41 protein-coding genes, 1 tRNA gene and 1 pseudogene are annotated in these 45,696 nt (G+C 73.5%); 18 read left to right on the forward strand and 25 right to left on the reverse strand.

Annotation, left to right across the window (positions count from 1 at the left end; genetic code table 11):
- Nucleotides 1-61: 61 nt before the first annotated feature.
- The 6 genes from ABGB16_RS23400 to ABGB16_RS23425 all read right to left on the reverse strand — a co-directional run bounded on the left by ABGB16_RS23400 (nt 62) and on the right by ABGB16_RS23425 (nt 6,730).
- Nucleotides 62-835, reverse strand: a complete 774-nt coding sequence (locus ABGB16_RS23400) for a 4-oxalocrotonate decarboxylase (RefSeq protein ID WP_347670240.1) — start codon at nt 833-835, stop codon at nt 62-64.
- A 70-nt stretch (nt 836-905) separates the two neighbouring features.
- Nucleotides 906-1,697 (reverse strand): fumarylacetoacetate hydrolase family protein, encoded by a 792-nt coding sequence (locus ABGB16_RS23405; RefSeq protein ID WP_347670241.1) that lies wholly within the window; start codon nt 1,695-1,697, stop codon nt 906-908.
- Nucleotides 1,694-3,175, reverse strand: a complete 1,482-nt coding sequence (locus tag ABGB16_RS23410; RefSeq protein ID WP_347670275.1) for a 2-hydroxymuconic semialdehyde dehydrogenase — start codon at nt 3,173-3,175, stop codon at nt 1,694-1,696. The genes ABGB16_RS23405 and ABGB16_RS23410 overlap by 4 nt, the downstream gene beginning before the upstream one ends.
- Before the next feature lie 23 nt (nt 3,176-3,198).
- Entirely contained in the window at nt 3,199-4,536 is a 1,338-nt protein-coding gene (locus ABGB16_RS23415; protein WP_347670242.1) for an NAD(P)/FAD-dependent oxidoreductase, read from the reverse strand.
- Nucleotides 4,533-5,810, reverse strand: coding sequence for a kynureninase (gene kynU / locus ABGB16_RS23420; RefSeq protein WP_347670243.1), 1,278 nt, complete (start codon nt 5,808-5,810; stop codon nt 4,533-4,535). The genes ABGB16_RS23415 and kynU overlap by 4 nt, the downstream gene beginning before the upstream one ends.
- A 14-nt stretch (nt 5,811-5,824) precedes the next feature.
- Nucleotides 5,825-6,730, reverse strand: coding sequence for a tryptophan 2,3-dioxygenase family protein (locus tag ABGB16_RS23425; protein WP_347670244.1), 906 nt, complete (start codon nt 6,728-6,730; stop codon nt 5,825-5,827).
- A gap of 146 nt (nt 6,731-6,876) precedes the next feature.
- Here ABGB16_RS23425 and ABGB16_RS23430 point away from each other — a divergent pair, with 146 nt between their 5' ends.
- The 3 genes from ABGB16_RS23430 (at nt 6,877) to ABGB16_RS23440 (ending at nt 9,014) form a co-directional block, all read left to right on the forward strand.
- Entirely contained in the window at nt 6,877-7,329 is a 453-nt protein-coding gene (locus ABGB16_RS23430; protein ID WP_347670245.1) for an Lrp/AsnC family transcriptional regulator, read from the forward strand.
- 133 nt (nt 7,330-7,462) lie between these two features.
- Complete coding sequence (locus ABGB16_RS23435) at nt 7,463-7,984, forward strand: hypothetical protein (protein ID WP_347670246.1); 522 nt, start codon at nt 7,463-7,465, stop codon at nt 7,982-7,984.
- 259 nt (nt 7,985-8,243) lie between these two features.
- Nucleotides 8,244-9,014 (forward strand): class F sortase, encoded by a 771-nt coding sequence (locus tag ABGB16_RS23440; protein ID WP_347670276.1) that lies wholly within the window; start codon nt 8,244-8,246, stop codon nt 9,012-9,014.
- A 42-nt stretch (nt 9,015-9,056) separates the two neighbouring features.
- On the opposite strand, the gene ABGB16_RS23445 is transcribed toward ABGB16_RS23440, so the two are convergent.
- A complete protein-coding gene (locus ABGB16_RS23445) occupies nt 9,057-9,599 on the reverse strand; it encodes an HNH endonuclease (RefSeq protein WP_347670247.1) in 543 nt (180 codons plus the stop codon).
- A 297-nt stretch (nt 9,600-9,896) separates the two neighbouring features.
- Here ABGB16_RS23445 and ABGB16_RS23450 point away from each other — a divergent pair, with 297 nt between their 5' ends.
- Complete coding sequence (locus tag ABGB16_RS23450; protein ID WP_347670277.1) at nt 9,897-10,931, forward strand: mechanosensitive ion channel family protein; 1,035 nt, start codon at nt 9,897-9,899, stop codon at nt 10,929-10,931.
- Between the two features lie 253 nt (nt 10,932-11,184).
- Nucleotides 11,185-12,561 (forward strand): MFS transporter, encoded by a 1,377-nt coding sequence (locus tag ABGB16_RS23455; RefSeq protein WP_347670248.1) that lies wholly within the window; start codon nt 11,185-11,187, stop codon nt 12,559-12,561.
- A gap of 190 nt (nt 12,562-12,751) precedes the next feature.
- Here the strand turns inward: ABGB16_RS23455 and ABGB16_RS23460 are convergent, their stop codons facing one another.
- Nucleotides 12,752-13,684 (reverse strand): RNA-guided endonuclease TnpB family protein, encoded by a 933-nt coding sequence (locus ABGB16_RS23460; RefSeq protein ID WP_347670249.1) that lies wholly within the window; start codon nt 13,682-13,684, stop codon nt 12,752-12,754.
- Between the two features lie 84 nt (nt 13,685-13,768).
- Between ABGB16_RS23460 and ABGB16_RS23465 the strand changes: the two genes are divergently transcribed.
- Nucleotides 13,769-14,188: a globin gene (locus tag ABGB16_RS23465; RefSeq protein WP_347670250.1), complete on the forward strand. Its 420-nt coding sequence runs from the start codon at nt 13,769-13,771 to the stop codon at nt 14,186-14,188.
- Nucleotides 14,189-14,267: 79 nt separating this feature from the next.
- Here ABGB16_RS23465 and ABGB16_RS23470 read toward each other — a convergent pair whose 3' ends face one another.
- The 4 genes from ABGB16_RS23470 to ettA all read right to left on the reverse strand — a co-directional run bounded on the left by ABGB16_RS23470 (nt 14,268) and on the right by ettA (nt 17,873).
- Nucleotides 14,268-14,852 (reverse strand): YbjN domain-containing protein, encoded by a 585-nt coding sequence (locus ABGB16_RS23470; RefSeq protein WP_347670251.1) that lies wholly within the window; start codon nt 14,850-14,852, stop codon nt 14,268-14,270.
- Nucleotides 14,853-15,001: 149 nt separating this feature from the next.
- Nucleotides 15,002-15,754: a hypothetical protein gene (locus ABGB16_RS23475; protein WP_347670252.1), complete on the reverse strand. Its 753-nt coding sequence runs from the start codon at nt 15,752-15,754 to the stop codon at nt 15,002-15,004.
- Complete coding sequence (locus ABGB16_RS23480) at nt 15,751-16,194, reverse strand: thioesterase family protein (protein WP_347670253.1); 444 nt, start codon at nt 16,192-16,194, stop codon at nt 15,751-15,753. The genes ABGB16_RS23475 and ABGB16_RS23480 overlap by 4 nt, the downstream gene beginning before the upstream one ends.
- A 2-nt stretch (nt 16,195-16,196) precedes the next feature.
- On the reverse strand, nt 16,197-17,873 hold the full coding sequence (ettA, locus tag ABGB16_RS23485; RefSeq protein WP_347670254.1) for an energy-dependent translational throttle protein EttA: 1,677 nt from the start codon (nt 17,871-17,873) through the stop codon (nt 16,197-16,199).
- Between the two features lie 212 nt (nt 17,874-18,085).
- Between ettA and ABGB16_RS23490 the strand changes: the two genes are divergently transcribed.
- From ABGB16_RS23490 to otsB, 4 genes are all read left to right on the forward strand, one after another.
- Complete coding sequence (locus ABGB16_RS23490; protein ID WP_347670255.1) at nt 18,086-18,370, forward strand: hypothetical protein; 285 nt, start codon at nt 18,086-18,088, stop codon at nt 18,368-18,370.
- A complete protein-coding gene (locus ABGB16_RS23495; protein ID WP_347670256.1) occupies nt 18,363-18,749 on the forward strand; it encodes a hypothetical protein in 387 nt (128 codons plus the stop codon). The genes ABGB16_RS23490 and ABGB16_RS23495 overlap by 8 nt, the downstream gene beginning before the upstream one ends.
- A 143-nt stretch (nt 18,750-18,892) precedes the next feature.
- Nucleotides 18,893-20,293 carry a trehalose-6-phosphate synthase gene (locus ABGB16_RS23500; protein ID WP_347670257.1) on the forward strand — a complete coding sequence of 467 codons (1,401 nt, stop codon included), beginning with the start codon at nt 18,893-18,895 and terminating at the stop codon, nt 20,291-20,293.
- Nucleotides 20,290-22,899 carry a trehalose-phosphatase gene (gene otsB, locus ABGB16_RS23505; protein WP_347670258.1) on the forward strand — a complete coding sequence of 870 codons (2,610 nt, stop codon included), beginning with the start codon at nt 20,290-20,292 and terminating at the stop codon, nt 22,897-22,899. The genes ABGB16_RS23500 and otsB overlap by 4 nt, the downstream gene beginning before the upstream one ends.
- 122 nt (nt 22,900-23,021) lie before the next feature.
- On the opposite strand, the gene cobA is transcribed toward otsB, so the two are convergent.
- From cobA to cobC, 3 genes are all read right to left on the reverse strand, one after another.
- Nucleotides 23,022-24,251: a uroporphyrinogen-III C-methyltransferase gene (cobA, locus tag ABGB16_RS23510; RefSeq protein ID WP_347670259.1), complete on the reverse strand. Its 1,230-nt coding sequence runs from the start codon at nt 24,249-24,251 to the stop codon at nt 23,022-23,024.
- Between the two features lie 115 nt (nt 24,252-24,366).
- On the reverse strand, nt 24,367-25,491 hold the full coding sequence (cobT, locus tag ABGB16_RS23515; RefSeq protein ID WP_347670278.1) for a nicotinate-nucleotide--dimethylbenzimidazole phosphoribosyltransferase: 1,125 nt from the start codon (nt 25,489-25,491) through the stop codon (nt 24,367-24,369).
- Nucleotides 25,492-25,493: 2 nt separating this feature from the next.
- Nucleotides 25,494-26,582: an Rv2231c family pyridoxal phosphate-dependent protein CobC gene (gene cobC / locus ABGB16_RS23520; RefSeq protein WP_347670260.1), complete on the reverse strand. Its 1,089-nt coding sequence runs from the start codon at nt 26,580-26,582 to the stop codon at nt 25,494-25,496.
- A 132-nt stretch (nt 26,583-26,714) separates the two neighbouring features.
- Here cobC and ABGB16_RS23525 point away from each other — a divergent pair, with 132 nt between their 5' ends.
- Together ABGB16_RS23525 and ABGB16_RS23530 are read left to right on the forward strand one after the other, a co-directional pair.
- Entirely contained in the window at nt 26,715-28,847 is a 2,133-nt protein-coding gene (locus tag ABGB16_RS23525) for a transglycosylase domain-containing protein (RefSeq protein WP_347670261.1), read from the forward strand.
- Between the two features lie 102 nt (nt 28,848-28,949).
- Nucleotides 28,950-29,771: an SURF1 family protein gene (locus ABGB16_RS23530; protein ID WP_347670262.1), complete on the forward strand. Its 822-nt coding sequence runs from the start codon at nt 28,950-28,952 to the stop codon at nt 29,769-29,771.
- 22 nt (nt 29,772-29,793) lie between these two features.
- Here ABGB16_RS23530 and ABGB16_RS23535 read toward each other — a convergent pair whose 3' ends face one another.
- The 4 genes from ABGB16_RS23535 to ABGB16_RS23550 all read right to left on the reverse strand — a co-directional run bounded on the left by ABGB16_RS23535 (nt 29,794) and on the right by ABGB16_RS23550 (nt 33,802).
- Nucleotides 29,794-31,377, reverse strand: a complete 1,584-nt coding sequence (locus ABGB16_RS23535; protein WP_347670263.1) for an ATP-dependent DNA ligase — start codon at nt 31,375-31,377, stop codon at nt 29,794-29,796.
- A 31-nt stretch (nt 31,378-31,408) separates the two neighbouring features.
- Nucleotides 31,409-31,615: a hypothetical protein gene (locus ABGB16_RS23540; RefSeq protein WP_347670264.1), complete on the reverse strand. Its 207-nt coding sequence runs from the start codon at nt 31,613-31,615 to the stop codon at nt 31,409-31,411.
- Between the two features lie 73 nt (nt 31,616-31,688).
- A complete protein-coding gene (locus ABGB16_RS23545) occupies nt 31,689-33,044 on the reverse strand; it encodes a dipeptidase (RefSeq protein WP_347670279.1) in 1,356 nt (451 codons plus the stop codon).
- Nucleotides 33,045-33,178: 134 nt separating this feature from the next.
- Complete coding sequence (locus tag ABGB16_RS23550) at nt 33,179-33,802, reverse strand: hypothetical protein (protein ID WP_347670265.1); 624 nt, start codon at nt 33,800-33,802, stop codon at nt 33,179-33,181.
- Between the two features lie 113 nt (nt 33,803-33,915).
- On the opposite strand from ABGB16_RS23550, the gene ABGB16_RS23555 reads away from it, so the two are divergent.
- Nucleotides 33,916-34,317: a rhodanese-like domain-containing protein gene (locus tag ABGB16_RS23555; RefSeq protein WP_347670280.1), complete on the forward strand. Its 402-nt coding sequence runs from the start codon at nt 33,916-33,918 to the stop codon at nt 34,315-34,317.
- A gap of 20 nt (nt 34,318-34,337) precedes the next feature.
- Here the strand turns inward: ABGB16_RS23555 and ABGB16_RS23560 are convergent, their stop codons facing one another.
- The 4 genes and pseudogenes from ABGB16_RS23560 to ssb form a co-directional block, all read right to left on the reverse strand.
- Entirely contained in the window at nt 34,338-35,399 is a 1,062-nt protein-coding gene (locus ABGB16_RS23560; protein ID WP_347670266.1) for a hypothetical protein, read from the reverse strand.
- Nucleotides 35,400-35,408: 9 nt separating this feature from the next.
- Nucleotides 35,409-36,965 carry a cobyric acid synthase gene (locus ABGB16_RS23565; protein ID WP_347670267.1) on the reverse strand — a complete coding sequence of 519 codons (1,557 nt, stop codon included), beginning with the start codon at nt 36,963-36,965 and terminating at the stop codon, nt 35,409-35,411.
- Between the two features lie 308 nt (nt 36,966-37,273).
- Nucleotides 37,274-38,227, reverse strand: a pseudogene (locus ABGB16_RS23570) (cobalamin biosynthesis protein); the annotation flags it as partial.
- 114 nt (nt 38,228-38,341) lie between these two features.
- Nucleotides 38,342-39,256 carry a single-stranded DNA-binding protein gene (gene ssb, locus ABGB16_RS23575; protein ID WP_347670268.1) on the reverse strand — a complete coding sequence of 305 codons (915 nt, stop codon included), beginning with the start codon at nt 39,254-39,256 and terminating at the stop codon, nt 38,342-38,344.
- A gap of 336 nt (nt 39,257-39,592) precedes the next feature.
- On the opposite strand from ssb, the gene ABGB16_RS23580 reads away from it, so the two are divergent.
- The 4 genes from ABGB16_RS23580 to ABGB16_RS23595 all read left to right on the forward strand — a co-directional run bounded on the left by ABGB16_RS23580 (nt 39,593) and on the right by ABGB16_RS23595 (nt 42,897).
- Nucleotides 39,593-40,012: an HPF/RaiA family ribosome-associated protein gene (locus ABGB16_RS23580; RefSeq protein ID WP_347670269.1), complete on the forward strand. Its 420-nt coding sequence runs from the start codon at nt 39,593-39,595 to the stop codon at nt 40,010-40,012.
- A 104-nt stretch (nt 40,013-40,116) separates the two neighbouring features.
- The gene (locus tag ABGB16_RS23585; RefSeq protein WP_347670270.1) at nt 40,117-41,166 is read left to right on the forward strand and encodes an alpha/beta hydrolase; all 1,050 of its coding nucleotides are present in this window, start codon (nt 40,117-40,119) and stop codon (nt 41,164-41,166) included.
- Between the two features lie 130 nt (nt 41,167-41,296).
- Nucleotides 41,297-41,369, forward strand: a tRNA-Arg gene (locus tag ABGB16_RS23590).
- Between the two features lie 139 nt (nt 41,370-41,508).
- Nucleotides 41,509-42,897: a tyrosine-type recombinase/integrase gene (locus ABGB16_RS23595; protein WP_347670271.1), complete on the forward strand. Its 1,389-nt coding sequence runs from the start codon at nt 41,509-41,511 to the stop codon at nt 42,895-42,897.
- 24 nt (nt 42,898-42,921) lie between these two features.
- On the opposite strand, the gene ABGB16_RS23600 is transcribed toward ABGB16_RS23595, so the two are convergent.
- Nucleotides 42,922-43,290: a hypothetical protein gene (locus tag ABGB16_RS23600; protein WP_347670272.1), complete on the reverse strand. Its 369-nt coding sequence runs from the start codon at nt 43,288-43,290 to the stop codon at nt 42,922-42,924.
- Complete coding sequence (locus ABGB16_RS23605) at nt 43,287-44,507, reverse strand: IS256 family transposase (protein ID WP_347670273.1); 1,221 nt, start codon at nt 44,505-44,507, stop codon at nt 43,287-43,289. Before ABGB16_RS23605 ends, ABGB16_RS23600 begins: the two co-directional genes overlap by 4 nt.
- Before the next feature lie 262 nt (nt 44,508-44,769).
- Between ABGB16_RS23605 and ABGB16_RS23610 the strand changes: the two genes are divergently transcribed.
- Nucleotides 44,770-45,567, forward strand: a complete 798-nt coding sequence (locus ABGB16_RS23610) for a hypothetical protein (protein WP_347670274.1) — start codon at nt 44,770-44,772, stop codon at nt 45,565-45,567.
- Nucleotides 45,568-45,696: the final 129 nt, after the last annotated feature.

Genomic DNA, 45,696 nt, shown 5'->3' on the forward strand with positions numbered 1-45,696 from the left:
CCCCGCAACCCCCCACCCCGCTCACGGAACCCCCACCCCGCTCACGGAACCCCCACCCCGCTCACGACGACGCCCGCAGGGCAGCGGTGCCGAGCGACTCCACGACGGCCCGCACATGGACGCCAGGAGCCAGCGGCACCGCGGCGGTGGCGGCCCCGGCCAGGAAGACCCAGCCCGACCGGAGGCGCACCCCGTGCCGCCCAACCAGGCGCACACCCTCGTCGAGCGCCCGACGGGGATCACCGAGGATCGCCGCCGTCGAACCGACCTGGGCCACCCGCCCGTCAACCTCCAGCAGCACGCCGAGGTTGTCCAGCCCGTCGGGCACGGCCGACCACGGCCCGACCACGAACGCCGCCGCCGAGGTGTTGTCGGCGATCACGTCGGGCAGGGAGAACGTGAAGTTGGCGTACCGGGAGTCGATCAGCTCGATCGCCGGGGCGACCGCGCGCACGGCGTCGGTGAAGGAGCCCATCGGCTCGCCCGGCTCGGGCAGCCGGTCCAGCAGGAACGCCACCTCCGGCTCGACCCGGGGGTGGATGTACGCCCCGACGTCCACGGTGCCGCCGTCGGGCACCCGCATGGCGTCGGTGAGCCGGCCCCAGATCACCTCGTTCACCCCGACCTGGGCCATCTTGGCCTTGCTGGTCAGGCCCATCTTCAGCCCGACCAGGCGCTCGCCCCGGCCCAGCCGGCGCTGCACGAGCGCGGTCTGCACGGCGTACGCGCCGTCGACGTCCAGCCCGGTCTCGGCGGCGAGCTGCGGGATCGCGGTGGCCGTGTCGGCGGCCACGCCCAGCCTCTCGGCGATCCCCGCGATGTCCGGCCCGATCACGCTGCCCCCTCCTGAGGACGCCGGCCCGCCAGGTCCAGCGCCACGTCCACGATCATGTCCTCTCGGCCGCTCATTGGGCCTCCCGGGAAAAACACGTCCGCACCGAGCCGAGCCCGGAGATCCGGGCCTCGTACGCCGCGCCGGGCGTCACCGGCACCATCGGGCCGAGGGCGCCGGAGAGCACCACGTCCCCGGCGCGCAGCGGGTCGCCGGCGCGGGCCGTCGTGCCGGCGAGCCAGGCCAGCGCGTGCAGCGGGTTGCCGAGGCAGGCCGCCCCGGCGCCGACCGAGACGGGCTCCCCGGCGTGTTCCAGGACCATCCCGCACAGCCGCAGGTCCACGTCGGCGAGCCGGCGCGGCGCGGTGCCGAGCACGAACAGCCCGCTGGAGGCGTTGTCGGCGACGGTGTCCACGATGGAGATGTCCCAGCCGGCGACCCGCGAGTCGACGATCTCGATGGCCGGCAGCAGGTGGTCGACCGCCCGGATCACGTCGACGGTGGTGACCCGCTCGTCGGTCAGGTCCGCGCCGAGCACGAAGGCGACCTCCGCCTCCACCCGCGGCTGGAGCAGCCGGCCGAGCGGCACCTCCGCGCCGTCGGCGACGGCCATGGCGTCGGTGAGCACCCCGAAGTCCGGCTCGTAGACGCCCAGGCTCTCCTGCACTGCGCGGGAGGTCAGCCCGATCTTCGCGCCCACGCGGCGCTCGCCCCGGTCGCGCCAGGCCCGCGCCTGGCGCTGCTGCACCTGGTACGCCGAGGCGACGTCCCCCTCCGGCAGCAGCCGCCCGCGCAGCGGCGGGCAGGGCTTCCCGCTCTCCCGGGCCTCGGTCAGCTCGCGTACCGCGCCGTCCAGATCGATCATTGCAGGTCCACGCAGACGTTGGTGAGTTCGGAGTAGAAGTCGAGGGAGTGCACGCCGCCCTCGCGGCCGATGCCGGACGCCTTCACCCCGCCGAACGGGGTGCGCAGGTCCCGCAGGAACCAGGTGTTGACCCAGACGATGCCGGCGTCCAGCCGGGCCCCGGCCCGGTGCGCCCGGCCGACGTCCCGGGTCCAGACCGTCGCCGCGAGGCCGTACTCGGTGCCGTTGGCCAGCGCGTACGCCTCGTCCTCGGCGTCGAAGGGCGCGACGTGCACCACCGGCCCGAAGATCTCCTCGCGGTTGGTCCGGGCGTCCGGGCCGAGCCCGGTCAGCACGGTCGGCTGCACGTACGCGCCCCCGTCGCGGGCGTCGCCGAAGCGCGGCGTGCCGCCCCCGGCGCGCACCTCGGCACCCTCCGCCCGGGCCAGGTCGTAGCAGCCGAGCACCTTGTCCCGGTGCTGGTGCGAGATCAGCGGCATGTTCACCGTGGCCTCGTCGGCCGGCCAGCCGTACGTCAGTCCGTCGGCCGCCTTCGCCAGCCGCTCGACGAACTCGTCGTGGACCGGGCGCTGCACGTAGATCCGCTCCGTGCAGAGGCAGACCTGGCCGCCGTTGGTGAAGCTGGACCGCACCGAGCCGGCGACCGCCGCGTCCAGGTCGGCGTCGGCGAAGACCAGGCCGGCGTTCTTGCCGCCCAGCTCGAAGGAGACGGCCTTCACGCCGTCCGCCGCCGCGCTCATGATCGCGCCGCCGGTGGCCGACTCGCCGGTGAACGTGATCGCGTCCACCCCCGGGTGTCGGGTCAGGAACTCTCCGGCCGAGTCGGGGCCGAAGCCGTGCACCAGGTTGAACACCCCGTCCGGTACGCCGGCGGCGGCCATCACCTCGGCGAGCAGCGTCGCCGAGGCGGGGGTCTCCTCGCTGGGCTTGACCACGACGGCGTTGCCGCAGGCCAGGGCCGGGGCGACCTTCCAGGTGAGCAGCAGCAACGGCAGGTTCCACGGCACGATGACCGCGACCACGCCGACCGGCTTGCGGACGGCGTAGTTCAGCGCCCGGCCGCCGGCCGGGGTGACCGTGGTGAACGACTCGGTCGGCGCGGTCGCCACGATCTCGGCGAACGCCCGGAAGTTGGCCGCGCCGCGCGGGACGTCCAGCGTGCGGGCCTGGCTGATGGACTTGCCGGTGTCGGCCACCTCGGCGGTGACCAGGTCGTCGAAGCGGCGCTCCAGCTCGTCGGCGATGCGGCGCAGCACCTCGGCGCGCTCCCGCTCCCCCGTCCGTCCCCACGGCCCGCGCAGGGCCGCCCGGGCGGCGGCGACCGCGTCGTCCACGGTGGACCGGTCGGCCTCGACGACCTCGAAGACCGGCTCACCGGTCACCGGGCTGCGCTTGGCGAAGCGCCGCCCGGCGGCCACGAACTCCCCGTCGACGAAGTTGCGCAGCAGGGCCGGCCCGCCGGGCGCCCGCCCGGCCATCAGCCTCGCGTCCCAGTCGACGGTCATCGCCGCCGCCCCCGGGTGACCGCCGCCCCGACCGCCCCGGCCAGCAGCGCCGCCGCTCCCGCGGCCACCGTCCCGAGCGCCCGGTGCTGGCGGCGGACGCGCCGCCGGACGTCGGAGTACGGGGTGGTGGAGAAGGAGACCAGCTCGTACTGGGAGACGTACCGGCCGGGCAGCGTCCGCTCCAGCGCGTGCTCGACCCGCCGCCGGGCCTGGAACACCGGAGAGGCGACCTTGTCCCGCATCTCCACGAAGTTCGCCAGCGCCATCCGGGCGATCGCCTCCGCGTTGGCCTGCCGCCGCGCCTGGAACAGCGGCAGCGCCGCCGCCCAGTCCTCGCCGCACTCGTCGAGGCAGCGGTCCAGCTCCACCACGTCCTCGAACGCGCAGTTGGCGCCCTGGCCGTAGAACGGGACGATGGCGTGCGCGGCGTCGCCGAGCAGGCAGACCCGGCCGTGCACCTGCCACGGAATGCAGCGCACCGTGCCGAGCACGCCCACCGGGTTGTGCTGGTAGTCGTCGACCAGGTTCGGCGCCAGCGGGACGAGGTCCGGGTAGTGGGTGGCGAAGTGCCGCTCGATCGCGGCCGGGCTGGTCAGCGAGGCGAAGCTCGCCGTGCCGTGGGTGGGCCAGAACAGGGTGCAGGTGAAGGAGCGGTCCGGGTTGGGCAGCGCGATCATCATCGAGGTGCCGCGCGGCCAGATGTGCAGCGCCGCGGGGTCGAGGGCGAACTCGCCGCCGAGCGGCGGGATCGTCAGCTCCTTGTAGCCGTAGTCGAGGAAGTCGAGGCTCTCGCCCAGCACCCCGTACGCGAGCAGCTGCCCGCGCACGGCGGAGCCGGCCCCGTCAGCGCCGAGGACGACCGGCGCGGCGGCCGTGACCTTGCCCTGCGGCGTCTCGAAGGTCATCTCCCCGGTCGCCGGGTCGAGGCCGACCAGCCGGTGGTCGAAGGCGGTCCGCACCCCCGGCAGCGCGTCGGCGGCGCTGAGCAGGGCGTTGTTCAGCGCGCCCCGGCTGATCGAGTTGATCGCCCGGTCCCCGGCGGCGCTGTACGACTGGAACTGCGGCTCGCCCGCCACGGGGTGGATCATCCGGCCGCGCATCGGCAGCGCGTCGGCCATCACCTGCCGGTCCAGGCCGATCCGGCGCAGCGCGTCGAGCCCCCGCTCGGACAGCGCCAGGTTGATCGAGCGGCCCCGCTCGACCCGGCCGGCGCGCGGGTCCGGTCGCCGCTCGTAGAGCGCGACCCGGTGGCCGCGCCGGGCCAGGAAGCAGGCCAGCAGACAGCCGGCCAGCCCCGCGCCGACCACCGCGATCTCGTCGGGTTCCGCTGTCATGGTTGGTTCTCCACGGTCGTGGCCAGCGCGTCGGCGACCCGCCAGCAGTCGTGGTACGTCGAGTAGAGCGGCACCGGGGCGAACCGGACGACGTCCGGCTCCCGCGCGTCGGCGATCACGCCGTGCTCGTGCCGCAGCCGCTTGGTCAGCTCGTTGGCGCTGCCCACGCCGATGCGCACCGAGAGCTGGCAGCCCCGCCGGTCCGGTTCGCGCGGGGTCACCACGGTCAGCGGCCGGTCGGCGGTGACCTCGTCGAGCAGCCGTTCCAAATACCCGGTGAGCCGCACGCTGCGCTCGCGCAGCGCCGGCATCCCGACGGAGTCGAACAGCTCCAGCGACGTCCGCACCGGCCCCATCGCGAAGATGGGCGGGTTGGAGACCTGCCACGCCTCCACGGTGGCCGGTGGCCGGGAGACGGGGGCCATCTCGAACCGGGTGCCGGCCTCGGTGCTCCACCAGCCCTCGAAGCGGGGCAGGTCGGCCCGGCCGAGGTGCCGCTCGTGGACGAACGCGCCGGCCAGCGCGCCCGGCCCCGAGTTGAGGTACTTGTACGAACACCAGGCGGAGAAGTCGACGTCCCAGTCGTGCAGCGCCAGCGGCACGTTGCCGGCGGCGTGCGCCAGGTCCCAGCCGACGACCGCCCCGGCGGCCCGGCCGGCGGCCGTGATCGCGGGGATGTCCAGCAGCTCGCCGGTGAGGTAGTTGACCCCGCCGAGCAGCACCAGCGCGACGGTGTGCCCCTCGGCGGCGAGGAACTCCACGACGTCGGACGTGCGCAGCGTGTCCTCGCCGGGGCGCGGCCTGAGCCGCACGACGGTGGCGTCCGGGTCCAGGCCGTGGAAGCGGGCCTGGCTGCGCACGGCGTAGCTGTCCGACGGGAAGGCCGTGTCCTCGATGACGATCCGGGACCGCTCCCCCGCCGGCCGGTAGAAGCTGACCATCAGCAGGTGCAGGTTGACCGTGAGGGAGTTCATCACCACGGCCTCCGCGGGCCGGGCGCCGACCAGCCGGGCGACCGGGCCGGTCAACAGCTCGTGGTACGGCAGCCAGGGCCGCGGCGCCTCCAGGTGCCCCTCGACTCCCAGCCGGCGCCACGCGTCCAGGTCGGCCAGCAGCTCGTCGCGGGTGGCCCGGGGCTGCAGCCCGAGGGAGTTCCCGGCCAGGTAGGCGGCCTCGGGGTAGCGCCCGCCGTCGGCCGGGGGCACGTGGAACAGGTGCCGGCGCCCGGGGTCGGCGGCGTCGAGTCTCCGCGCTTCTTCTTCGGGGGTGTGCATGTCTCGCTCTCCGCTCACATAGCGGTCCGGGCCGACCACAGCTCGGGGAAGACCACCCGGGCCATGCTGCGCTGCAACCACGCCAGGCCCGCCGAGCCGCCGCTGCCGACCTTGGCGCCCATGCTGCGCTGCACCGCCTTGAGGTGGTTCCACCGCCAGTCGCCGAACTGCTCGGCCACCTCGGTCAGCGCCTCGCCGAGCAGGCGCAGGTGGTTGTCCGGGCCGCCGCCGTCGGCGTAGACGGTCACCCACGCCGCCGCCACGGCCGGGTGCGGCTGGTGCTCCTCGGCGACGTCCCGGTCGAGCACCTCGGCGGGCAGGTCGAAGCCGCAGCGGGCGAGCAGGGCCAGCACGTCGTCCCAGAGGCTGGGGGCGGCCAGGGCGGCGCGCAGTTCGCCGTACACCTCGGTCTGCCGGCGGAACGGCCGGACCAGGGCCGCGTCGCGCAGGCCGAGCAGGAACTCCAGGTGCCGGTACATGGCCGACTGGAAGCCGGAGCCCTCGCCGAGCAGGTTGCGGAACCGGTTGAAGTCGGCGGGGGTCATCCAGCGCAGCCCCTTCCAGGCCGCGTTGAGCCCTTCGAGGTGCAGGGCGGCCCGGCGCAGCGGGGCGAGGGCGTCCCACACCCGGTCGGCGCGCAGGCAGCGCTGCGCCTCGCGCAGCTCGTGGCAGGTCAGCCCGAAGTACAGCTCCATGATCTGGCTGACCATCAGGAAGGACATCTCGCCCGGGTCGTCGCTGAGCGGCTGCTGCAACCGGTGCAGGGTGCTCGCGCGCACGTACGTGTCGTAGGGCACCCGCTCGGCGAACTCCAGGGTCGGCTTGCCGCCGTTGCGGGCTGCCTTGGCCGCGCGCTGTTGGGGGGTGACCGGACGCACCGCCGCGGCCAGCGTGGGCGCCCGCAGGTCCGTCTGCTCCACCTGTCGTCTCCATCCATGTGCCGGGTAACGTCATGATCTCGCGGGTAATACGCCGGACGGAATGCCGGATCAACGGCGCTTCGACCGTCTGACCTGCGGCGCGTAAGGCCAAGAAGGCCTCGTGGTTTCGGAGGGGAAGGTTGAGCGTGGACGACATGGACTGGGCGCTGCTGCGCGAACTGCAGGCCGACGCGCGCCTGTCGTTCAGCGAGCTGTCCCGCCGGGTGCACCTGTCGCCGCCGGCGGTGGCCGAGCGGGTCCGCCGCCTGGAGGAGTCCGGCGTCATCACCGGCTACCACGCGCACGTCGACCTGGCCCGCGCCGGCCGGGCCGTGGTCGCGCTGATCCGGATGTCCTGCTACGGCTCCCGCTGCATCCTCAACGACCCCGACGTGGCGGGCTGGCCCGAGATCATGGAGATCCACCGGATCACCGGGGACGCGTGCAGCATGCTCAGGGTGGCGGCCGGCTCGATCACCGAGTTCGAGGGGGTGATCGACCGCCTCGCCCCGTACGGCCAGCCGTCCAGCACGATGGTCCTGTCCACCCCTCTCGGCTGGCACCCGGTCACCCCGTTGAGAGGAAGGGCCCCTTCCTGACGCGTTCGGTACGGGAAGGGCCCCTGCCGACACCCCCGCACCGCCGGCCGGGCGGGTTTGGCCCGGGGTCACGGGGAAAGCAGAGCACGCTCACCCGTCGATTTCCGGTGTTCCACACCGGGAGGGGGGAACCATGCGGGGGCTCACCGTCTCACCTCGTGTCCTGTCGGCCGTGCTGACCGTGCTCGGCCTGGTCGGGGCGTTCGTCCTGGCCACCGCCGCCCCGGCGCGGGCCGGGCAGAACACCTTCGTCGAGGTCACCCCGAACAGCGCGCAGGCCGGCACCCGGGTCAGCATCCGGGCCAGCTGCGACAACGACAACCGACGGCAGGCGGAGGTACGCTCCGACGCCTTCGGGCGGGTCGTCGTCCGCCCGGACAACGGCTTCCTGACCGGCGCGGTCACCATCCCCGCCAGCAAGGAACCGGGCGACTTCCCGGTCGACCTGCGCTGCCCGAACGGCAACACGGCGCAGACCACGCTCACGGTGCTGAACATGACGCAGCCGAGCAAGGGCCCGAACACCGGTCTCGGCGGCACGTCCGGGGGCCGGGGCACCGCCGCGCTGCTGCTGGTCGGTGGGCTGGCCGTGGCGGCCATGGCGGCCGGGTTCGGCGCGTTCGGCGGCCGTGGACGGACCGGAACGCGTTCCTGACGAGGCACCTGTCATGGCCCGCCGACGTACGCGTGACGCCCCGGCGCGGAACCGCCGCGCCGCCGCGCGGACGCCCGACCGCACCCCGGGACACGGCGCCGCGGGACGCGGCGCCGCGGGACGCGGCGCCGCGGGACACAGCGCCGCGGGACACAGCGCCGCGGGACACGATGCCGCCGCGCGGACGCCCGACCGCCGCGGCACCGGCCTGCCGCCCGGCAGCCGCCCGGCCGAGCGGGCGCCGGGCCGGGTCCGGGCGGTGGCGTGGCTCGCGGTCCGGGGCTGCCGGCGGTTCGCCCGCGTCGCCGGCCAGTCCTGCTCGGCGAGCGTCGCCACGGCCGACCCGGCCACCCGGCCCGTCCCCCCGAACGCCGTGCGGCCCGGGGCGGACGCGGGGCGGCGGGCGGTCGCGCGCCGGGGGCCGGGCGCGCCCGTGCTCGTGGTCGCCGCCCTGATGACGCTGATCCTGGCGATGCTGGGCACGCAGCGGCTGACCGGCTACACCGTGCTGCCGGACCGGTTCGTGGTCGGGCTCCGACCGCCGCCGAAGAAGTTCCCGGTGCTGCCGGCCAGCCGGCCGACCGGCCTCGCGATCAGCTCCATCGACCTCGACGCCCCCGTGCACGACGTCGGCATCGCGCCCGACGGCACGATCGGGGTGCCGGACGCCGGCCGCGCCCAGGAGGCCGGCTGGTACGACCAGGGCCCGACCCCCGGGCAGTACGGCCCGGCGGTGATCGTCGGGCACGTCGACACCCGGACCGGGCCGGCGGTCTTCCACGAGCTGAAGAGCATGCGCTCCGGCGACCGGATCGAGGTCCGCCGGGCGGACGGGTCGGTGGCGGTCTTCGAGGTGGACTCGGTGCACCGGTACGACAAGGAGAAGCTGCCGGTGGACGAGGTGTTCGGCGACTTCAGCCGGCCGCGGCTGCGGCTGATCACCTGCGGCGGGCGCTGGGTCGGCGGCGAGACCGGGTACGCCGACAACGTCGTGGTCTACGCGTCCCTGGTCAAGGCCCGCAACCCGTGAGCCCGGGGCGTCCCGGTCGACGGGGCCGACCACCGGAACCGCTCAGGCCGCCACCTCGGCCTCGGGCTCGCGCAGGTCGAGCCAGTCGGCCCAGCGCGGGTCGGGGACCCGGTGCCCGAGCACCCGCCAGGCCGTCCCCTTCGGGGCGGCCGGGAGGGCGTACAGCCGCCAGCCCAGCTCGGCCGGGGTCTTGTCGCCCTTGGTGTGGTTGCACCGCGCGCAGGCGGCCACCACGTTCTCCCAGGCGTGCCGGCCGCCCCGGCTGCGGGGGAAGACGTGGTCGATGGTCTCGGCCGGGCCCCGGCAGTACGCGCACCGCCAGCCGTCGCGGGCGAAGATCGCGCGGCGGGACAGCCCGACGTGGGTGCGGTAGGGCACCCGGACGAACCGGGTGAGCCGGACCACCGAGGGCACCGGGAGCGCGCTGCGGGCGCTGTGCAGGACGCCGTCGCCGTCCGCGACGCAGACGGCCTTGGCGGACAGCACGAGGATCGCGGCGCGACGCACCGACACGACACACAGCGGCTCGTAGGTGGCGTTGAGGACCAACGCTCCGGAGCCCACCGTGGGTCGTATGTCAGGCATCGCGCTCACCCTCCCGGTCCAGCCGCTCCCGCCGGTGGTCGCGCCGGACGCACGCCCGCACACGGCGGAACCACACCCGACGCCGGCGGGATCACCCACGTCCGTTGCGCCAATCGTCCCTGATAAGGCCCCGGATTGCACGTACTAATCGGGGGTCCCTCGTGAAGCTCTTTCGGACCGTGTCAGGATGACCGGTTCCGCACGGTTACGCGGTGACGGGGCGTACGGGATGGCGGGTCCGCCAGCGGGCGGTCACCGGCGGTGCGGTACGAAAGCAGGGTGAGTGTCGCCAGCCTGATGTCCGCCGCCCTGTCCCTTCCCGATCCGAGCGCCAGCCCGAGCGCCGACTGCAAGGGCAGCACCTCCTGCGAGTGGTTGTACGACACGACCGGCTCGGCCTGGTTCGCCGAGGGCAGCTACTGGATCCTGCTCAAGCCGCTGCGGGTCGTGCTGATCCTGGCGGTCGCCTTCGCGGCCCGCTGGGCGCTGCACCGAACGATCAACCGGCTGGTCCGCACCACGACCGAGGGCGCCGTGCCGACGCTGCTGCGCCCGCTGCGCGAGCGGGTGCCGAGCGCCGCGCCGGAGGACGGCGACTTCGTCCCCGAGCGGCGACGGCAGCGGGCCGAGGCCATCGGCTCGGTGCTGCGCAGCACGGTGAGCGCGTTCGTCTTCGGCATCGCGCTGCTGATGATCCTGCGCGAGTTCAGCTTCGACCTGGCGCCGCTGCTGGCCAGCGCGGGAATCGCCGGCGTCGCGCTCGGCTTCGGCGCGCAGAGCCTGGTCAAGGACCTGATCGCCGGCCTTTTCATGCTGGTGGAGGACCAGTACGGCGTGGGCGACACGGTCGACCTGGGCGAGGCCACCGGCGTCGTGGAGGCGGTGGGGCTGCGGGTCACCACGGTCCGGGACGGCCGGGGCGTGCTCTGGTACATCCGCAACGGTGAGATCATCCGGGTGGGGAACAAGAGCCAGGGCTGGGCCCTGGTGGTGGTCGACCTGCCGATCGGGTTCGCCGGCACCGAGGAGGCGAGCGCGGTGCTGCGTACGGCCGCGGCGGCGGTGGCGATGGACCCGGACCTGGCGCCGGAGATCGTCGAGCCGCCGGAGGTGCTGGGTGTCGAGCAGATGACCGTGGAGGGCGCGGTGATCCGTACCGTCGTGAAGACCACCGCGGACGGGCAGTTCGCGGTGGGCCGGGAGCTGCGCCGACGGCTCGCCGAGGCGCTGGAGAACTCCGGGATCACCGCCCGGATCGCGGCCCGCCTCTACCCTGGCGTGACGGTGCGGGTGCCCGAGGCGGACGGCACCGGTCAGGGCGGCGCCACCTGAGCCGTTCGAGGCGCTCCGGGAGCTGCGGAAACAAGCGACCGTCGATCCTGTCTCGCCACCGCGCCAACCCTCGGGTATCGTCCGTTCGTTCAGTCGGAGATGCGACGATCTAGCCGTTCACCCTAGCCAGCTCTCAGACGATCGGGCAGAATCCGGTACGCACGTTCCCTGCCGGGCGTGCTCACGTCTCGCTGATCCGTAGATCTGACGACGGTTCCCGGGCAGGTCACCACGAGTGGTCGCGGCGGGGGCGATGGAGGCCACGGTGTCCGACGAGCGACCCTCCCAGGAAGGGCCGGCCACCTTCCGCGAGGTGTTCGCCCAACGGGAGTACAAAGCGGTCTACGCCGCCAGCGCGCTCTCCTGGATCGGCGACTTCATCGCCAAGGCCGCGGTGACCGTGCTGGTCTACCGCGAGACGCAGTCCGTGGGCTACTCGGCCGCCGCCTTCGCGGTCAGCTTCCTGCCCTGGTTGATCGGCGGGCCGCTGCTGGCCACCTTGGCCGAGCGGTACCGCTACCGCTCGGTCATGGTCGCGTGCGACCTGATCCGGATGGCCCTGATGGTGCTGATCGCCATCCCGGACGCCCCGGCCTGGCTGATCCTCTGCCTGCTCTTCGCGACCACCCTGGCCAACCCGCCGAGCCAGGCCGCCCGGTCCGCGCTGATGCCGCTCATCCTCACCGGCGACCGGCTGGTCGTCGGGCTGTCGCTGAACAGCAGCACCGGGCAGGCCGCCCAGGTGCTCGGCTACCTGATCGGCGCGGCCATCGCGGCCGTCAACCCGACCGCCGCCCTGCTGATAAACGCCGCCACCTTCGCCGTCTCGGCGGCCCTGGTGCGGTTCGGCGTCCGCGACCGGCCGCCGGCGATGAGCGCCGCGCACCGCAGCCACCTGCTGCGCGAGACGGGCGAGGGTTTCCGGATCGTCTTCGGCACCCCGGTGCTGCGGGCGATCGCCCTGCTGGTGTTCAGCTCCATGCTCTTCTCGATCGTGCCGGAGGGGCTGGCCGCGGCCTGGGCCCGGGAGGGCGCCAGCGGCAGCCTGGACACGGGCGCGGCGCAGGCCGTGATCATGGCCGCCAACCCGGTCGGCTTCATCCTGGGCGGGCTGCTCGTCAGCCGGACGGTCGCCCCGGCCCGCCGGCTGGTCCTGATCCGACCGCTCGCGGTGCTGGCCCCGCTGACCCTGGTGCCGGCGCTGCTGGACCCGCCGCCGCTGGTGGTGGCCCTGCTCGCCGGGCTCTGCGGCTTCGCGGTCGCCGGGCTGCTCCCGGTCGCCAACGGGCTCTTCGTCCGGGCGCTGCCCAACGGCTACCGGGCTCGCGCCTTCGGCGTGATGGCCACCGGGGTCCAGGTCACCCAGGGGGCGGCCGTGCTCGTCACCGGGCTGCTCGCCGAGCGGGTCGCCATCCCCACGGTGGTCGGCGTGTGGAGCGCCGCCGGGGTGCTGCTGATGGTGCTGACCGTCACGGCCTGGCCGAGACGGGAGACGATCGACGCGGCGGTCGAGGCCGCCAGGAACGGCGTGGTGCCCGCGGCCGTCCAGCCGCGCCAGCCCGTCGAGGGCAGCGAGCCGCTCGACGGCCTGCCCGGCGAGCGGGGCCGGACCAGCCAGGCGGTGAGCTGAGCGCCCACGGCGGTCGCCCGCACCGCGTCAGCCGTCGACCCCGCCGCTGCGGTGTCCGCCCGTCCCAGCGCCCCGGTGGCGCCGCGCGGGCCCGCGCTGTGACGCGGTCGGCACCCACCCCGGCCGGTACGGTCCCGCCGGTTCCCGCGGCGCCGCCTGGCAGGATGGAGCGTTGACATCCTCCCCCCGCCTAAAGGCGGGGGATTCCCACCCTCGCGGGTTGGGGTTCCTGGTTCACCGCAGACCGCACGGAAGGAGATCCCCCGTGTCTGACGTCCGCTCCGCAGGCGTTTTGCGTCTCGACCAGCCCGGCCGCGACGGCGATGTTCTGTGCGGCGTTGACGTCCCGGTCATGCCAGGTGCCGCAACTCGGACACGTCCAGTGGCGTGTGCCGAGGGCCACCTTCCGTTTGGCTTTGGCGCGGTTGGCGGAGCCCTTCCGTTTGCGGGTCATCATCCGCTGATACCGCTTGAGTCGGCGCTCCCGCCGCTCCATGTGCCTCGGGTGCGGGATGCGCTCGCCGGTGGACAGCACCGCGAAGTCGGCCAGGTTGAGGTCCACACCCACCACCTGGCCGGTGGGTTCGGGTGCGGTGGGTGTCTCGACGTCGACGGCGAAGGTCACAAACCAGCGGCCGTCCGGGTCACGCGACACCGTCACCATCGTCGGATCCAACCCGGCGGGATCCACGCCGGGCCACGACCACACGAAACGCAGCGCACCGGGTGTCTTTCCCAGCGTCAGGTTCCCGCTACGCAAGCGGAACGCCGAGCGGGTGTAGGAGGCGGACTGGCGGCCGTGGCGGGACTTGTACCGCGGGTACCGGGCACGCTTGGCGAAGAAGGCGGTCATGGCGGTGTGCTGGTGCCGCAGCGTCTGCTGCAACGGCACCGACGACACCTCACCCAGAAACGCCAGGTCGGGCTGCTTCTTCATCTCCGTCAGCGCCCGATCCGTCTCCGCGTACGAGGTCGATCTGCCCTCAGCGCGGTAACGAGCATGACGGGCGGCAAGAGTGCGGTTCCACACCACCCGGACACAGCCGAACGTGCGGTTCAGCACCACCGCCTGCTCCGGGGTCGGATACGCCCGACACCTGTACGCCGTCCGCACAAGGCTCATCCAACCAGAAAGGACAATCATGGCTGACAACGCCTCCGCCACTTTTTCCGGCCCTGAAGGACAGGGCATCCTGGCGGCGATCCGGTGAATCCCGCAGGTGAGTCCGGGCGTCCCGTGACCCTCTTCGAGGCGGTCGGCGGCGAGCCCACCTTCCGCAAGCTGGTGGACGAGTTCTACGCCGGCGTCGCCACCGACCCGCTGCTGCGCCCGATGTACCCGGAGGAGGACCTCGGCCCCGCGGCGGACCGGCTGACGCTGTTCCTGATGCAGTACTGGGGCGGCCCCTCCACCTACTCCGCGCAGCGGGGGCATCCCCGGCTGCGGATGCGGCACGCCCCGTTCCGCATCGGGGCGGCCGAGCGCGACGCCTGGCTGCACCACATGCGCCGGGCGGTCGACCGGCTGGACCTGCCGCCGGACATCGCCACCGCGCTCTGGGACTACCTGGAGCGGGCCGCGTTCTTCATGGTGAACACGCTGGACGACCCGGCGGGCACCGCCTGAGCGGCTCCGCCGAGCACGGAACCCGCCCTCGGCACGACGCCGCCCGGGCCGCCATTGCCCGGCCCGGGCGGTTCGCGGATCAGAGCAGGGCACCCTCGTCGTGCAGCCAGTCCACAAAGGTCGTCGCCACGGCCGCCCCGCAGTCGAGCATCTCCACCAGCAACGCGTCGTGCGCGCCGGCGCCGAGCGGCACCTGGAGCTCGGCGTAGATCGGCAACTGCCCCCGCTCGGTGGGATCGCCGATGTAGGCCTTGCAGAACCGTCGCGTGTGGTTCCACTCGTTGACCACCCGGTACGCCCGGTCGGCCCAGTCCGGCGGAACGGTCGCGTGTGGACGGGCCCGCATCACCAGGATCTCGTCCTCCGGGCCCTCCAGGGTGACCAGCACCGCGTGCCGCTCCCACATGGCCAGCAGGTTGCCGTCACCGTCGGCCAGGTAGCGCACGTCCAGCAGGTCGAGCGCGTCGCAGATCCGGCGGAGGGTGACCGGTGCGACGGCGGTCGACATGTCCGCGATCACCGGTCGGTCGGCGACCGGGCAGTCTTCCTCCGGCTGACGGGGGGCCGGCGGTCCGACCCGGACGGTGCTGTCCACTGTGATCCCGCTTCGAGTTTCCGGTTCGCCGCCACCGGCGGGACCGGGGCGCCATGACCACCACGGCATCGCTCGCGCACCTCACTCCCCAGCGGATCCAGTCGCCTACAGTGCGTTGGATCCGAGGATGGACGGTACCCGGACAGCCGAGTTGAAGCATCCCCCCAACGGCAGCACCAGGCCAGAAGAATGACCACAGGTCATCCGTTCGGATGAACTCAGAGCGCCGTTACGACAAGATCCGCAGCCTTCTGCGACCATACGGCTCCGTACGGCCCCACCAGGCCGACCCATCGGCCGGCCACCCGTACCTGAACATCGCCCGCGACCACGCCCGCCCGGCGCGGCGCCGCGGCACCGGGGCCACCACCGGGGCGCCCCAGGAAGCCCATCCGGACCAGACCCTGGACCAGCCGCTGGGCGACCTCGACGGGCGGGCCGGGCGGGTCCTCGGGCGTGACCACCACCGCGACGTGGTCGAGCAGCGCGTCCCGCAGCGCCCGCTGCCCCACCGCCCGGCCGGCCACCCCGTGCGCGGCGGCCTCCCGCAGGGTGCCCGCCGCCGCCTCCGCGATGCGCCACAGTTCCCCCGCCGGGACCGTCTCCACCGCCCGGCTCACCGCCGGCGGCAGCGGCCAGCGCCACTGGGCGTCCCGCCGGGTCGGCAGGGCGTCCCCGCCGGCCGCCAGCCCGGACAGCAGCTCCGCCGCGGCCACGGTCGCGTCGCCGCACCCCGCACCGGCCACCGTGCGCACGGCGAGCACGCCCCACGGCAGCCGGCCCCAGAGCGCCGTACGGCCGTCCGCGTCCGCGGGCGCGCCGGGCCGGGCCGCCGGGCGCAGCCGGACCAGCGCGGCCGGATCGAGGCGGACCAGCCGGGCCAGGAACGCGCCCGCGTCGGCGACCCCGTCCAGCCCGTGCCCCGCCCCGCCGGGGGCGAGGCGCCGGGACTGCGCCGGCGCCCCGCTCACGGCGCGCCCCCGGGGGCGTACGCGAGCAGGAACGCCCGCTCGGGCTCGGTGAGCCGCCGCGGCCGCTGCCCGGCCAGGTCGAACGGGACCAGCACGGAACGGGCGGTGCTGGCCAGCGCGTCCCCGTCGTACAGCTCGTAGCCGACGGTGAACCGCGAGTGCCGGATCTCCTCGACCCACATCTCGATGCGGACGGTCGGGGCCGCCTCGGCGGTGGCCCGACCCAGGGCGTAGTCGACCGGGCGCAGGTAGTCGACCTCGTGCCGGCGGATGACCACCCCGTCGGCGAACGAGCTCACCCCCCACGCCCGGGCGCCGGCGAACATCAACGCCACCCGCGCCTCCTCGTAGAGCGTGAGGAAGCGCGAGTTGTTGACGTGGCCGTACGCGTCCAGGTCGGACCAGCGCAGCGTGCAGTGGTAGACGAACCGGTCAGCCACGGTCAGTCGCGGGTGAGCTTGCGGTAGGTCACCCGGTGCGGACGGGCGGCCTCGGCGCCGAGCCGGTCGATCTTGTTCTTCTCGTACGCCTCGAAGTTGCCCTCGAACCAGAACCACTTCGCCGGGTTCTGGTCGTCGCCCTCCCACGCCAGGATGTGCGTGGCGACCCGGTCCAGGAACATCCGGTCGTGGGAGATGACCACGGCGCAACCGGGGAACTCCAGCAGGGCGTTCTCCAGGCTGGACAGGGTCTCCACGTCCAGGTCGTTGGTCGGCTCGTCGAGCAGGATCACGTTGCCGCCGATCTTGAGGGTCAGCGCCAGGTTGAGCCGGTTGCGCTCGCCGCCGGAGAGCACCTTGGTCGGCTTCTGCTGGTCCGGCCCCTTGAACCCGAACGCGGCGATGTACGCCCGCGACGGCATCTCGACCTTGCCCACCATGATGTGGTCCAGCCCGTCGGAGACGACCTCCCAGACCGTCTTGTCGCCGGCCAGGCCCTGCCGGTTCTGGTCGACGTACGACAGCGCGACGGTCTCACCGACCCGGACCTGGCCGTCGGTCGGCTGCTCCAGCCCGACGATGGTCTTGAACAGGGTGGTCTTGCCGACGCCGTTCGGGCCGATGATGCCGACGATGCCGTTGCGCGGCAGCGAGAAGGACAGGTCGTCGATGAGCACCCGGTCGCCGAAGCCCTTGGTCAGGTGGTTCGCCTCGATGACCGTGTTGCCCAGGCGGGGGCCCGGCGGGATCTGGATCTCCTCGAAGTCCAGCTTCCGGGTCTTCTCCGCCTCGGCGGCCATCTCGTCGTACCGGTCGAGGCGGGCCTTGGACTTGGTCTGCCGGGCCTTGGCGTTGGAGCGGACCCACTCCAGTTCCTCGGAGAGGCGCTTCTTCATCTTGGCGTCGCGGCGGCCCTCGACGGCCATCCGGGCGGCCTTCTTCTCGAGGTAGGTGGAGTAGTTGCCCTCGTACGGGTAGGTGCGGCCGCGGTCCAGCTCGAGGATCCAGTTGGCCACGTTGTCGAGGAAGTACCGGTCGTGGGTGATCGCGATGACCGTGCCGGCGTACTTGGCGAGGTGCTGCTCCAGCCACTGCACGCTCTCCGCGTCCAGGTGGTTGGTGGGCTCGTCGAGCAGCAGCAGGTCGGGCGCCTCCAGCAGCAGCTTGCACAGCGCCACCCGGCGGCGCTCACCACCGGAGAGCTGGGTGACGTCGGCCTCCGGCGGCGGGCAGCGCAGGGCGTCCATGGCCAGTTCGAGCTTGGAGTCGATGTCCCACGCGTCGGCGTGGTCCAGCTCCTCCTGGAGCCGGCCCATCTCCTCCATCAGCTCGTCGGAGTAGTCCGTCGCCATCTGCTCGGCGATCTTGTTGAACCGCTCCAGCTTGGCCTTGGTCTCGGCGACCGCCTCCTCGACGTTGCCGAGGACGGTCTTGGCGTCGTTGAGCGGCGGCTCCTGCGCCAGCATGCCGACGGTGTAGCCGGGCATGAGCCGGGCCTCGCCGTTGCTCGGCTGGTCCCACCCTGCCATGATCTTGAGGAGGCTGGACTTACCGGCGCCGTTCGGACCGACCACACCGATCTTGGCCCCCGGCAGGAAGTTCAGCGTCACGTTGTCGAGCACGACCTTGTCGCCGTGCGCCTTGCGCGCCTTTTCCAGGACGTAGATGAACTGGGCCACGGTGCGGGCTACCTCCGTAGGTTGCGACTGGGAGCCGGCGGGCGAGGGCGCGGGCCGGGAACTCCGCCCGCGGCCGCCGGCCGGTGGCCGGCCGCACGCACGCCATCCTCAATCCTGACAGGTACGGCACGCTGCGCCCACATCGCCCCGCCCCAGGCGTACGCGGGCGCGCCGCGTTGCCCGAGCCGGTATAACCGGATAGCGTCTCCGGTATGACCAGGAAGATCGCCATCAGCGTCCCGGACGACGTGGCGGAGCGGCTGGCCAAGGAGCCCAACGTCTCCGCGTTCATCACGGAGAGCGTGCGCCAACGGATGGCCGGGGAACGCACCCGCCGGGCGCTGCGGCAGGTGGGTTTCCAGCTCACGGAGGCGGGGTTGACCGAGGCCGGCCGGAAGCTCGACGAGGCGCAGGCGAAGATCACCCCGGAGTTGCGAGCGAAGGCGGCAGCACTGCTGAGCGAGGCGTCCCGCGGACGGTTGACGGTCCGTGACTGACGCCGGGCTGGTACTCGACACGGCGTCCCTGCTCGCGTACTCGGAGGGCGTCGAGGCGGTGGGCGAGCAGATCGCCAAGGTCGCGGACAGGCGGCAGTCCGTGATCATTCCTACGCTCTGCCTTGCCGCCGCCTACCGGCAGGTGACCAGCGACGGGTGGCCGCTCCTGGACATCGTCGGCGACCTGGAACAGGTGGTCGTCACGCCGGTCGAGCACGACATGTGCGCGATTCTCGGCGGCTGGTCCCGCAGCCTGGGCAGCACGGATCTGGCGCAGGCCGCGATGGAGGCCGCCCGCGCGACCACGCCGATCATGACGGATCGACGCGAGCTGCTCGGCGAGGTGCTGCCGAAGGAGTGGCCGATCATCGACCTCTGACAAGAGGGATGTCGGCAAGATCACTTTCGGGTTCGACGGGCACGAGCAGGGGTAACGAACTCCGGCACGGGGCACCAGACGCCGCAGCTACGCTCAGTACGCTCAATCGCGGTGTACCCGACAGCACCCGGAGGTGGCCGATCGTGACCGTCCGTAGCTCCTTTGTCGTAGTGGCGAACCGCCTGCCGGTCGACGAGGTGAGCACCCCCGAGGGACGGCAGTGGCGACGCAGCCCGGGCGGGCTCGTCACCGCGCTGCATCCCGTGCTGGCCGAGCACAAGGGCACCTGGGTGGGCTGGGCCGGCGGCACCGGGGCCGCGCCCGAGCCGTTCGACCTGGAGGGGATCCGCCTGCACCCGGTGCCGCTGAGCGCCGAGGAACTGGAGCGCTACTACGAGGGTCAGTCGAACGCGACGATCTGGCCGCTCTACCACGACGCGGTGGAGACGCCGGCCTACAAGCGCCGCTGGCGCGAGGCGTACCGGCTGGTCAACGCGCGGTTCGCGGAGGCCGCGGCGGACGTCGCGGCCGAGGGGGCGACGGTCTGGGTGCAGGACTACCAGCTCCAGCTGGTCCCCGCGATGCTCCGCGAGCTGCGCCCGGACCTGCGGATCGGGTTCTTCCTGCACATCCCGTTCCCGCCGATCGAGCTGTTCATGCAAATGCCGTTCCGCACCGAGATCCTGCGCGGCCTGCTCGGCGCGGACCTGGTCGGCTTCCAGCAGCGGCTCGCCGCGCAGAACTTCGTCCGGCTGGCCCGGCACCTGCTCGGGCTCCGCTACGAGGGCCAGATGATCCAGGTCGACGGCCGGCGGGTGAAGGCGGGGGCCTTCCCCATCTCCATCGACAGCCGGGAGATGGAGCGGATGGCGACCGACCCGGCGATCCAGGCCCGGGCCAAGCAGATCCGCGAGGAGCTGGGGAACCCGAGGACGGTCATCCTGGGCGTGGACCGGCTCGACTACACCAAGGGCATCGAGCTTCGGCTCAAAGCCTTCCGGGAACTTCTTGCTGACAAAAAGTTGACAGTTCCGGAGGCCGTTATGGTGCAGGTTGCCACACCCAGCCGCGAACGTGTGGAGCACTACCAGGCACTTCGGGTCAAAGTGGAACGCGAAGTTGGCCGCATTAATGGCGAATTCGGCAGGGTGGGCGTGCCGGCAGTGCATTATCTACATCAGTCGTACAGTCGCAGTGAACTGGCGGCGATGTACGTCGCCGCCGACGTGATGATGGTGACCCCGCTGCGAGACGGAATGAATCTGGTGGCCAAGGAGTACGTGGCATCGCGCGCCGACCAGGGCGGCGCGCTCGTGCTCAGTGAGTTCGCCGGCGCCGCTACCGAGCTGCGCCAGGCGTTTTTGTGTAACCCCCACGACCCTGACGCGGTCAAGGACGCCTTGCTCAGGGCCGTGCACATCGAGAAGACCGAGGCCCGCCGCCGCATGCGGATCATGCAGCGTCACCTGCGCACCCATGACGTGGGGCACTGGGCGAAGTCGTTCCTCACCGAGCTGGGTGCGCCCGAGGCGGAGGCGGCATGAACACGACCGTCCACGACGGAGCGGCCCCGGCCGCGGGAGTGCTGGACCCACAGCTGCGCGCCGCCATCGGGCGGATCGCCCGCGTCCCCCAACTCCTGATCGCCTGTGACTACGACGGCACGCTCGCGCCGATCGTGGAGGACCCGAGCAAGGCCGTGCCGTTGCCCGAGTCCGTGGCGGCCGTCCGCGCGCTCGCGTCGCTGCCGCAGACCACGGTCGCCGTGGTCTCCGGCCGTGCGCTGCGCGACCTGGCCGCGCTCTCCCGGCTGCCCAGCGAGGTCCACCTCGTCGGCAGCCACGGCTCCGAGTTCGACATCGGCTTCGTCGAGCGGCTCTCCCCCGAGCTGATCGCCGTACGCACCCGGCTGCGCGAGGCGCTGCGCGAGATCGCCGCCGCCCACCCGGGCGTACGGCTCGAACGCAAGCCGGCGAGTGTCGCCGTGCACACCCGCGGGGTGGACCCACAGATCGCGGGCGCCGCCGTCGAGGCGGTCCGCAGCGGCCCCGCCACCTGGGACGGCGTCACCGTCACCCAGGGCAAGGAGGTCATCGAGCTGTCGGTGGTGGCCACCCACAAGGGCACCGCCGTGGACCAGCTGCGTACCCAGCTCTCGGCCAGCGCGGTGCTGTTCATCGGCGACGACGTCACCGACGAGAACGCGTTCGGCAACCTGCACGGCCCGGACGTGGGCATCAAGATCGGCCCCGGCGAGACGAGGGCCGAGTACCGGGTCGTCGAACCGATCGAGGCCGCCCGCGCCCTCGGCCTGCTGCTGGAGACCCGCCGGCACTGGCTGTTCGGCGAGCGGGCCGTCCCGATCGAGCGGCACTCGATGCTCGCCAACGGGCGTACGGTCGCGCTGGTCACCCCCGAGGCGAACGTCAGCTGGCTCTGCCACCCCAAGCCCGACTCGGCGGCGATCTTCGCCGACCTGGTCGGCGGCAGCCCGGCCGGGCACTTCAGCGTCTCCCCCGAGCGCGGCGGCATCCCGCTGGGCCAGCGCTACCGGCCCAACACCATGACCGTGGAGACCCGCTGGTCGGGGCTGACGGTCACGGACTGGCTGGACCGGCCGGCCCGGGAGACGACCCCCGACGGCCCGGCGATCGTCTCCGGCGACTCCACCCTCGTCCGGGTGCTCAGCGGCACCGGCCGGGCCCGGCTGGAGTTCGCCCCCCGGCCCGAGTTCGGCCAGGTGGCGGTGCAGCTCCAGCCGATCGACGACGGCCTGCTGGTGCTCGGCTCCAACGAGCCGGTCGCGCTCTACTCCCCCGGCGTCGAGTGGGACGTCACCGACGACGGGGGCGGGTACGAGACGGCCCGGGCCGTGGTCGACCTGGCCGCCGCCGGCGGGCAGGTGGTGCTGGAGCTGCGCTTCGGCACGCACAGCATGGAGCACCACCGGGTGCCGGTGCACGAGCGGCAGGCCGCGGCCGAGCAGCCGTGGCAGGACTGGGTGGCCTCGCTGCGGCTGCCCACCACCGCCCGGGACCTGGTCGCCCGCAGCGCGCTGACCCTGCGGGGGCTGTGCCACGAGGCCACCGGCTCGATCCTCGCCGCGGCGACCACCTCGCTGCCCGAGGAGCTGGGCGGGGTACGCAACTGGGACTACCGGTACTGCTGGCTGCGCGACGCGTCGATGACCGCGCGGGCGCTGGTCGACCTCGGCTCGATCGAGGAGGCCGAGGCGCTGCTGCGCTGGGTGGACGGCTGCATCGAGCGCACCGGCGGCCACCCCGAGCGGCTGCACCCGCTGTACACGGTCGACGGGTACGAGCTGGGCGCCGAGGCGGTCATCGACACCCTCCCCGGGTACGCCGGCTCCCGGCCCGTCCGGGTCGGCAACCTGGCCAACCACCAGCTCCAGCTGGACGTCTTCGGCCCGATCGCCGACCTGATCGCGGCCGTCGCGGACGCCCGCGGCGCGGTCCGGGACGACGAGTGGCGGGTGCTGGAGAACATGGTCGAGGCGGTACGCCGCCGCTGGCACGAGCCCGACCACGGCATCTGGGAGGCCCGCCTCCCCCCGCGGCACCACATCTTCTCCAAGGTGATGTGCTGGATGACCGTGGACCGGGCGCTGCACGTGGTGCGGCAGCACGGCGGCGAGGACCGGCCCGAGTGGGTGGAGCTGCGCGACCGGATCGCCGCCAACGTGCTGGAGCACGGCTGGCACGCCGACGTCGAGGCGTACAGCGTCGCGTACGGCCACGACGACATGGACGCCTCGTCGCTCTGGATCGGCCTGTCGGGCCTGCTCCCGGGCGACGACCCGCGCTTCCTGTCCACGGTGCTCCGGATCGAGGCGGACCTGCGCAGCGGCCCGGTCGTCTACCGGTACCACTGGGACGACGGCCTGCCCGGGCGCGAGGGCGGCTTCCACATCTGCACGGCGTGGCTGATCGAGGCGTACCTGCGCACCGGCCGGCGCACCGACGCGGAGGAGCTGTTCGCCCAGATGATCGACACGGCGGGCCCGACCGGGCTGCTCCCCGAGCAGTACGACCCGCTGGCCGAGCGCGGGCTGGGCAACCACCCGCAGGCGTACAGCCACCTCGGGCTGATCCGCTGCGCGCTGCTGCTGGACAACATGCTCAAGCAGTGAGCTGACAACGGACGCGTCGCGCGGGCGGTGGGAGTCTTCCCACCGCCCGCGCTGTCGTCGGGGCCGGGACCACCGGCCCGGTGGCGGTGGCGCCTAGCCACCGGGGCCGGTGGCGGTGGCGCCTACGGCGACAGGACGTCCACCACGTCCCCGAGCACCACCACGGCGGGCGGGCGCAGCCCGGCGGCGACCACGTCGGCGGCCACCGCGCCGAGCGTCGACCGGAGCACCAGTTGCCCGCCGGTCGTCCCCTCCTGCACGACGGCCGCTGGCGTGTCGGCCGGCCGGCCGTGCGCCACCAGGGTCGCGGCGATCGCGGCCAGGTTCTTCAGCCCCATCAGGACGACCAGTGTCCCGCGCAGCGCGGCGAGGGCGTCCCAGCGCACCAGCGAGGCCGGCGAGTCGGGCGCGACGTGGCCGGACACCACCGTGAACTCGTGCGCCACCCCCCGGTGGGTGACCGGGATGCCGGCCGCCGCCGGCGCGGCGATCGAGCTGGTCACCCCGGGGACCACCGTCACCGGCACCCCGGCCGCCGCGCAGGCGAGCAGCTCCTCCCCGCCCCGGCCGAAGACGTACGGGTCGCCACCCTTCAGCCGGACCACGAACGCCCCGGCCCGGGCCCGGTCGACGATGATCTGGTTGATCTCCTCCTGGGCCCGCGCCGGCCCGTACGGGATCTTCGAGGCGTCCACCAGCTCCACATCGGGGCGCAACTCGTCCAGGAGCAGCCCGGGCACCAGCCGGTCGGCGACCACCACGTCGGCCCGGGTAAGCAGCCGCCACCCCTTCACGGTGATCAGCTCCGGGTCGCCCGGACCGGCCCCGACCAGCGCCACCCGGCCGGGGGCGTCGACCGGGGGCCCCTGCTCCACCGAGTCGGTCGACAGGGGGTTCCTCCGTGCGTCCAGCAGGTCGCGGATCGCGTCGCGGACGGTCATCGCCCGGCGCGGGTGGCCGCCGCCGAACACGGCCACGGTGACCGGGCCGTGCCGGGTGACCGCCGGGGTCCAGGCGGTCGCGGCGCCCCGGTCGTCCGCCCGGACGCAGAAGACGCGGCGCTCGGCGGCGGCGGCGCTCACCGCCGCGGCGGCGGCCAAATCGTCGACGGCGACCTGGACCAGCCACGCCCCGGCCAGGTCCTCGGGGGCGAAGCGGCGCGGTTCCCAGTGCAGCCGGCCGGCGTCGGCGTGGGCGCGCAGCGCCGGGGTGAGCTGCGGCGCGACCAGTAGGACGTCCGCGCCGGCGTCGAGCAGCGCCGGCACCCGCCGGGTGGCCACCGTTCCCCCGCCCACCACGACGACCCGCCGCCCCTCCAGGCGCAGCCCCAGTGGGTACGGACTGGTCGTCACGCTGCTGAGTTGATTGGTTCGCTCACTACGCTCGCTCACGCCGCCGCCTCGCTTCGCTCCGCGGCGGCGCGAGACGCCACGCTACTGAGCCGGATGGTTCGCTCACTACGCTCGCTCACTTCTCCGACACGCCCGCCGAGTCGAAGGTGGCCACCTCGTGCAGCACCCGGACCGCGCCGGTCACCACCGGCAGGGCGAGCAGCGCCCCGGTGCCCTCGCCGAGCCGCAGCCCGAGGTCGATCAGCGGGTCGAGGCCGAGGTGCCGCAGCGCGGCGGTTGCCCCCGGCTCGGCGGAGCGGTGACCGGCGACCATCGCGCCGACCGCATCCGGGGCGAACGCGGCGGCGGCGAGCGCGGCGCTGACCGCGATCACCCCGTCGAGCAACACCGGGACCCGGCGCGCGGCCGCGCCCAGGATCAGCCCGGCCAGCGCCGCGTGCTCCAGGCCGCCGACGGCCGCGAGCACGCCGAGCGGGTCGGCCGGGTCGGGGGCGTGTCGGGCCAGCGCGGCCCGCACCACGTCGACCTTCCGCGCGTACGTCGGGTCGTCCACGCCCGTGCCGCGCCCGGTCGCCGCGGCCGGGTCGACGCCGGCGAACGCGGCGACGAGGGCGGCGGCGGGGGTGGTGTTGGCGATGCCCATGTCCCCGGTGAGCAGGATGCCCGCCCCGGCGTCGACCAGCTCACCGGCCACCCGGATGCCGGTCTCGACGGCGGCCCGGGCCTCGTCCCGGGTCAGTGCGGCGGTGACCGCGAGGTCACGGGTGCCGGGGCGCACGTTCGCCGCCACGAGGCGGGGTGCGGTCGACGGGCCCGCCCCGGCGTCGTCGCCCTGCGCAGCCCCACCGCTCGGCGCGGCGGCGTCGGCCTGCCCGGCGGGCAGCAGGGGGGTGGCCACGCCGACGTCGACCACGGTGACCGAGGCGCCGGCCTGCCGGGCGAACGCGTTGACCACCGCCCCGCCGGCCAGGAAGTTGCCGATCATCTGCGCGGTGACCTCCTGCGGCCAGGGGGTCACCCCCTGGGCGTGCACCCCGTGGTCGCCGGCGAAGATCGCCACCGCGGCCGGCTCGGGCAGCGGCGGCGGGCACACGCCGGCCAGGCCGGCGAGGCGGACGGAGAGCTCCTCCAGCGCGCCGAGCGAGCCCGCGGGCTTCGTCAGCCGGCCCTGGAGCTCCCGGGCGGCCACCATCGCCGGCTCGTCGAGCGGCCGGACCGCCGCGATCGTGGACTCCAACAGCATCATGCCTCCAGGATCTCCGCCAGCACGGCGGTGAACGCGTCGGTGGTGGCCCGGTCGCGGACGGCCACCCGCAGCCAGTCCGGGCCGAGCCCGGGAAACGTGTCGCCCCGGCGTACCGCCCAGCCGCGCTCGCGCAGGCGCTCGCGCACCCCCGCCGCCCCGGCCAGGTGCAGCAGCACGAACGCGCCGGCCGGGCGGCCCGCGACGCGTACCCCGGGCAGGCCGGACAGGCGGGCCACCAGGTGGTCGCGGTCGGCGGCCAACTCGGCGGCGATCGCGCGCTCGGCCGCGACGGCTGTCGGCGACGCGCAGGCGGTGGCGGCGGCCAGCGCCGGGGTGGAGACCGCCCACAGCGGCTGCGCCGCGGCCAGGCGGGCCAGCAGCGGGGCCGCGCCGAGCAGGTAGCCGATCCGCAGCCCGGCCAGGCCCCAGGTCTTGGTCAGGCTGCGCACCACCAGCAGGCCGGGCAGGTCGCGCCGGCCGGCCAGGGACTCCGGCTCCCCGGGTACGCCGGGGGCGGCCGTCGTGTCGGCGAACGCCTCGTCGACGACCAGTACGCGGTCGGGGCGGGCCAGGGCGGCCAGGTCGGCGGCGGGGTGCAGCACGGACGTGGGGTTGGTCGGGTTGCCGACGACGACCAGGTCGGCGTCCTCCGGCACCCGGGCCGGGTCGAGCCGGAAGTCCTCGGCCGGGTCGAGCAGCACCCGCTCGACCTCGTGCCCGGCGGCCCGCAGCGCGGCCTCCGGCTCGGTGAACTGGGGGTGCACGACCACCGGCCGGCGCAGCCGGGTCAGCGCCCGGGCGAGCAGCACGAACGCCTCGGCCGCCCCGGCGGTGAGCAGCACCTCCTCCGGGGGACGCCCGTGCCGGGCGGCGACGGCGGCCCGGGCCGGCGCGGGGTCCGGGTACGCGGCCAGCTCGCCGAGCGCGGCGGTGATCGGGTCGGCCAGCCAGTCGGGCATCGGGGCGCGGCGCACGTTGACGGCCAGGTCGACCAGACCGGCCCCGACCTCGGCGTCCCCGTGGTGGCCGAGGTCCGGCCGGGGCACGTCTTCGGCGCCCGGCGCCGGCAGCAGCTGACCACGCATGTCCGCGATCCTGCCGGGAAGCCGCCGTACGGCACAGCGGATCCCGGCGTGGTGCGCGTCACCAACCGACAGGCGACCGCCCGGTCATGAATTCTTCTCATTTCCGAATCGGAAATGTCATAGCTTGACCGTGTGAGCAACCGACCCCTTGGCAAGCCTGGTCGTCTCGTCCCTCTCCTCCGCGCCGGCCTGATCGCCGGCGTCGTGGTCGCCGGGGCCCTCTACCCGGTCGCCGCGCTCACCGGGCTCGGCGCCAAGACCACCGCGCACGCGGTGGAACAGAAGACGAACATCCTGCGCACCGCCCTGCCGGCCGAGACGTCGTACCTGTACGCGCCCGACGGCAAGACGGTGCTGACGATGTTCTACGAGGAATACCGCCGCTACACGAAGCTGTCGGACATGTCCCCGAACATCCAGCAGGCCATCGTGGCCGCCGAGGACGCCCGCTTCTACCAGCACCGGGGCGTCGACCCGAAGGGCGTCGCCCGTGCCTTCGTGGCCAACTCCCGCTCCGGCGGGGTGTCCCAGGGCGCGTCGACGCTGACCATGCAGTTCGTCCGGATGGCCCTGCGGGACAGCGCCACGACGCCGAAGGAGGTCCAGGAGGCCACCCAGCAGACCAGCCTGCGCAAGGTCAAGGAGATGCGGATGGCCCTGGACGTGGAGAAGGAGCTGACCAAGGAACAGATCATGGAGCGCTACCTCAACTCCGCGTACTTCGGCCACCGCGCGTACGGCATCTTCGCCGCCGCACAGATCTTCTTCTCCAAGACGCCGGCCACCCTCACCCCGGTCGAGGCCGCCACCCTCGCCGGCCTGGTCAAGTCCCCCTCCGAGTACGACCCGGTCACCTCCGACCAGAAGGACGCCACCGGTCGGCGCAACTACGTGCTGGACCGGATGGCCCAGCTCGGCTACCTCAGCCCCGACGCCGTCGCGGCGGCCAAGGCCGAGCCGATCAAGCTGAACCTGAGCTACCCGGCCAACGACTGCACCTCGGTGCCGGAGAAGCACAACAGCTGGGGCTTCTACTGCGACTACCTGAAGAACTGGTGGAGCTCGCAGCCGGCGTTCGGCGAGAACCGGCTGGAGCGGATGGACAAGCTGCGCCGGGGCGGCTACCGGATCGTGCTCGCCATCGACCCGAAGATCCAGGAGGCGGCCGAGAAGGGCGTCGGGGCCAAGGACGGCATCGGCAGCCCGTTCGCCAACGGCATCGTGGTCGCCGAGCCCGGCACGGGCCGGATCAAGGCGATGGCGGTCAACCGGAAGTACTCGCTCGACCTCAGCGAGAACGGGCCCAGCGGCAACCCGGAGGCCAACCCGAACGTCAAGGCGACCTACCCGAACACCGTGGCCCCCCTGCTCGGCGGCGGCGACCTGCCCGGATACCAGGCGGGATCGACGTTCAAGATGTTCCCGATGCTCGCCGCGCTCAACTCCGGGCTGCCGCTGTCGACCGCGTACGACTCGCCGTACCGGTACCAGTCGAAGGTCTACGACGGCTGGTCCCCGTCGAACGCCAGCGGGGCGATGACGGGCCGGCAGACCATGTGGTCCGGGTTCGGCAAGTCGGTCAACACGTACTTCGTGCAGCTCGAGGAGCAGATCGGGGCGGAGAAGGGGGTACGGCTGGCCGAGCAGCTCGGGCTGCGCTGGCGCACCGACGTCGACCGGGACCACGCCTCCCCCACCAAGGCGAACAAGTGGGGCGCCTTCACCCTGGGCGTCTCCGACGCCACCCCGCTGGAGATGGCGAACGCGTACGCCGCGATCGCCGCGGACGGGCGGTACTGCGAGGCGCTGCCGGTGCAGTCGATCAGCAACCGGGACGGCACACCCACCACGTACACCACGGTCGGCGGGATCCGGCGGGAGGTCGCCAAGCCGCGCTGCCGGCAGGTGGTGAGCGCGGACGCGGCCCGGGCGGCCACCGACGCGGCCCGCTGCCCGACCGGGGACACCCCGGCGAAGGGAAGCTGCGGCGGCTGGTCGACGGCGGACAGCGTCCGGGGCACGGTGGGACGCCCGGTCGCCGGCAAGACCGGTACGACGGACAGCACCCGGTCGGCCTGGTTCGTCGGCTACACCCCGGAACTGGCGGCGGCGAGCTTCATCGCCGACCCGGACAACCCGTTCAACGCCGTCGGTGACGGGATGTCCCAGGTGCCGATCGCGGCGGTGGCGGAGACCCTCCGCGACGCCCTCAAGGGCGGACCCACCCGCCAGTTCACCCCACCCTCGGACGCCATCGTCGGCTGACCGGTGAGGAAGGGTCCCCTTGTCGGTCGGCAAGGGGCCCTCCCGCGCACCGTTGCCGCCGCCGCGGGCCAGTGGCGACGGTCAAACGGGTAGCCTCGACGCGTGTACCGGTTCCTTCTGACGCCGCGCTGGCTGGGCATCCTCGCGCTGACCCTGGTCGCCGCGGCCGTGATGGTGCAGCTCGGCAACTGGCAGCTGGACCGCTACCGGGGCCGTACCGCGATCAACGAGCGGATCGACGCCGGCAGCCGGATGGCGCCGGTGCCGCTGCGGGACGCGGTGCCCGCCCCGACCGGCGGCAGCGGCACGGCCGGCCCGGCCCCCGCCGAGCGGGCGACCTGGTCCCGGGTCACCGTGACCGGCCGGTACGACGCCACGAACGTCGTCCTGGTACGCGGCCGGACGGTCGACAGCCGGGTCGGCTTCGAGGTGCTCACCCCGCTGGTCCTCGCCGACGGCACGGCCGTGCTCGTGGACCAGGGCTGGGTGCCCCCGGCCCCGGGCGGGGCCATCGCGCAGCCGCAACTGCCGCCGGTGCCGCAGGGCGAGGTGACCGTGGTGGGCCGGGTGCACCCGAGCGAGAGCGGCGCGGGCCCCGTCGACCGGCGGAACGGCCGGCTGGAGACCCGCCGGATCGGCGTACCCCGGCTGGCCCGCGAGCTGCCGTACCCCGTGCACGGGGTGTACGTCCTGCTGGACGAGCAGACCCCGGCCGCCGACCCGGTCTTCCAGGCCGTGCCGATCGGGCACACCAACAACTGGCAGAACTTCGGGTACGTGGTGCAGTGGTGGCTGTTCGCCGCCATGACGCTGTTCGGCTACGGGTGGGTGGCCCGGCGGGAGGCCCGCCGGCTGGCCGGCGGAAACCGGCCGGAGCAGCCGCTCGACCGGGCCGCCGAGCCCGCCCCGAGCACGCCCGCCTGACGCCCCGCCCGAGCCCGGCCGGTCAGCCCGTCGGGCGGGCCTCGTGGATGGCCCGGACCGCGTCGATCGTGTCCGCCTCGGCGGCGGTCTTGTCGTCGCGGTAGCGGACCACCCGGGCGAAGCGCAGCGCCATCCCACCCGGGTAGCGGGAGCTGGTCTGCACCCCGTCGAACGCGATCTCGACGACCTGTTCGGGGCGGACCCGGACGACCCAGTCGCCCCGCTCCACGGCCAGGCCGAGGAACCGTTCGGTCTGCCAGCGCAGCATCTCGTCGGTGAGGCCCTTGAACGTCTTGCCGAGCATCACGAATCCGCCCGTGCCCGGGTCGCGGGCGCCGAGGTGCAGGTTCGACAGCCAGCCGCTGCGCCGGCCGCTGCCCCACTCGACGGCGAGCACCACCAGGTCGAGGGTGTGCCGGGGCTTCACCTTGACCCAGGCCGCGCCGCGCCGGCCCGCGTCGTACGGGGCGTCGAGGGACTTGACCACCACCCCCTCCTGGCCGGCGTCGACGGCCGCGGCGAAGGCGTCCCCCGCCGGCTCGGGGCCGTCCACCTCGACCCGGCCGACCAGCAGCGTGGCGTCGACCGCGTCGGCCAACGCCGCCCACCGGTCCCGGCCGGGCAGGTCGATCAGGTCCTGTCCGTCGAGGTGCAGCAGGTCGAAGAAGTACGGCGTCAACACCGTCTCGCCGGTCGTGGCGGCGGCGGCGAGCACGGCCGGGGCGACCGGGGTGGGACCGGTCGTGCTGGGCGTGGTGCGGCGGGCGGCCCGGCTGGAGGTCTGCTGGAAGGGCAGCGGCCGACCCGTCTCGTCCAGGCCGATCGCCTCGCCGTCGAGCACCAGCTCGCGGGCGGGCAGCGCCCGCACGGCGGCGACCACCTCGGGCACCCGGGCGGTGATCTCGTCCAGGCTGCGGGTGAACACGGCGATGTCGGACCCGGAGCGGTGCACCTGGATGCGGATGCCGTCGAGCTTCACGTCGACCACGGCGGGCGTGCCCGTCGCGGCCAGCGCCTCGTCGACCGAGGGGGCGCTCTGCGCCAGCATCGGGGCGAGCGGGCGGCCGACCTGGAGGCCGAACCCGGCGAGGGCCGTCGCGCCGCCGGCCATGGCCGCCGCCGCGACCACCCGCAGGTCGCCGACGAGCAGCAGGGCCCGGCGCACCGCGCCCAGCGGCACGTCGGCCGCCTTCGCGACGGCGTCGGCGAGCAGCCCCGCCTGGGCGCCCTGGCGCAGCTCGCCGCTGAACAGGCCGCGCAGCATGCGCTGCTCCTCGGCCGTGGCCCCGGCGAACAGCGCGTCGAGCAGCGCCCGGCGCCGAGCCTGGGAGCCCGGGCCGCGCACCGCCGCGATCTCGTCGATCGCGGCGTCGACCCCGGCGACCGTCAGGGTCGGCTCGGCGGCCGGCGGAGGCAGGTCGCGCAGGCTCGCCCAGCCCACCCCCGTCTGGCGCTGGCGCAGCTCACCGGCGAGCCAGCCGGAGCCCGCCGCGACCTCGGACGGGTCGAGCGCGCGCAGCGCGGCGGCCAGCAGCTCCACCTTGGCCCGCCGGCCGCCGGTGGCGCCCACGGCGGCGGAGGTGGCCGCCAGGTCGAGGAACCGCACGTTCCCATCCTGCCAGCCACCCCCGACCGGCTCAGGCGGAGACGGGCTCCTCGATGCGCAGGCCCCGGGCGCGCACCCCGTCCGCGACCCGGGCGAGCGTCGCGTCGAGCGCGACCAGGGCGGTGGAGAGCTGGCCGAGCTGTTCCTTGAGCGTGTCCTCGGGCCACGCGGAGACGTCGACGTCCCCCAGAGCGCTGACGGCGGCCTCCAGCCGGGCCATCACCTCGTTCGTACTCATGTTCGAAAGGCTATAACAGCCCCGCGCCCGACACACCGAGAACTGGCCGACCCACCCGGAAGTTACGGTTTCGTCATCCGGCCGGGTGCGTGCCCGCGGCGGCCACCCTGGCCAGCAGCAACGCCTCGGCCTGGCAGACCCGGGCGAACTCGCCCAGGTGCAGGCTCTCGTTCGGCCCGTGCGCCCGGGCGTGCGGGTCCTCCACGCCGGTCACCAGGATCGCCGCCCGGGGGAACATCTCCTGGAAGGTGGCGATGAACGGGATCGAACCGCCGATGCCGATGTCCACGGGTGCCGTGCCGTCCCAGGCCGTACGGAAGGCGTCGCGGGCGGCGTCGAACATCGGCCCGTCGGCGTCGATGACGCACGGGTTCCCGTCGTGCTCGATCGTGACCGTCACCTGGGCGCCCCACGGGGCGTGCTCGGTCAGGTGCTTCTGGACGGCCGCGTACGCGCGCTGCGGGTCGTCGCCCGGCGCCAGCCGTACGCTCAGCTTGGCCTTCGCGGCCGGGACCAGGGCGTTCGGGGCCTCGGCGGTGGGCGGGGCGTCGATGCCGAGCACGGCGAGCGAGGGCTTGGTCCAGATCCGGTCGGTGATCCGGCCGGTGCCGATGAGCCGCACGCCCTCGACCAGGCCGGCCTCGGCCCGGAACCGGTCCTCCGGGTAGTCGACGTTCGCGCCCTCCCGGCCGGTCAGCCCGGCGACGGCCACGTTACCCGCCTTGTCGTGCAGGGTGGCCAGCAGCCGGACCAGCGCGGTCAGCGCGTCCGGCACCGCGCCGCCGAACATGCCGCTGTGCACGGCGTGGTCCAGGGTGCGAACCTCGACGAAGCAGTTGACGATGCCGCGCAGCGAGGTGGTCAGGGCCGGCGTGCCGATGTCCCAGTTGGTGGAGTCGGCGATCACGATGACGTCGGACGCGATCTCGTCCCGGTGCTCGGCGAGCAGCCGCTCCAGCGAGTCCGAGCCGAACTCCTCCTCGCCCTCGATGAACAGGACCACGCCGACCGGCAGCCGGTCGCCGAACGCGCGCAGCGCCGCGACGTGCGCCATGATCCCGGCCTTGTCGTCGGCGGCGCCGCGGCCGTAGAGGCGGCCGTCGCGCTCGACCGGCTCGAACGGGTCGGACTCCCACAGCGACAGGTCGCCGACGGGCTGGACGTCGTGGTGGGCGTAGAGCAGGACGGTCGGCGCGCCGGGCGGGGCGGCCTTCTTCCCGATCACGGCCGGCTGACCGCCCGAGCGCACGATCCTGACGTCGAGGTCGCACCCGCGCAGCAGCTCGGCCACCGCCTCGGCGGACCGCTCCACGTGCGAGTGGTCGAAGCCGTCGAAGGCGATGCCCGGGATGCGGACGAGTCGTTCCAGGTCGGCGCGGACGCCCGGCAGTTCCCGCTCGACGGCGGCCCGCAGCTCGGCGTCGGACATGAGCGCTGTGGTCATGACCGGCAATGGTATGCCGGCCTTACCGCGCCGACACCGCGAGCCCGTCCGACCTCGGCGTCCGGCCGGCCGGTCCCGGCACCCCGTTCTGGCGGCCGGTCCCGGCGGCACCGGCCGGCTCAGCGCAGGCGGACGTACTCGCGGGACGGGTCGTGCGGCAGGGCCGGGGCGCCGTCGACGACCAGGTCCGCCGCCTCGGCCGTGCCGTCGGCGGCGAGGTGCGCCCGCTCGCCGGCGTGCCAGCGGCGCAGCTCCGGCAGGATCGCCGGCCCGTCCCGCTCCACCGCCCGCCGCAGCCGCAGCTCCGCCGGCGCGGCGAGGAACACCGACAGGGTCAGCTCCGGACGGACCGCCGCGCGGGCCGCGCTGAACCCCTCCACCACGACCACGGGGGCGGGCGGCACCGGCACCGCGCGGGGCAGGAAGCGCCGCCGCACCCAGCTGTACCGCCGGTACGCTCCCGGCCGGCCCGCCCGCAGCGGGGCGAGCACCTGCTCCTCCAGCCGGGGCCAGAAGGTCAGCTGGTCGTCCCAGCCGTCGAGCAGGTCGTCGGTGTGCACCACCGGCGGCCGGGCGCCGCCGGGCAGCGCGGCGAGGGCGTCCGCGAGGCGCGCGGCGAAGACGCTCTTGCCCGCGCCGCTCGGCCCGTCGACCGCCACCAGTCGGGTACGCCCCAGCCGCGCCGGCCCGGCCAGCACCCGCCGGCCCAGCTCGGCGTACGTCTCGACGGCCGGCACCACCACGGGCCCGACGCTAACGCCCGGCCCGGCGCGTACGCCTACCGGTCTACCCGGGCGCCGTTCGCCCGCACAGCCGCCGCGCCGACCGGCATGATCGTGCCGTGCGCCACAACGTGATGAGCCCGGGCGTCGACGCCCTGCTGGAACAGGCCCGCTCCGGGGTCCGCCGGCTGACCCCGCACGAGACGGTCGAGGCGGTACGCCTCGGCGCGCTGCTCGTCGACACCCGCACCGAACACCAGCGCCGGCAGCAGGGCGAACTGCCCGGCGCGGTCGTCGTCGACCGGACCGTCCTCGAATGGCGGCTCGACCCGGCCAGCGAGTGGCGCATCCCCGAGGCCACCGGCTACGACCGGGAGATCGTGCTGGTGTGCCGCGAGGGCTACAGCTCCAGCCTCGCCGTGGCCAGCCTCCGGGCGCTCGGGCTGCACCGCGCCACCGACCTGATCGGCGGGGTGGAGGCGTGGCGGGAGGCGGGGCTGCCGATGTCCGACCGCCCCGCCGACGTGCGCCTCTGAGCCTCGGGCGCCGCTGGGGGTCAGGCCGGCGGTGCGACCCGGGCCAGCCAGTCGGCCGCCTCGGCCGGGGCGAGCGCTTCGGCCACGGTCAGCGACGCGGGCATCATCGGGAACCGCCGGATGTTGTTCCAGCTCCGCTGGTACGGCGGCGGGTCCAGCACGACGACCCGGACGCCCTCGAACAGCGGGATGTCCGCCGGGGCGCCCTCGTTCCAGATCCACTTGCCGTACCCGTCGACCAGGTTGAAGCTGCCGACGACGGTGCCGCCGAACCGTTCCTCGGGCGCGTCGGTGGCCACCGCGACCCAGGCCGGGTCGACGGTCAGCCCCTCGACGAGCCCCCGCTCGGCCGGCCCGCTCAGCGCCCCGGCCAGCAGGGTGTGCAGCTGGAAGTTGTCGGCCACCCCGCCGACGGTCACCCACCAGCCCCGGCCCGTCGCCCGGTGCAGCACGAGCAGCCGCTCGTCGTCCAGCACCCGCAGCAGGCCGAGGACGCAGTCCAGGTCGGGACGCTCGCCCTCCAACTCCGCGCCGGTGGCCAGCAGGCGGTCGCGGTGCGGGAACGTGGCCCGGACCGCGGCGGACTGCTGCAACAGGGTGATCGCGGGCATCGCCCAGGTGCCGGCCCCGTACCAGCCCTGCACCGCGTCGAACGCGGCCTCCTCCGTCTCGTACGCCTCGGTGAGGACGCCGACCGACTCGTCCATGCCGCCCGGGTCCTCGGGGTCCGGCAGCGCGTCGTCGCCGCGTACCCGCTGCCAGCCGGCCCGGAACCGCGCCGCCCCCGCGAGCGCGGTGGCGAACCCGTCGGCGACCGGGGCGACCAGCGCGTCCGGGCGGGCGCCCAGCTCGACCAGCGCCCCGCAGAGGACGGAGAACTCGCCACCCGCGCCGGTGCCGAGCCGCGGCAGCAGCGCCACGCACCGGGGCAGCGCCTCGTCCAGCTCCGCGACGGACGCCTGCTGCGCCGCCTCCCACACCCGCGGCACGGCCCTGGTCATGGCGGCGGCGCCGCGGTCGCGTACGGCCGCCTCGACCGCTGCGACCCGGTCCGCCAGCTTCCCCCTGCGATTGAAGATCATCGCGGCAGCCTAGCCCGTGGGTGTGGGCGGCGCGCCGGGCGGGACGAACGGGAGTTTACCGGACGGGCCGGACTCGATGAGCCGCCACAGCGCGTCGGTGTCGAGGTGCTCCTCGACCATGTCACCGAGCAGGTCCAGGGACCGCTCGCGGGCGGCGGCGAACGCCGTGTCCGGGGCGACCCGGAAGCCCGACCGGCCGGCGAGCCGCGCCGCCTCGGTGAGGAACCGGCGGCGGAACCCGTCCGACTCGAACGCGCCGTGCCAGTGGGTGCCGTGCACCGCGCCGAGGACCGCCCCCTCGGCGGTGCCGTCCGCGTACGTCAGCAGCGGTGTCAGCGCCGGGTCGGCGGACGAGACGTACCCGTGGTGGATCTCGTACCCACGGACCGGGACGCCCGGGTCGGCGGCGGCGACGCCGGCCGACTGCCGGACGGTCTTGCGCGGGTCGAACGTGACCTCGATCGGCAGCAGACCCAGGCCGGGAACGCTGCCCTCGCCGCTCTCCACCGGGTCGTGGATGGCCCGGCCGAGCATCTGGAAGCCGCCGCAGATGCCCAGCAGCGGACGGCCCGCCGCCGCGTGCGCGAGCACGGCGTCGGCCAGCCCGGTCTCCCGCAGCCAGGCCAGGTCCGCCACGGTGGACTTGGAGCCGGGCAGCACGACCAGGTCGGCGGCGGCCAGCTCGGCGGGCTCCACGGTCAACCGGACCCGCACGCCGGGCTCGGTGGCCAGCGCCTCGACGTCGGTGGCGTTGCTGATCCGGGGCAGCCGGACCACGGCGACGTCCAGCCAGTCGGTGCCGCGCGGGGCGGCCGGCCGGCCGAGCACCCGCCCGTACGCGAGGGAGTCCTCCGCGTCCAGCCACAGGTCCAGGTGCCAGGGCAGCACCCCGTACGTCGGGCGGCCGGTGACCTGGCGCAGCATGTCCAGCCCCGGCCGGAGCAGCCCGAGGTCGCCCCGGAACTTGTTGATGACGAAGCCGGCGACCAGCGCCTGGTCCGCCGGGTCGAGCAGGGCGACCGTGCCGAACATCGAGGCGAACACCCCGCCCCGGTCGATGTCGCCGACCACGATCGTGGGCAGGTCGGCGTGCCGCGCCAGCCCCATGTTCACGTAGTCGCCGGCCCGCAGGTTGATCTCCGCCGGGCTGCCGGCGCCCTCGCAGACCACCACGTCGTACGCCTCGCGCAGCTCGGCGAGCGCGGCGAAGGCCACCTCGGCGAGCCGGGGCCGCAGCGAGTGGTAGTTCCCGGCGGTGACCGTGTCGACGGCCTCGCCGAGCAGCACGACCTGGCTGGACCGGTCGCTGCCCGGCTTGAGCAGCACCGGGTTGAAGCGCAGGTCCGGGGCGAGCCCGCAGGCCGCCGCCTGCATCGCCTGGGCGCGGCCGATCTCGCCGCCCCGCCCGTCCGCGCCGACCACCACCGCCGAGTTGTTGGACATGTTCTGCGCCTTGAACGGCGCGACCTTCACCCCGCGGCGGTGCAGCCAGCGGCAGATCCCGGCGGTGAGCACGCTCTTGCCCGCGTCGGAGGTGGTCCCCGCGACCAGCAGCCCCCCGCTCATCGGCCGGCCCCCGCCGCGACGCTCCGGCGCTCGCCCCGCGCGGCGCGTGCCGTGGTCGGGGCACTCCGGCGCACGCCCCACCCGGCGCTCGCCGCCGCCGGGGCACTCCGGCGCTCGCCCCGCGCGGCGCTCGCCCTCGCCGAGGCGTCAGCTGTCGGTGTGGGCACTGTGGAGCTGCCCGCAGGAACGGGGCGGGCGGCGGCGCGCGGCGGCCGGCCGGCGGGCCCCCACGAGCCGCGTGCCGACGTCATGGGCGCTCCGGCCGCGAGCCCAGGCCAGCCCGGCCGGCGCAGCGCGCGCCAGCCCCGCCGGCCGAGCGCGCCGACGAGCCGGCCGGCGGTGACCGGGTACGCGGCGGCCAGGCCGAGGGCGGCCAGGCCCACCGCGCCGGAGATCCGGGCGGCCCGCTTCAGGTGCCGCGCCTCCGGGCGGGGCCCGTCGCCGAGGAACGGCCGCACCTCCGACCGCCCGAAGTAGACGTTGCGGCCCCCGAGCCGTACGCCGAGCGCCCCCGCCATCGCCGCCTCGCACTGCCCCGCGTTCGGGCTCGGGTGGTCGTTGCGGTCCCGGCGCCACACCCGCCACGCCCGCGCCCGGTCCCCGTGCGCGACCGGAGCGGCCACGATCGTGAGGAGCCCGGTCAGCCGGGCCGGCGCCAGGTTCAGCAGGTCGTCCAGGCGGGCGGCCGGGGTGCCGAAGCGGGCGTACCGAGGCGAGCGGTGCCCGACCATCGCGTCGAGGGTGTTGGCCGCCCGGTAGCCGAGCAGGCCGGGCAGCCCGGCGACCGCGCCCCAGAACAGCGGCGCCACCACGGCGTCCGAGGTGTTCTCGGCGACGGACTCGACGGTGGCGCGGGCCAGTTCGGGCTCGTCCAGGGTCGACGGGTCCCGCCCGCAGAGGTGCCCAAGCCGGCCACGGGCCGCCGGCAGGTCGCCGTCACGCAGCGCCCGCCCCATCACCTCCGCCTCGCCGCGCAGGGTGCGACCGCCGAGCACGGTCCAGGTGCCGGCGGCCACCAGCGCGGCCCGACCGAGCGGGTGCCGCCGGGTGGCGATCGCCGCACCCGCCCCGACCAGCACCGGCACGCCCACGGCGAGCGCCGTGAACACCGCCCCGGCCGTACGCTCCGGCCGGTACACGCGCCGCTCCAGGGCCCTGGCCGCGCGGCCGAATCCGGCCACCGGATGCCAGCGGCGAGGATCGCCGAGGAGCACGTCCAGGGCGTACCCCGCCACAAGTCCCGCCGAGTTCGCCACGGCCATCGACTGCCGCACCCGCCACCACCTCCGGCCGGCAGGTGCGGCGGGTGCGGCGGGTGGGCGGGGACGCGCGGCGGGCTGCCCCGCGCCAGCCCGTCGCGCGTCCCCGGCCGATCGTCAGGCGGGCACCGGGACGCGTCCCCGGCCTCGCCGGCCCCGGCGGTTCGCCGCCGCCGCGCCCGGCTCCCCGTCGGACGGCTCGGGCTCGTCCTCTCCGCCCCCGTCGGACGGCGCCGGCTCGTCCTGTCCGGCCCCACCGGACGACTCGATGCCGTCGCGCCGCCTTGCGGCCGTGGGCAGCGGCGACAGGGGATCCGCGACGGCGCTCAACTCGTCCAGGTCCTCGTCGTCGCCGAGCCCGCCGTCGTCCTCGGGGTCGTCGGGGCCCTCGTCCGCGTTCTCGGCCCGGCCGCGCAGGGAGTCAGCCCCGCGGTCGAAGGGGTCGGCGCGCAGGCCGTCGAAGTCGGGGCCGCCGGGCAGACCGCGCCCGACGGGCGGGGCGTCGAACGAGACGCGTGCCGGGTCGAAGCCGGCCCGCTCGAAGTCCTCGTCGAACGGCCGGTCGGCCGGCGACGCGGGCGCCTGCCCCTGCGGGACGCGCTCGGTCGGCTCGCCGTGCACCCGGCTCTCGGCCTCGGCGTCCTCGACCGTGCTGGTGGCCATGTTCGGCCGGTTACGCAGGAACCGCGCCCGCCCCCGGGACAGGTCGTGCCCGACCGCGACCGCCTCCAGCTCGTACAGGGTGCGGTGGTTGCCGGCGTCGTCGGTCCAGTCCCGGGTGTAGAGGCGCCCGACGACCACCACCGGGTCGCCGACCATGACGGACGAGGCGACCCCCTCGGCCAGCTTCCGCCAGCAGTTGACCCGTACGCGGAGGCTGTTGCCGTCGACCCACCGGCCGCTGTCCCGGTCGAGCCGCCGGGCGGTGGAGGCCACCTTGAAGTTGGCCACCAGGGTGTTGCTCTGGGTGGTGCGTCGCCACTCCGGCGCCGTCAGCACGTTGCCGACGATGGTGACGTAGGTATCGAACATCGTCCCTCCAGGGGATCCAGGCTTGCCGTGGGCGAGTCGACTCACGGCCGAGCCTCGCCACCCGGCCGCCCCCACCGCCACCGCCCGCCCGCGACCTGTGGACGACGGGGCCGCCTGTGGACAACCGCCTGATCAAGGTCCCGGTGTGCTAGGGCCACCTGCCCAGGGCCGCCCTTCCCGCCGCCGTTCGAGGCCCGCAGGTGCGCGGCGGAGGAGTGTTTCCGCTGGCGTCGCCGCCGGGTACGGATCTGATCAACCGAAGCGACGAGAAAGGCCCCGGAAGATGACTGGATTCCGTACGACCGGTTCCACCCACGGCGAGGGCGGGGCCCGGCGATGAGCGCCGTGGCGAATCCCGCGACCGTGGCGGAGTGCCTGCGCGTCGGCGCGGGGTTCTCGCAGGGCGACCGGAACTGGATCGCCGAACGGCTCGCCACCCTCGACGCCCGGCTGGCCGGCTTCCACGCCGACGCCACCGAGCTGGAAGTCTCGGTGAAGGACCGGAACGCCCGCGGGCAGAAGGTCACGCTGGAGTGCTGGATCGCCGGCCGGCAGCGGGTCGTGACCACCTCCACGGAGGAGGACCTGCGCGCCGCGCTCAACGACGTCCGCGACGACCTGCGCCGCCGGCTCGACGATGCCAAGACCCGGCAGGAGCCCCGGAGCAACAAGCACGTCCGCGAGCTCGGCCAGCCCGAGGGCCAGGTGGACGGGGCCGGGGCCGACCAGGCGCGAGCGGACGACGAGACCGCCTGACCACGACCGGCGACGGCGGCGCTCCGGCACCCGCGCCGGAGGCGATACCGCACTTTCCCGGGCGGGGCTACCGGCGGGTAGTTCCGGGGCGTACCGTCGCGGTCGTGGAACCGGACGTGCTGGGGCCGCCGTACGAGCGGCAGACGATCGACCTGGGCAGCGACGACGAGGGGCGCGTCGTCGCGACCCTGGTCCGCCGGCGGGCCGACCGCCCGACCCGCCGGGCGGTGCTCTACGTGCACGGCTACGTGGACTACTTCTTCCAGACCCACCTGGCCGACTTCTTCGCCGAGCGTGGCTGGGACTTCTACGCCCTCGACCTGCGCAAGTACGGCCGCAGCCTGCTGCCGCACCAGACCCCGAACTTCTGCCGCGACCTCGGCGACTACTTTCCGGAGCTGGACGCCGCCGCGGCGATCGTGCGGGAGGACGACGGCCACGACACCCTGCTCGCCATGGGCCACTCCACCGGCGGCCTGGTCCTGTCGCTCTGGGCGCACGCCCGCCGCGAGGCCGGCCTGGTCGACGGGCTCTTCCTCAACAGCCCCTTCTTCGACATCAACGCCCCCTGGCTGGTGCGCAGACCCCTCGCGGCCGCCGTCTCCCGCCTGGGCCGCAGGGCGCCGCGCCGTGCCCTGCCCATCGGCCTCGGCACCGTGTACGGCGAGAGCCTGCACGCCGAGCACCGGGGCGAGTGGACGTACGACCTGGCGTGGAAGCCGCTGGCCGGGTTCCCGGTGCGGGTCGGCTGGCTGGACGCGATCCGCACCGCCCAGCGGCAGCTGCGCACCGGCCTCGACATCCCGGTGCCGGTGCTGGTCGCCTGCTCCACCCGCACGTACCGGGGCACGAAGTGGCACGACTCGGCGACCCTCGCCGACGCCGTGCTGGACGTGGAGCACATCGTGCGCTGGGCGCCGCGCCTCGGCCGGCACGTCACCCTGGCCCGCTTCGACGGCGGCCTGCACGATCTGACCCTGTCCGGGCCTGCCGTACGGGAGAAGGTCTTCGCGGAGGTCGGCCGGTGGGCGGAGGCGTTCCTCGCCGCCGGGCCGACCGCCCCGGTCCCCGCCACCCGCCGGCCGACCGAGGAACCGGACGCAACGGACGCCGTCGGCGAGGCGACCCGGGCGGACGCGACCGCCCAGGGGTGACCCGGGGGGCTGAAACGGGGATGCCCAGCGTGGGCGGGACGTGCGACCCTGAGCGGGCGCCGAGGGGCTGCCCCGTTGCACCCGTACGCGCCGCCTCGGCGGTACCCTCTTGGCGCGACACGCACCACGCGCGCCCGTAGCTCAGCGGATAGAGCAGGGGACTTCTAATCCCAAGGCCGCAGGTTCGAATCCTGCCGGGCGCACAGGCACTTTCCCGGTCCAGCCGGCTCGCGTGGGGCTATTCGTGGTGCGAGCGCGCTACGGTGGCCCCGTGGCAGCTTCGAATGGACGTAGCAAGCGCCAGCGCGGCGAGGTCGAAACCTGCCCAGCGCGTCACTGTGCGTGAAGGTCTATGCCGGCGTCGACCCGATCAGCGGAAAGCGGCACTATCTCACCGAGACCATCCCCGCCGGCCGGACGGCCGCTAAGGAGGCGGAGAAGGCACGCACCCGGTTGTTGGCCCAGGTCGACGAGCGGCGCAACCCGCGCACCCGCGCCACGCTCGACCAACTCCTAGACCGGTGGCTTGAGGTCGCTGACATCGAGGCCACTACCCGCATGGGCTACGTGAACAAGCTCAACAAGCACGTTCGGCCGGTCCTCGGCAAGCTGCCGGTCGGTCGACTCGACGCCGAGACGTTGGAATCCTTCTACGCGAGCCTGCGCCGCTGCCGGGACTGGTGCGGCGGCAAGACGTACGTCAAGCACCGGGTAGAAGGCGACCACCGCTGCACCGCGAAGTGCCAGCCACACGTCTGCAAGCCGCTCAGTGCTTCGTCGGTGCGGCAGATTCACTGGATTCTCAGCGGCGCACTGAGCCGCGCCGTCCGGTGGCGCTGGATCGCCGTCAACCCCGCCGGGCAGGCTGAACCACCCGCGCCGCCGCACCCCGACCCGCAGCCGCCGAACCCGGCCGACGCTGCGCGCATCATCAACGAGGCGTGGCGCGACCCGGACTGGGGCGCGCTGGTCTGGCTCGCGATGACCACCGGCGCCCGACGTGGCGAGCTCTGCGCGCTGCGCTGGCACCATCTCGACCTGGCCGCCGGCGTGCTGACGCTGCGGCGCAGCGCCTATCTCGACGACAACTGCGAGTTGCAAGAGAAGGACACCAAGACTCACCAGCAGCGGCGCGTTGCGCTCGATCCCGAGACGATCGAAGTGCTCACGGAGCTGCACGCCCGATACGTCGACCGCCTGGCGCAACTCGACGCCACGGCCGACCCTGCCGATTACGTCTTCTCCCCCGAGCCCGACAACAGCCGCGGCTACCGGCCTGACACCATCACCCAGCGATACGGCCGGCTCGCCAAGCGAATCGGCATCGACAGCCACATCCACGCCCTACGCCACTACTCGGCAACCGAGCTGATCAACGCTGGCGTGGACGTGCGGACCATCGCCGGCCGGCTCGGTCACGGTGGCGGTGGCACTACCACGCTCCGGGTCTACGCCGCATGGCTATCGGAGTCCGACCAGCGGGCCGCCGGGACACTGGCCGCCCGGATGCCGCCGCGTCCGCTCGCGCCGACGCAGCGGACCGTTGTGAGCGGCCCTTACCAGACGATCGCCGCCGAGCTGCGCGAGCAGATCGCGAACGGTCGGCTACGGCCCGGCGACCAACTCCCCGCGGTTGCCGAGCTGGCTGCGGCGCACGGCGTCTCGGTTGGCACCGCTCACCGTGCCGTGGCGCTGTTGTGTGACGTGGTCGCGTCCCGTGGAGTGGTGTAGAGCCGTGAGTCTCTGCTCGTCCGTTCAGTGTCGGGGTTGGGTTGGGGTTTTGCCAGTCATGAGCTGGTGAGCCTCGGTTGCGGCGTGGGTGACTTCATGCCATCGGGGGTGGGTGAGGTAGTCGTCGTCGGGGGCGGTGGGTCCGAGTTCGTCGAGGATGGCGGTCAGGGGTTCGAGTGTTGCGGTGATCGCGTTGGCCTCGCTGGGGCTGGCGAGGATGGTGCCGATGTCGTGGCGGGGATGGTGCTGGTCCCAGAAGGTGTCGTCGATGAGCCAGTGGACGGCTTCGGTCAGGCCGGGCCAGGACGTGGGCTCGTGTGGCCGCAGGGTCGCGAGGATGGACAGGGCGTTGATGATGTCGGCTCTGCGGTCGGGCCAGGCGGTGGTAGTCATGCGGCTGCCAGTTCGGTTGTCGCGGTGGGTGGGGCGGGTGTGGTGATCAGGGCCATGGTGCCTTCGGCGAGGTAGCGGCGGTCGCTGGTCTGCCATTCGTCGTGGGCTTCGACGAGGACGGCGCCGGCGAGGCGGAGCAGGGCTTCGGGGTTGGGGAACACGCCGACGACGGTGCGGCGTTTGATCTCCTTGTTGAGCCGTTCGAGGGGGTTGGTCGACCAGATCTTCTTCCAGTGCGAGGCGGGGAAGGTGGTGAAGGCGAGGAGGTCTTCGGCGGCGTCGCGGAGCATGGTTTCGACCTTGGGTAGTTGTCGGCCGAGCATGCCGGCGATGACGTCGAGTTGTTCGCGGACGTGTCCGGCGTCGGGTTGGGCGAAGATGGTGCGGATCGCGGCAGCGGCCATCTCCGCGTTGCCTTTGGGGACTTGTGCGAGGACGTTGCGCAGGAAGTGCACCCGACACCTCTGCCAGGCCGCGCCGATGAACACCGCGGCGATGGCCTGTTTGAGGCCGGTGTGGGCGTCGGAGATGACCAGCTGCACCCCGCCCAGCCCGCGGGCCTTCAACGATCGGAGGAAGGCGGTCCAGAAGGCGCCGTCCTCGCTGTCGCCGACGGCGAAGCCGAGGACTTCCCGCCATCCGTCGGCGCGGACGCCGGTGGCCACGACGATGGCCTGGGACACCACCCTGCGGTCGACGCGGGCCTTGCAGTACGTCGCGTCGAGGAACACGTACGGGAACGCCGCCGTGGCCAGGGATCGGTCTCGGAACGCCGAGACTTCCTCGTCGAGGTCGGCGCAGATCCGTGACACCTCGGACTTGGAGATCCCACTATCGGCGCCCAACGCCTTGACGAGGTCATCGACCTTGCGGGTGGACACACCGTGCAGGTAGGCCTCCATCACCACCGCGAACAGGGCCTGGTCCACCCGCCGGCGCCGTTCGAGGAGGCTGGGGAAGAACGATCCGGTGCGCAGCTTCGGGATGCGTAGCTCCAGGTCTCCGGCGGTCGTGGTCAACGTGCGGGACCGGTGGCCGTTGCGCTGCGCCAACCGGGTCTGGCTGCGTTCGTGTGGGGCGGCGCCGATCACGGCGGTCAACTCCGCTTCGATCAACGCCTGGTAGATCGTCTCCGCGGCCTGCCGGACACGATCGTTCACGTCCGCGGCCTTGAGTGCGTCCAGCACGTCCAACAAGGCAGACTGGTCCAGGGTCATCGCGTACTCCGCTCTCTGCGTGTTCTTGGTCGTTCACACAGAGACTCACGCGATGACCCGCCTCTATCTCGGCGGCACGCCGTAGCAGGTCAGCTCCTACACCACTCCCCGGGACGCGACCCACGGAAACCCACGGAAAACACCGTAACCCGCCGGCGTAGCCACGGTCTCCGCGCTCCTAAAGATGGCTCGTATCCAGGTTTTCCGTACACCGAGCTAGTTTGGGCGTTAGTCTTGAGTGAAGTCCCGACAATGAGATCCCTTGAAAGAGGCGAAAATGTCAACTACTAAAGAGGCTCGCCGTGTTGCTGGCGATGTCCTGCAGTTTTCCGCATTTGACGGCAGGCTCGACAATCTGGAGAAGACGTTCGATGGTATTGAAGAGCGCGATATTTTGGAGGTTCTGCGCGAGAATGACGTCACAACGCTTGAAGAGCTCGTCCATCGAGTCGTCCAAGTCGGCAAGACCGAGAAGCCAGTGGCCCCCCAGCCGGCTTCACTCGTCACGCCCGCCCGCGTTTCTTCCAAGGAAATTGCCTATCAGGTCCCCGAAGTAGCGGTCATCGTCGACGGCGTTGAATACGATCCGGGCGACATTACGAGATTCAACGGCAGCCCACTGGACTTCGTCACCGACAATCTCAATGGCGAACCGCGCCTCCTTGCCTTTACCGACCGGCAGAAGGTGGATCTGATGCTGCTAACCTATCGCCTCTCGAGAGTGAGGCGTGGGCCGACAGATGGTGACGTGGGCATGATCTCGTCAGGCAGCGCGAAATTTCACGCGGACTACAACCTCTCCGGAGACTGGTTCTGGCTCGATGAAGGTTACTCATACCTAAACCTCACTAGGCTCTATCATGGCCCCTTCTATGATCGCAGGGACTGGAATGACCAGATCTCTTCGGTCGCCTGGCCCGGAGGGATCGTCCTGCTAGGTTGGGACGTCAACTTCGGACTTCCCCGGCTCGTACTCCAAAATAATGGCGGCCCTGGTAACGTGCCCGACCTCCGTACATTTGGATGGAATGACCAGGCCTCATCGGCGGGCCACGCCTAGCGGCAACGCCGCTCGGTTAAGGTCCGGCGGGTGTTTCGCAATGGTTTGTGATGATGTCGATCGCGATGGTGGCTTTGTAGCTATGCCGGTCTACGTTGGGTCCGCGGGCTTGGTACTTGGAGTTTGAGC

This window comes from Micromonospora sp. B11E3 (assembly GCF_039871625.1).
Taxonomy (GTDB): Bacteria; Actinomycetota; Actinomycetes; order Mycobacteriales; family Micromonosporaceae; genus Micromonospora.

What these genes read in the sequence shown, in the direction of transcription:
- ABGB16_RS23405 (WP_347670241.1), bottom strand. Translation starts at nt 1,697, where the DNA reads ATGATCGATCTGGACGGCGCGGTACGCGAGCTGACCGAGGCCCGGGAG.
- ABGB16_RS23410 (WP_347670275.1), bottom strand. Translation starts at nt 3,175, where the DNA reads ATGGCCGGGCGGGCGCCCGGCGGGCCGGCCCTGCTGCGCAACTTCGTC.
- ABGB16_RS23415 (WP_347670242.1), bottom strand. Translation starts at nt 4,536, where the DNA reads ATGACAGCGGAACCCGACGAGATCGCGGTGGTCGGCGCGGGGCTGGCC.
- kynU (WP_347670243.1), bottom strand. Translation starts at nt 5,810, where the DNA reads ATGCACACCCCCGAAGAAGAAGCGCGGAGACTCGACGCCGCCGACCCC.
- ABGB16_RS23435 (WP_347670246.1), top strand. Translation starts at nt 7,463, where the DNA reads ATGCGGGGGCTCACCGTCTCACCTCGTGTCCTGTCGGCCGTGCTGACC.
- ABGB16_RS23445 (WP_347670247.1), bottom strand. Translation starts at nt 9,599, where the DNA reads ATGCCTGACATACGACCCACGGTGGGCTCCGGAGCGTTGGTCCTCAAC.
- ABGB16_RS23450 (WP_347670277.1), top strand. Translation starts at nt 9,897, where the DNA reads ATGTCCGCCGCCCTGTCCCTTCCCGATCCGAGCGCCAGCCCGAGCGCC.
- ABGB16_RS23455 (WP_347670248.1), top strand. Translation starts at nt 11,185, where the DNA reads ATGGAGGCCACGGTGTCCGACGAGCGACCCTCCCAGGAAGGGCCGGCC.
- ABGB16_RS23460 (WP_347670249.1), bottom strand. Translation starts at nt 13,684, where the DNA reads ATGAGCCTTGTGCGGACGGCGTACAGGTGTCGGGCGTATCCGACCCCG.
- ABGB16_RS23470 (WP_347670251.1), bottom strand. Translation starts at nt 14,852, where the DNA reads ATGCCGTGGTGGTCATGGCGCCCCGGTCCCGCCGGTGGCGGCGAACCG.
- ABGB16_RS23490 (WP_347670255.1), top strand. Translation starts at nt 18,086, where the DNA reads ATGACCAGGAAGATCGCCATCAGCGTCCCGGACGACGTGGCGGAGCGG.
- otsB (WP_347670258.1), top strand. Translation starts at nt 20,290, where the DNA reads ATGAACACGACCGTCCACGACGGAGCGGCCCCGGCCGCGGGAGTGCTG.
- cobC (WP_347670260.1), bottom strand. Translation starts at nt 26,582, where the DNA reads ATGCGTGGTCAGCTGCTGCCGGCGCCGGGCGCCGAAGACGTGCCCCGG.
- ABGB16_RS23540 (WP_347670264.1), bottom strand. Translation starts at nt 31,615, where the DNA reads ATGAGTACGAACGAGGTGATGGCCCGGCTGGAGGCCGCCGTCAGCGCT.
- ABGB16_RS23545 (WP_347670279.1), bottom strand. Translation starts at nt 33,044, where the DNA reads ATGTCCGACGCCGAGCTGCGGGCCGCCGTCGAGCGGGAACTGCCGGGC.
- ABGB16_RS23555 (WP_347670280.1), top strand. Translation starts at nt 33,916, where the DNA reads ATGAGCCCGGGCGTCGACGCCCTGCTGGAACAGGCCCGCTCCGGGGTC.
- ABGB16_RS23560 (WP_347670266.1), bottom strand. Translation starts at nt 35,399, where the DNA reads ATGATCTTCAATCGCAGGGGGAAGCTGGCGGACCGGGTCGCAGCGGTC.
- ABGB16_RS23565 (WP_347670267.1), bottom strand. Translation starts at nt 36,965, where the DNA reads ATGAGCGGGGGGCTGCTGGTCGCGGGGACCACCTCCGACGCGGGCAAG.
- ssb (WP_347670268.1), bottom strand. Translation starts at nt 39,256, where the DNA reads ATGTTCGATACCTACGTCACCATCGTCGGCAACGTGCTGACGGCGCCG.
- ABGB16_RS23580 (WP_347670269.1), top strand. Translation starts at nt 39,593, where the DNA reads ATGAGCGCCGTGGCGAATCCCGCGACCGTGGCGGAGTGCCTGCGCGTC.
- ABGB16_RS23600 (WP_347670272.1), bottom strand. Translation starts at nt 43,290, where the DNA reads ATGACTACCACCGCCTGGCCCGACCGCAGAGCCGACATCATCAACGCC.
- ABGB16_RS23605 (WP_347670273.1), bottom strand. Translation starts at nt 44,507, where the DNA reads ATGACCCTGGACCAGTCTGCCTTGTTGGACGTGCTGGACGCACTCAAG.